General features: G+C 64.8%; 42 protein-coding genes and 1 pseudogene (2 of these 43 cut by a window edge). 15 read left to right on the top strand and 28 right to left on the bottom strand.

Annotated elements, in window-relative coordinates; genetic code table 11:
* The 5 genes in view from folE2 to dbpB (FKD65_RS25315) are tightly spaced (at most 3 nt apart) and all read left to right on the top strand, a layout consistent with a single transcriptional unit that may run on beyond the window.
* Positions 1–446 carry the 3' portion of a GTP cyclohydrolase FolE2 gene (gene folE2, locus FKD65_RS25335; protein WP_205718250.1) on the top strand. 355 nt of this gene lie to the left of the window's left edge, so 446 of the gene's 801 nt are visible here — the last part of the coding sequence; its start codon lies beyond the left edge, outside the window; the stop codon is at positions 444–446.
* Between the two features lie 3 nt (positions 447–449).
* On the top strand, positions 450–1,430 hold the full coding sequence (locus FKD65_RS25330; protein ID WP_141579850.1) for a hypothetical protein: 981 nt from the start codon (positions 450–452) through the stop codon (positions 1,428–1,430).
* Positions 1,430–2,578: a DGQHR domain-containing protein DpdB gene (gene dbpB / locus FKD65_RS25325; RefSeq protein WP_141579849.1), complete on the top strand. Its 1,149-nt coding sequence runs from the start codon at positions 1,430–1,432 to the stop codon at positions 2,576–2,578. Before FKD65_RS25330 ends, dbpB (FKD65_RS25325) begins: the two co-directional genes overlap by 1 nt.
* On the top strand, positions 2,575–3,837 hold the full coding sequence (dpdA, locus tag FKD65_RS25320) for a tRNA-guanine transglycosylase DpdA (RefSeq protein ID WP_141579848.1): 1,263 nt from the start codon (positions 2,575–2,577) through the stop codon (positions 3,835–3,837). The genes dbpB (FKD65_RS25325) and dpdA overlap by 4 nt, the downstream gene beginning before the upstream one ends.
* A complete protein-coding gene (gene dbpB / locus FKD65_RS25315) occupies positions 3,834–4,946 on the top strand; it encodes a DGQHR domain-containing protein DpdB (RefSeq protein ID WP_141579847.1) in 1,113 nt (370 codons plus the stop codon). The genes dpdA and dbpB (FKD65_RS25315) overlap by 4 nt, the downstream gene beginning before the upstream one ends.
* 106 nt (positions 4,947–5,052) lie before the next feature.
* Here dbpB (FKD65_RS25315) and dpdD read toward each other — a convergent pair whose 3' ends face one another.
* From dpdD to FKD65_RS25245, 14 genes are all read right to left on the bottom strand, one after another.
* Positions 5,053–7,200, bottom strand: coding sequence for a protein DpdD (gene dpdD, locus FKD65_RS25310; protein WP_141579846.1), 2,148 nt, complete (start codon positions 7,198–7,200; stop codon positions 5,053–5,055).
* Positions 7,197–7,727, bottom strand: coding sequence for a phospholipase D-like domain-containing protein DpdK (gene dpdK / locus FKD65_RS25305; protein WP_141579845.1), 531 nt, complete (start codon positions 7,725–7,727; stop codon positions 7,197–7,199). Before dpdK ends, dpdD begins: the two co-directional genes overlap by 4 nt.
* Positions 7,724–12,136 carry a protein DpdJ gene (gene dpdJ, locus FKD65_RS25300; RefSeq protein WP_141579844.1) on the bottom strand — a complete coding sequence of 1,471 codons (4,413 nt, stop codon included), beginning with the start codon at positions 12,134–12,136 and terminating at the stop codon, positions 7,724–7,726. The genes dpdK and dpdJ overlap by 4 nt, the downstream gene beginning before the upstream one ends.
* Positions 12,129–12,842: a hypothetical protein gene (locus FKD65_RS25295; protein ID WP_141579843.1), complete on the bottom strand. Its 714-nt coding sequence runs from the start codon at positions 12,840–12,842 to the stop codon at positions 12,129–12,131. The genes dpdJ and FKD65_RS25295 overlap by 8 nt, the downstream gene beginning before the upstream one ends.
* Positions 12,835–15,930 carry a hypothetical protein gene (locus FKD65_RS25290; RefSeq protein ID WP_141579842.1) on the bottom strand — a complete coding sequence of 1,032 codons (3,096 nt, stop codon included), beginning with the start codon at positions 15,928–15,930 and terminating at the stop codon, positions 12,835–12,837. The genes FKD65_RS25295 and FKD65_RS25290 overlap by 8 nt, the downstream gene beginning before the upstream one ends.
* Positions 15,927–16,832: a hypothetical protein gene (locus FKD65_RS25285; protein ID WP_141579841.1), complete on the bottom strand. Its 906-nt coding sequence runs from the start codon at positions 16,830–16,832 to the stop codon at positions 15,927–15,929. Before FKD65_RS25285 ends, FKD65_RS25290 begins: the two co-directional genes overlap by 4 nt.
* 2 nt (positions 16,833–16,834) lie before the next feature.
* On the bottom strand, positions 16,835–19,369 hold the full coding sequence (gene dpdF, locus FKD65_RS25280; protein WP_141579840.1) for a protein DpdF: 2,535 nt from the start codon (positions 19,367–19,369) through the stop codon (positions 16,835–16,837).
* Complete coding sequence (gene dpdE, locus FKD65_RS25275; RefSeq protein ID WP_141579839.1) at positions 19,366–22,449, bottom strand: protein DpdE; 3,084 nt, start codon at positions 22,447–22,449, stop codon at positions 19,366–19,368. Before dpdE ends, dpdF begins: the two co-directional genes overlap by 4 nt.
* A gap of 765 nt (positions 22,450–23,214) precedes the next feature.
* On the bottom strand, positions 23,215–24,738 hold the full coding sequence (locus FKD65_RS25270; RefSeq protein WP_141579838.1) for a transposase: 1,524 nt from the start codon (positions 24,736–24,738) through the stop codon (positions 23,215–23,217).
* A gap of 239 nt (positions 24,739–24,977) precedes the next feature.
* Positions 24,978–25,178: a helix-turn-helix domain-containing protein gene (locus FKD65_RS25265; protein WP_141579837.1), complete on the bottom strand. Its 201-nt coding sequence runs from the start codon at positions 25,176–25,178 to the stop codon at positions 24,978–24,980.
* Positions 25,179–25,189: 11 nt separating this feature from the next.
* Positions 25,190–25,756: a hypothetical protein gene (locus tag FKD65_RS25260; RefSeq protein ID WP_141579836.1), complete on the bottom strand. Its 567-nt coding sequence runs from the start codon at positions 25,754–25,756 to the stop codon at positions 25,190–25,192.
* Between the two features lie 225 nt (positions 25,757–25,981).
* The gene (locus tag FKD65_RS25255; protein WP_141579835.1) at positions 25,982–27,517 is read right to left on the bottom strand and encodes a hypothetical protein; all 1,536 of its coding nucleotides are present in this window, start codon (positions 27,515–27,517) and stop codon (positions 25,982–25,984) included.
* Positions 27,514–27,816 (bottom strand): plasmid mobilization relaxosome protein MobC, encoded by a 303-nt coding sequence (gene mobC, locus FKD65_RS25250; protein ID WP_168221185.1) that lies wholly within the window; start codon positions 27,814–27,816, stop codon positions 27,514–27,516. Before mobC ends, FKD65_RS25255 begins: the two co-directional genes overlap by 4 nt.
* Positions 27,817–29,192: 1,376 nt before the next feature.
* Positions 29,193–29,663, bottom strand: coding sequence for an ATP-binding protein (locus FKD65_RS25245; RefSeq protein WP_168221184.1), 471 nt, complete (start codon positions 29,661–29,663; stop codon positions 29,193–29,195).
* Positions 29,664–30,037: 374 nt separating this feature from the next.
* Between FKD65_RS25245 and FKD65_RS25240 the strand changes: the two genes are divergently transcribed.
* Positions 30,038–30,859, top strand: a complete 822-nt coding sequence (locus tag FKD65_RS25240) for a helix-turn-helix transcriptional regulator (RefSeq protein ID WP_168221183.1) — start codon at positions 30,038–30,040, stop codon at positions 30,857–30,859.
* A 10-nt stretch (positions 30,860–30,869) separates the two neighbouring features.
* Positions 30,870–31,076, top strand: a complete 207-nt coding sequence (locus FKD65_RS25235) for a DUF397 domain-containing protein (RefSeq protein WP_141579831.1) — start codon at positions 30,870–30,872, stop codon at positions 31,074–31,076.
* A gap of 494 nt (positions 31,077–31,570) precedes the next feature.
* On the opposite strand, the gene FKD65_RS25230 is transcribed toward FKD65_RS25235, so the two are convergent.
* Genes FKD65_RS25230 through FKD65_RS25220 form a run of 3 tightly spaced genes read right to left on the bottom strand, consistent with a single transcriptional unit; the run spans position 31,571 to position 34,298 of the window.
* Positions 31,571–31,993, bottom strand: coding sequence for an NUDIX domain-containing protein (locus FKD65_RS25230; protein ID WP_168221182.1), 423 nt, complete (start codon positions 31,991–31,993; stop codon positions 31,571–31,573).
* Positions 31,990–33,207, bottom strand: coding sequence for a DegT/DnrJ/EryC1/StrS aminotransferase family protein (locus FKD65_RS25225; RefSeq protein WP_168221181.1), 1,218 nt, complete (start codon positions 33,205–33,207; stop codon positions 31,990–31,992). The genes FKD65_RS25230 and FKD65_RS25225 overlap by 4 nt, the downstream gene beginning before the upstream one ends.
* Complete coding sequence (locus FKD65_RS25220; RefSeq protein WP_141579828.1) at positions 33,204–34,298, bottom strand: Gfo/Idh/MocA family protein; 1,095 nt, start codon at positions 34,296–34,298, stop codon at positions 33,204–33,206. The genes FKD65_RS25225 and FKD65_RS25220 overlap by 4 nt, the downstream gene beginning before the upstream one ends.
* A 127-nt stretch (positions 34,299–34,425) precedes the next feature.
* On the opposite strand from FKD65_RS25220, the gene FKD65_RS25215 reads away from it, so the two are divergent.
* Together FKD65_RS25215 and FKD65_RS25210 are read left to right on the top strand one after the other, a co-directional pair.
* Positions 34,426–35,931, top strand: a complete 1,506-nt coding sequence (locus FKD65_RS25215) for a peptide deformylase (RefSeq protein ID WP_141579827.1) — start codon at positions 34,426–34,428, stop codon at positions 35,929–35,931.
* 390 nt (positions 35,932–36,321) lie between these two features.
* Complete coding sequence (locus tag FKD65_RS25210; RefSeq protein WP_141579826.1) at positions 36,322–37,992, top strand: hypothetical protein; 1,671 nt, start codon at positions 36,322–36,324, stop codon at positions 37,990–37,992.
* Positions 37,993–38,120: 128 nt separating this feature from the next.
* Here the strand turns inward: FKD65_RS25210 and FKD65_RS46670 are convergent, their stop codons facing one another.
* Both FKD65_RS46670 and FKD65_RS25200 read right to left on the bottom strand, forming a co-directional pair.
* Positions 38,121–38,360: a tyrosine-type recombinase/integrase gene (locus FKD65_RS46670; RefSeq protein WP_368367276.1), complete on the bottom strand. Its 240-nt coding sequence runs from the start codon at positions 38,358–38,360 to the stop codon at positions 38,121–38,123.
* Between the two features lie 161 nt (positions 38,361–38,521).
* Positions 38,522–39,318, bottom strand: a protein-coding gene (locus FKD65_RS25200) for an IS5 family transposase (RefSeq protein WP_240810296.1) whose coding sequence is annotated in 2 segments (ribosomal slippage) — positions 38,522–38,976 and positions 38,976–39,318 — 798 coding nt in all. Because the reading frame shifts where the segments join, the coding sequence is not laid out codon by codon here.
* A 194-nt stretch (positions 39,319–39,512) separates the two neighbouring features.
* On the opposite strand from FKD65_RS25200, the gene FKD65_RS25195 reads away from it, so the two are divergent.
* A complete protein-coding gene (locus FKD65_RS25195; protein ID WP_141579825.1) occupies positions 39,513–44,102 on the top strand; it encodes a tetratricopeptide repeat protein in 4,590 nt (1,529 codons plus the stop codon).
* Positions 44,103–44,779: 677 nt separating this feature from the next.
* Here FKD65_RS25195 and FKD65_RS25190 read toward each other — a convergent pair.
* Positions 44,780–46,123 carry a site-specific integrase gene (locus tag FKD65_RS25190; RefSeq protein WP_141579824.1) on the bottom strand — a complete coding sequence of 448 codons (1,344 nt, stop codon included), beginning with the start codon at positions 46,121–46,123 and terminating at the stop codon, positions 44,780–44,782.
* Positions 46,124–46,459: 336 nt separating this feature from the next.
* On the bottom strand, positions 46,460–46,795 hold the full coding sequence (locus FKD65_RS25185; RefSeq protein WP_141579823.1) for a dienelactone hydrolase family protein: 336 nt from the start codon (positions 46,793–46,795) through the stop codon (positions 46,460–46,462).
* A gap of 106 nt (positions 46,796–46,901) precedes the next feature.
* Between FKD65_RS25185 and FKD65_RS25180 the strand changes: the two genes are divergently transcribed.
* Positions 46,902–48,038 (top strand): IS630 family transposase, encoded by a 1,137-nt coding sequence (locus FKD65_RS25180; protein WP_141579822.1) that lies wholly within the window; start codon positions 46,902–46,904, stop codon positions 48,036–48,038.
* Between the two features lie 23 nt (positions 48,039–48,061).
* Here the strand turns inward: FKD65_RS25180 and FKD65_RS25175 are convergent, their stop codons facing one another.
* Positions 48,062–48,304 carry a hypothetical protein gene (locus tag FKD65_RS25175; protein WP_141579821.1) on the bottom strand — a complete coding sequence of 81 codons (243 nt, stop codon included), beginning with the start codon at positions 48,302–48,304 and terminating at the stop codon, positions 48,062–48,064.
* A 91-nt stretch (positions 48,305–48,395) separates the two neighbouring features.
* On the bottom strand, positions 48,396–49,271 hold the full coding sequence (locus tag FKD65_RS25170; RefSeq protein ID WP_141579820.1) for a LysR family transcriptional regulator: 876 nt from the start codon (positions 49,269–49,271) through the stop codon (positions 48,396–48,398).
* A 94-nt stretch (positions 49,272–49,365) separates the two neighbouring features.
* Between FKD65_RS25170 and FKD65_RS25165 the strand changes: the two genes are divergently transcribed.
* Positions 49,366–50,334, top strand: a complete 969-nt coding sequence (locus FKD65_RS25165) for a nitrilase family protein (protein ID WP_205718248.1) — start codon at positions 49,366–49,368, stop codon at positions 50,332–50,334.
* Positions 50,335–50,446: 112 nt separating this feature from the next.
* On the opposite strand, the gene FKD65_RS25160 is transcribed toward FKD65_RS25165, so the two are convergent.
* From FKD65_RS25160 to FKD65_RS25145, 4 genes are all read right to left on the bottom strand, one after another.
* Positions 50,447–50,803 carry a PLAT/LH2 domain-containing protein gene (locus FKD65_RS25160; protein ID WP_168221180.1) on the bottom strand — a complete coding sequence of 119 codons (357 nt, stop codon included), beginning with the start codon at positions 50,801–50,803 and terminating at the stop codon, positions 50,447–50,449.
* Between the two features lie 152 nt (positions 50,804–50,955).
* On the bottom strand, positions 50,956–51,735 hold the full coding sequence (locus FKD65_RS25155; RefSeq protein ID WP_168221179.1) for a leucine-rich repeat domain-containing protein: 780 nt from the start codon (positions 51,733–51,735) through the stop codon (positions 50,956–50,958).
* Positions 51,736–51,874: 139 nt separating this feature from the next.
* Complete coding sequence (locus tag FKD65_RS25150) at positions 51,875–52,966, bottom strand: hypothetical protein (protein WP_141579816.1); 1,092 nt, start codon at positions 52,964–52,966, stop codon at positions 51,875–51,877.
* A gap of 202 nt (positions 52,967–53,168) precedes the next feature.
* Positions 53,169–53,564 carry a hypothetical protein gene (locus FKD65_RS25145; RefSeq protein WP_141579815.1) on the bottom strand — a complete coding sequence of 132 codons (396 nt, stop codon included), beginning with the start codon at positions 53,562–53,564 and terminating at the stop codon, positions 53,169–53,171.
* Positions 53,565–53,746: 182 nt separating this feature from the next.
* Here FKD65_RS25145 and FKD65_RS44410 point away from each other — a divergent pair.
* Both FKD65_RS44410 and FKD65_RS46665 read left to right on the top strand, forming a co-directional pair.
* A pseudogene (locus FKD65_RS44410) lies at positions 53,747–53,920 on the top strand (restriction endonuclease); the annotation flags it as partial.
* Between the two features lie 111 nt (positions 53,921–54,031).
* Positions 54,032–54,274: a DUF6411 family protein gene (locus FKD65_RS46665; RefSeq protein WP_141579814.1), complete on the top strand. Its 243-nt coding sequence runs from the start codon at positions 54,032–54,034 to the stop codon at positions 54,272–54,274.
* 103 nt (positions 54,275–54,377) lie between these two features.
* Here FKD65_RS46665 and FKD65_RS25135 read toward each other — a convergent pair whose 3' ends face one another.
* The gene (locus FKD65_RS25135; RefSeq protein WP_141579813.1) at positions 54,378–55,133 is read right to left on the bottom strand and encodes an SDR family oxidoreductase; all 756 of its coding nucleotides are present in this window, start codon (positions 55,131–55,133) and stop codon (positions 54,378–54,380) included.
* Between the two features lie 215 nt (positions 55,134–55,348).
* On the opposite strand from FKD65_RS25135, the gene FKD65_RS46320 reads away from it, so the two are divergent.
* A protein-coding gene (locus tag FKD65_RS46320; RefSeq protein ID WP_141579812.1) for an AAA family ATPase crosses the window boundary here: on the top strand, positions 55,349–57,671 show its 5' portion. Its footprint extends 428 nt past the window's final position; only the first 2,323 of its 2,751 coding nucleotides appear in the window; its start codon is at positions 55,349–55,351; its stop codon lies beyond the right edge, outside the window.

Here is a 57,671-nt window from a genome sequence, read left to right as displayed (position 1 = left end):
ACTATGCGTGCTCACTGGCCGCCGTCAGCGCCCCCGAGGAAAGCCGGGTCACGATGGCCGTCACGGTACCTGTGACCAGTGTCTGCCCATGCAGCAAGGCCATCAGTGATCGGGGCGCCCACAACCAGCGTGGCCACATCACGATCGTGGTGGAGCCGACCGATCCACAAGGCGGTTTCTGGTTTGACGACCTGATCGACATCGCGGAGAAGGCGGCGTCTTCGCCCGTCTACGCCGTCCTCAAGCGGCCGGACGAGCGCCACGTGACCATGGCGGCCTATGACCACCCTGTCTTCGTCGAGGACATGGTCCGCAACGTCGCCCAGGTTTTGAGGACGCTGGACACCATCGCCGCGTACCAGATTCGGGCACTCAACGACGAGAGCATCCACAACCATGCCGCCTACGCAGCGGTGTCCTGGACCCGCCGAGCCGGCGAAGCATAGGCGATGGGCGACAACACGAGCACTCCAGGCGAACAGTCTGTCCACCTGGTCGTCACCTGCGCTAACCGCAAGCGAGGCTCGCTTTCCTCCACGCTCCGGGCACGCGAACTTCCCCAGAACCACGACACACAAGCGCGTTGCCACGACTGGATCAGCCGCCTCGTCGCCGGAGCAGCGACCACCCGCGCAGCCGACTTGTACGCCGGCGAGTATTGGCAGGTGGCGAAACAACTTGGAGCAGTGGTTGGCCCCTCTGCTTCGATGTGGGTTTGCTCCGCCGGATACGGGCTGATGCCGGAGGACGCGTCCATCGCCGCCTATGCGGCTACCTTCGCCTTCGGACAGAAGGACTCTGTCGCCTCCACAACCGACGATGCCCGCAGGTGGTGGGGAGCCTTGGCCGAGTGGACCGGCCCCGTCCCCGGTGCTCCTCGGACGTTCACCGACCTCGCCGCCAGCAACCCGGACGCTGCCGTCATTGCCGTCATGTCGGACGCCTATCTGAGGCCGTGCGCTCCCGATCTCCAGCGGGCGGCCGAGAAGCTAGTCGATCCGAACAACTTTGTCATCATCGGGCCTGGCCACCGGTACCCGGGCCTGGAGAACTTCATCGTCCCTGTCTCTGCGGCGGTCCAGCCCGCAGTAGGTGGGAGCCTGCTCTCCTTGCATGCACGGGCCGCCCGCCACGTGCTGGAGATGGCCAGAAAGCAGCAAAAGCCGTTCACGCGGCCGACGCTTGCCGCCCTGATGAAGGAACTGAGAAAGTCGGCTCCCCCAGTAATCTCCCGGGCTCCGGGTGCCAGGCTTAGCGACGATGAGGTGTTCGCCTTCATTCGCACAGCCATGGCAGAGGAAGCAGGGCCCGTCTCTGCGACCAAGCTGCTGCGCCGGCTACGCAGTTCTGGGCGGTCTTGCGAACAGGCCCGCTTCAAGGGGCTGTTCCAGAAGATCATGCAGGAAGACGTGCTCAAGGACTGGTCCTGATGTCCATGCCCAGAAGCGAGCCTTCCATCGAGGTGCGAGCGCTTCGGATCATCCAGGTCAAGGACTACCCGCTCTACATCTTCATGTTGAAGGCCGAGCAGGTCCTCGAGTTCGCCGACATCTCCCGCGTGAGCCGCGATGAGGCAGGCAAGCTGATCGGCTATCAGCGCCCCCAGGTGCGCAAGCACATCCAGGAGATCGTCGAGTATCTGGACAGCCCGCTGCCGATCTTCCCTAACCCGATCATCATGGCGCTCTCGCCTGACGTCCGTTTCAAAGCCACCCGCGGCGGCAACCGGCTCCCAGATGATGGCGCCTCCGACACTGGCCGGTTGTTCCTTCCCCTGCCGAGGGAGGGCAAGCCGAAGCCCGCCTGGATCGTCGATGGACAGCAACGCGCGTTGGCCTTGGCGCGAGCTAAACGCAGAGACTTGCCTGTCCCAGTTACGGCGTTTGTCGCCGATACAGTGAGTTTGCAGCGCGATCAGTTTGTGCGCATCAATAATACGCGCCCACTTCCTCGCGGCTTGGTCACCGAATTGCTACCCGAGGTGGACAGCCCCCTACCGGCTCGCCTGGCGGTACGCAAGGCTCCATCGAGCCTATGCGATGTGCTGAACACCGACAGAAAATCCCCTTTTCAAGGGATGATCAAGCGAGCCTCGAGTGCCGGAAGCCGCCAGCCAGGTGCGGTAGTTACCGACACTGGCGTCGTTGACATGATCCAAGAAAGCCTCACCTCCCCTTCCGGCTGCCTGTTTCCGTATCGCGACATCGGTCGCGGCGAAACGGATTACGACGGAATAATTCAAGCTTTGATCATCTACTGGACGGCGGTCCGAGACACTTTCCCTGAAGCATGGGGCAAACCACCGGAAAAAAGTCGGTTGATGCATGGCGCTGGAATCAAGGCAATGGGCCGCCTTATGGATCGCATCCTTGGCACTATTGACCCTCAACGCGATGATGCATACGAGCAGATTCGGCAACACCTCGAACTTATCGCTCCGCACTGTCACTGGACCACTGGGACCTGGGAGGGCCTTGGGCATCGCTGGAACGAAATTGAGAATGTGGGAAAGCATGTCCAAGAGCTTTCCAACTACCTGATCCGACTGTACCAGAGCGCACGCAGGGAACTCCTTTGAAGTTTTTCTTCCCAGATAGCCAAGACCAGGTCAGCCCGACGTTCGACTTTCGCTACGAGGAATACTCCCCGCACCGCGTACGGCAACGTCACGACAAGTACGCGCATGAGGTTCTGGCAGAGCGCCCCTACCACGGGATCCTGGTCAGCAAAGCTATTGTGGACGGCTCGGTGCGAGGATCCGGGAAGTACACGATGTCGCAGCGAGAACGGCTTCACAGGTTGGGCGTCCAGAAGTATTTCAGACTCCCGGACGGCGTCACAACGCTAGGTGATTGTGGCGCCTTTAACTATATTGACGAAATCGAGCCACCGTACAGCGTCTCCGATGTCGTAGATTTTTATGAACGCTGTGGATTTGATGAGGGCGTTAGCGTAGATCACGTCGTCTTCCACTATGACCCGGCCGCCACGGAATCCGTAGTCGCATCAAAGTGGGCTGAACGCCGCAGGATCACTCTTAAGTACGCGCGAGATTTTCTCGACGAAGTCGAGAAGCGGGATCGTCCCATCGTCCCGGTGGGGGCTGCCCAGGGATGGAGTCCTGCCAGTTACGCTGACAGCGTCCACCAACTCGAAGAGATGGGGTACCGGCGCATCGCACTCGGAGGAATGGTGCGCCGGCAGACCGACGACATCTTGGACTGTCTTTACGAGATAGACAAGGTTCGAGAAAAAGCCGAGTTGCATCTGTTGGGCATCACTCGAGTCGGTGCCATCAAGGAGTTCGCCGCTCTCGGGGTCACCAGTTTCGATAGCACATCGCCGTTTCGCCAGTCGTTCATGGACGACAAGAACAACTACCACACCGCTGATGGCGCTTACATGGCGATCCGGGTGCCTCAGGTGGACGGCAACCCGTCCCTGAAGCGAAAGGTGCTAGCTGGCGAAGTATCGCAATCCGAAGCCAAGCGCCTCGAGCGCGAGACACTTCGCCTGCTGCGAGCCTACGACGAAGGTGACGCTAAGGCCTCCCTGGAGAAGGTACTGAACGTCCTTCGCGACTATGAGCAACTAGTTGAAGGCGACAAATTGGACCCCAATAAGGGCGTTAAGAAATCTCGCATCCCCAAGTATGAGATCTTCCTCCAAGAGAAACCATGGAAGACTTGCAACTGTGGACTCTGCAGCAAGCTTGGCATTGAGATAGCCGTATTCCGAGGCACGGAACGGAACAAGAGCCGCGGCTTCCACAACCTTGCGGTCTTCGCCGCTAAGATTCAACACATCGGCCGTGCGCCTAGTCAGGAGAACCAATGACCGACCAGCACACGCTTCGTCTTCCAGCGCTGGAGGTCCGGCAAGGTGATCGCCGCATCTACTGCTTCGCGGTTGACGGCAAGCGCCTGCATGAGTTCGCGGCTGTGTCTCGAATCCGACGTGATGACCAGGAGGAACTCCACGGCTACCAGCGCCCGGAGGTAGCCAACCACATCAGAGCGATCAAGCGCTATCTTGAGTCACCCTCGGCGATGTTGCCGAACGCGATCGTGCTGGCATTCGACAGCAGGGTGAAGTTCGAGGCCGGGACAACCCCTGAGACAGGGGAGGGTTACTCGGTGCCCGGAGAACTCGTCATACCCGTGGACGAGGACCTTCCCGAGGACCAGAAACCCGCCTGGCTGGTGGACGGCCAGCAGCGCAGTGCTGCCATCAGGGAAGCAGAGATCGACACGTTTCCCGTCGCGGCCGTAGGCTTCATCGCCGACAACGAGGCTGAGCAGCGAGCCCAGTTCATCCTGGTCAACAACACCAAGCCGCTGCCCAAGGGCCTGATCCACGAACTGCTCCCCAACACCAGAGGCCACCTGCCGCCGGCATACGCCCGCCGCCAGTTGCCGGCGGTGCTCATGACCCGTCTCAACGGGACCGGCGCCGGCCCGTTCTACAAGGCGATCGCGACCCCCACCTCGCCGGACGGCTACATCAAGGACAACAGCGTCCTGAAGATGATCGAGAACAGCATGTACGAGGGGGCGCTCTACCAGTACCGCGACGAGCAAGGCGGCGGAGACGTCGAACGCATGCTGCTCCACCTCAACACGTTCTGGGGCCTGGTCAGGGACGTCTTCCCGGACGCTTGGAGCAAGCCGCCCCGCACGTCGCGGCTAACTCACGGCGTCGGCATCCAGGCCATGGGTTACGTGATGGACAAGCTCACCGAGGACGAGCCGGCCGAAGAGCTCGACCGCCACCACATCCTCGAGAAGCTGAGGAACATCAAGGTCGTAGCGGCCTGGACCGAAGGAAGCTGGCACTTCGGCAGGGACGATGAACGCAAGTGGAACGGCCTGCAGAACACTCCCAACGACGTGAAGTGGCTGACCAAGGGCCTCCTCGTCATGGTCGACCAGGACCCGCTGTTCTGATCCTTCCCTGAGACTGGACCCGGGTCCTTACAGGTGCGTGTTGCGGTGTGGACGGTCATAACTTTCGAAGTGCGAAATCCAGTGGCCGTCCATAATCGACCAGCCATTATGCGGACGAGAGGTGCTGTTCGAGGGCCTGCATGAAGCCCGTGACTCCTTGGCCCTGCGGCATGATTTGTTTGTCTCTATCCCTCGCTTGATCGATCGCGGATGTCGCGGAATGGGTAGCGTGCCATGTGTCGACGATCAAGTAGTCGGCCCGGGCGACGAGCGAGCGCAAAGCTGCTGTTGCCACCTTGTCGGTGTTGCCCTCGACTGCCCTGGGAGAACAGAGTCTGGACAGGCGCTTTTCAAGTGACGCGGCCGCTCGAGGCAGAAGCGAGTAGACCCCGACTACCGAACCATCGAGCCGCTTCCAGACGGTGTCCGCGTCGGATGTCTGCTCCTGCGGCTGCCGGACCGGGAGGCCGGCCTCGCCTGCCAGGGTCTCCAACTCCGAGTCCTGACGCGAGCTGAGCCTTTGCTGGAAGCTCCGGATCTTGTTGATCACCTCGGAGACGGTGGCCAGTCTCGCTTCCGGCACAGGCGAGGGAGCATAGAGCAGGACGTCCACGAGGCTGAGCCCCCAGTCAACCGCAGCAGGCGAGGCGATACGTCTCCACAGGAGCAGCGCGTTGTTCAGGGTCTCTTGGTAACGGGACTCGGCAGGTCCGCTTTCCAGAAGCCTCACGATGAGGAGCAAGTAGGCGTCACGTACTGGAGCGCTCAGGCTTGGCTGATCCACCAGCAGCATCAGGACGACATCGAAGAACTCCCCCGCTTGCATCGTCGCGGCCGCTTTGGCCGCTGCGCTGCATAGCAGGTCCAGCGCAGCCACAACCTGTTCTTGGTTGGCGCCTGCCCAAGCGCTGAGCACATTTTCGGCCGCCGCACGGGTCTCGGCGTACGACAGTGACTCCAGCCCCGCCCACTGATGGTGCTGCGACCGCAGGACCTGCGCTGCATCAGGCCAGCGCTCGTCTCGTCCCAGACGGGCACACCACTCCGTCCAACTGTGGCAAGATCCCCCGACCAGCCGGTCCAACTCCTCCAGGTCTCTGAGCAACCGGCGGTCCGGACGCAGCCGTCCCTCTTCGACAAACCCAGACACCAGTGAGCGGACGGCGGGTGCTTGATTGGTCTCGTCGCCTTCGAGGACGGCCTGAACTGCCATATCGGCTTCGGACGGCTCCGGTGATTCGAGGAAAGCACGGGTTACTGCGCCGTACTGTGCCTGTTGAAACAGTTCCTGAATGGTCGGGAGAATGGCTGGTCGTGGGCGTGCAGCAGTATCACCATGCGTGACCAGAGACCGCAACCACCCACGTTCGGCGTCGGTGGCGGCGGCGCGCAGTAGCCTCTCCAGCCGGCCTCGGTCCCCTTGTACCTGAGCGGCTACGGCCGTAACCTTCCGGCCGCTCTCCGTGATGGGCACGTCAACGGCGTTGAGGATCACTCCGTAACGAGAACTGAGATCCGCGCGTCTGTAGACGTCCTCAGCGGACAATTCTGAGGTGTAAAGAGGGGCTACCTCCTTCCACCACAGCATCTCCAGGAGGATCTCGTTTACCGCACGAGGCCGCCGGGCGCGGAGCATCTCCTGAAGGTAGGGAAGATCTCGCAGTTCGCTCCAGCGCTCGAGACGACCGAGCAACTCCACCTTCAGGAACCTGAGGTTCTCGGCGCTCAGCCGTCCGGTCAGCCGCAGTTCGTCCAGGGCGTGCTCGGCGACGCGGCCGTTCCCCCGCAACAGCGCCAGCCGGAAGTCACGGAGCAGGTCCACGTGCGATGGCCGAACAGAACGCCGCCGTACGTCTGTCCCCGTCACGGTCGCGACCGCATCCTCCAACCGCTCAAGCATGGCCAGCGCCGACGCGTCCGTACGTTGCAAATGGGACAGATAATTGATCCCAACAGCTCGCAGTATCCCGTCGGCGCCTTCGTTTCCTGGAGACATCGGCGCCGGTTCGATAGTAGCGACCGCTGGGCCGAGGAAGGCAGCGAGCACCTCCTGTCCGCACCGCTGTCCTTCACGGTCTTCGGATAGCAAGTAGAAACCGGCGGGTTCGCGTTCCACTGGCATCACCAGCCAGCCACTCGTCCCCCTGGACCAACTGCGCACTTGGCCTTCGAAAAGAATTTCTATGCGATCTCGCAGTGATTTAAAGCGCGCCGTGTCACCGAGAACCCGACGCAACGCTTCGAAAGCACTCACAAGTCATCCCCGAACCGGTCGCGGGCATCCATACGAGCCTGGGCCACGTAAGCTGGGTCTGTATTAAGTTCCACCTGCTCCTCGCGCAGGTGGATACCGTTGTAGGTAATGTTCATGCTGCCCGCCAACACATACCCATCCCCGGTGAGCGACTTGGTATGCAGCAGACCGGTTGGATCTGTCACCACTTTGATATTTGTTTCAACGTCCAGGTCACGGGCGAGAAACTGGAGTCGGCGCTTGAAGGTGTTGTTGTGACTGTCGATTGTCGTGGCAACGATCACATATGTGCGTTCCGCGGCCAACGTGGCCAGGACTTCGGCAAGGCGGATGTGGCGCCGTCCGAAACGGGTGAGTGCGGGAAAGGCACCGACGGTGTTGTCGATGACACCGACATCTGAGATCCAGGGAGAGACAAGCCAAAGGTGGGTGCTCGGGTGAACGAGTTCCGCGGCAAATAGTGCACCGAGAAGGTCCAGGACCTCGTTGGAACTCTGAGCACTGGACTTGCGGATGACTCTGTTCATAGCGCCTCCCTTAGCAGTACGCGGGCCTCAACGTACTGAGTCGTAATGCGAGTTCCGACCACGACTGGATGACACAGAAGCGTTCCGACCTCGACCGGGCGAGTCTGCAAGTCTAGGATGGCTGATTGAAGAACGGCGCTGTTCGTGTGAGGCGCGAGCAGAATTATTTCGCCGCGCTCCCGGAGGCTGTCGTGCACTGCATCTCGGCGTTCATCGTCCCAGGGAACGGCGCTAAGTGAGGGCGGGCTGAAGTTCACAAAAGCGCGCAGCGCCGGAATCGAAGCCCGGAGCGCCGGAGCGTACGGGTTGTGCGAAAGGTCCGCTTGCGCAATCTCACCCCACGGCCACAAGACGTTGGCCACGGCGCGAGCACGCCGTTGCTTAGTCGGCTTCTCGCCGAGATGCAGGATCTCGTCCAGACTCTCGTCTTCGGCGAGAAGTGCAGCCAATGTCCTGGCACCTACTGCAAACCCTGCCTTGAGAACGACCGTGTCGCGCAGATCGAGCCAGGATCTGACTGCGGCCTGCAGGCCAGAGTGGGCGCCGGGGCCGGCGATGCGAGTGCTCAACGTGGAGCGGGCCGGGCCGCCTAGGGCGAGATCGTGGTTCCGGGCGACATCGTCCAACCGCTGCACCGCGTACGCCACGACCGCATGACCTCCCCGCCAAGCGTCCCGGAGCCCGGCCAGCGCGGACTGTACCTCGTATGCGTCATTGCGTAGGAGGGTCGTGAGTTCGTGGTCCATGGTCTCAATTGAGGAGGGATTGAGCGCATCCTCAAGTGCTCGTGTAAATGCCCCCGGCTCCTGTACGAGTACGCGGACAAATGCCTCGATCTGGCCAGTGCCTCCGGGGGTTGGTTCCGAGATCCAGAATCGGCCTTCCTCACCTGGGGCAAGGTCGACCAAAAGTTCTTCCGCATCCACTCCAGGGCAGAGTGCCGAGAGGGCAGCCAGCATCAGATGTGCGGCGGATAGTGTGTAGCGCCCACGCCACCAGGATGTCCAAGCGTCCGGACGTACCTTGCACTCGGTTTCCGCGAGTGCTTCGCGGACTGCGGACAACACGTCCGGGTCGTCGCACCAGTCGGACCACGATCTACTAGCTCGGCCTTCATGTTGCGCATCGTCAGTGAGCAGTCCAAGGGTGGTCGCGGCCTCCCTCATTGCTCCCGCCAGCTCGGTCTCCCAGCGCGGTGATTCCTCCTCCAGCTTCGTGGTGGTCACCGCCAGCAAGACGACCTCGACGAGTGTCTCTCGGTCAAAGGATGACATCGTGGCGGGGAGAGTTGCCTCGACCTCGAGTACATGCCGCAGGCGCTGACTACGTTCCTCCGAGTCGGGTGGCTCCACGTGGTCGGGCAGTCGGACAACGCCCTCGAGTGCGTCACAATGAACTTCGACCCCGAGCGCTTCGGACCTCCAGTCGTCTTTGACGCCGTGGCCGAAGCGGAGCCGAACTGGTCTCGACCGCGGGTCCCACATCGTCCCGGATGCCGTCTTGGCGTAACGCAAGGTGCGCGCACCGCCCCCTTGAACATGCAGGTGCGCGGTGATCCCTGTGATGAGTTCGTCCGCCCCCGGGGCAACACGTAGTTCGCACCCCTCGCCGAGAGGTGAGACCTGGAACTCCCAGTCCGGTCGAACTGCGGAGGCGTCCTTCACCAGGTTGGGAACAGCCTCCAGTGCGGCAGCCGTCGGTGCGTAGACCGTCACACGCTCGTTTCCAGCCTCGACAACATCAATAGGGACGCCACCGTACACATTCACGACGTCGATCCTGTGCTCGTCCGTTCCGGGAGCAATGGCGGGGAGGGGGACCCAGTGCCGCTTGTTGGTAGCCCATACTCCGAAGTGCCTGCTCACATTGCCGGGGCAGAACTCACGGAGCGTCCGAAATGCGGGGAGGTTCTCGACCTGGACGTCCTGCTGCAGACCCGGCACGAGCAGTTCCACATCAGGGACCAGAAGGTCGTCGAAGAGATTGCCTGGTACGAACTGGCGCAGGGGTGTGCGCGTCCGCAATCCCGTATCCCCCGGCAAAGGCTCCTCCCCCCTCCACTGATTCTGCAGTCGACGTCGTATCGTCGGGACAACAGCGAGCAGCAACGGTCGGGGAGAGTCCCATAGCAGGCTGTCAACCACGGACTCCGCCTGTTCCCCGGCACCCAGTCCAAGCGCGGACCGCAGATGACGCCGAAGCCGTTCGCGTTCCGGTCCGGGCCGAAGTAGCCGAGTCAGCAGGTCCGCGATCCGCGTTTGACGGATCAGCGCCTGATCCTGCCTAGAGGTGCTATTCGGATATAGTGCTTTCGCGGGGCCGGCGAGATCTTCCCAGGTCGATTCGCGACCGGAGTAGCTCAGTTCGATGGCGAGCCAGTCGAGGAGTGCGTAGACCGCCTGGATCCTTAGCACGTATAGATTTTCGAGGGGGAGGTTGCGCGGTGGGAGCTCAGGGTCAAAGAAGGCATCGTATGCCTCCCATGCCTGGCGGTCCCTGCCCCAGTCGCTGAGCACCACCACTGTCCAGGGACGGGTCACGGGGTTTCGTCCAGCGCGTCCTTTGCGCTGTAGAAACTGCGCAGGGTCGTGTGGGGCCTTGTGCTGCACAACCGCACCGACACGGTCGTCGTCGAATCCCACTTCGAGCGTCGACGTCGCGATGACCACTTGAGCATCGGCTGATACACCGCGATCCTGCGAACTGGTGCGCCCTAGCCGCTGTGGGCGGTCGGCTTCGACTCCATGTCCCAGGTGCTCCGGCAGCCACCACCACTGCCCGTCAAGATCACGGTCCTCGGCCGGCTCTTGGCGTCTTGCATCCAGACGTCCCTGTCTCTCTGCCCGTAGGTGAGCAAGAGTCAGGACTCGTCTCTCATGGGGTCGGCCCGGCCAGCGCCAGCCTTCAGCATCCAGGAGGTCCCAGAAGAGCCGATTGGTGCTATCAAGCTTGTCGGTAAAAGCAAAGAGCCTGCTTCCGAAGACCCCATCGGAGGTAGGCGGCGGGTTGAAGGGGTTGTCCGCATTCGAGTCGAGGCAGCGGGCCAGCGCCATGCAGGTCTGGATGCTGGTGGAGATTGTCCCTGTCTGGGAGTGCGGATCGTGCCGGAGTGCCAACAGGTATTCGGCTCCGGACTCCTCCAGTTCCTCGGCCCTGGGCTGGACAACGGTCACCGCGCCCGGCGAGAGGCCGACCAGTTGGGCGAAGAAATCCCCTGCATTGCGCAGCGTGGCGGAGAGCCCGACCCAGACGGGTGAGCGGCGTAGCGCATGCGTAAGGCGGCGCAGGAGGATTGCATTTTGCGCTCCGGTCGTGCCCTCATAGGTGTGTACCTCGTCTAGAAGGACAGCGGCGAGGGTCGCCGGACGTACCCCGAACGCTCCGAGATTGCCGGGAGCGGAGAGTTGACGGTTGAGCGACTCTGTGGTGCTGAGCATGAGATCGGCGGGGTTCTGGCGTGCGCTCTCGCGAGTCAGTCGTAGGAGTTGCCCGTCCACTTCGGAGCGGCAGGTGACCGCACCGCAGACCAGCCGTTCCCGGTTCATATCGAGATCGGCTCTGCGCCAGAGCAGCTCCGAGTCGCAGTCCAGACAGCGAAGGTATGGGCAGACGTAATCGTCGCCACGCTTGCTCCAGCCCTCCGCCCATCCCTGCTTCACCGCGTAGACGGACGCCGGAGTCGGGCCGAACCAGGTGGCCAGGCTCGGGGGGGCGGTCTGGAGGTCGCCGGCGGCCTGAAGACCCTGGACGTAACCTAGAAGTGCTCGGAGTTGGTCCTTGAGGAGTTCATTTCGCGGATACAACGCCAATGCCAAAGTTCCGGCACTCCGCCGTCTTTCTGACTGATCTGCCAGCCATGAGAGAAGCGGCAGGTAGAACGCCAGAGTCTTTCCACTGCCCGTACCAGCGGTGACCATCACCCCGGAGGCTTGAGTGCTTCTGAGCGCGTCGATGATAGCGTTAGCGCTGCGCCGCTGGAATCCCGATAGTTTCACCGGCAGCAGTCGCTGCGCGACAGCAGAACCGCCCGGGCCTAGCAACTTTCGGATCTCATCCAGCACCTCCTGAGCGGGGATACTGCGCTTGGGCCGACGCCGCGGACGGTGCAGGAACCTGTAGTCCAGCACCAGGGGCCTGCCATCAGTAACCCGCTGTTGGGGAAATGCCTGTCTAAGCGTGGCGAGCAGCCGGATTGTCTCCGCACTGCGGGAGCGGTAGCCGCCGCGAGGCGTGCGGACGATCAGAGCTGATCCAACTAGCTGAGCCAATAGTTCCGAGGCGCTCCCGTACGCCGATAGGACCGTGAGAAGCTCGTCTTCAGTCCACTCAGCCCCCACTGCCCCCCAGGAGAGAAGTTCCGCCTCCCGGAGTTCGATCACGGTCAAAGCCTCAAGCACGTACTCATCCATGTCGCACCTCCTGGGGGCGTCCCGGGACCGCCCTGAAGTTTTCCAGAGCGCCGTTGTCGATGAGCCATTCCCGTACTTCGGCGTCAAACAGTTCGAGTGAGGCACCGCCGCGCGCCGCGGCGGACACGAAGGTCTTCACCGCTACGGGCAGTCTTCCCTCCAAGTGCCCGAAGAGCGCACTGACCTCGTCGAGTACCTCGAGCGAACGTGCGTCGGGCAGTCGCCTCTCGAGCCTGGCCAGCCTGCCAAGGGCCTCGTTGAGCTGTCGGGCTACGTCGGCGATACCTTCGGCGCCAGATAGCACTTGCATCAAGTCACGCAACTCGGCGGCGTCGCCGGCCTGCGACGCAACGTATTCCTTCCAGGCAGCCATAACTGCCTCACGCAGCCGTGGTTCCAGGCGAGTGAGCCGTCGTGCGACGTTCGTCAGCTTTCGCCTCTCCAGGGCTTGTTGCCACGTATCCAGGGCTCTCTGAGCCTCGTCCAAATCGGCCAGCAGGCCAGGATCGACGTCCAAGCCAGTCCACCAGACGCCCCGGCCCAGTTCCGCAGCGTTGCGGAGTTCGGCAAGGCTGGGCAGAACATGGCCCATTTCTTCCGACGCCGTGATTAGGGCCTCGAAATCCATCTGAGCGCGGTCCGCCTGACCAGCCCGGTCGACCGCTACGCGTGTCTCCTCGATCCATTGAGGGATGCCATCAGCCATCGTTCTCCTCCTCGGCACTGCCCAGTGCGTTAAGGTGTTCCCTGGCCTGGCCTAGTTTTTGACGCACGTCCTGAGCCTGTTCACCCAGGTTCCCGCTGACGCCGTCGTTCCGCTCGCACTCCAGCCGGGTCGCCATCATGCTCCGCCGGATCACTTCAAGTGCTCCCGCACCTCTCACGGCCACACGGGTCCAATGTTGCGTGGTAAGGGCGTCCGACGCGTCATGTTGCCTGTCGCTGACGTATTCGTCGAGGGGCAGGCCACCGGGTACAGAATTCAGCGTCTCCAGCGCGTCACTGAAAGCGTTCCAGCCGTCAGCGGGCCTGAAAAACCCAGTCTCCAACGCCCGTCGCCCAACTTCACGGGCTGTCCTGGCCACTGACGCCGGCTCCTGCCCTTGGAGACCCAGCACGAGTGCCTCGGCCGCTGTCCCGATCTCATGCAATTGGCCAGGAGCTGCCTGTTCCACCGCGGTTACCAGATTGTCCGCTGATCCGGCCAGGACTGGAACTGCCTCGCGGAACTCCTGGACCACGTTTCGGAGGAAGACAACAGGTGCTCGCAGGGTCTGCTTGAGTCCCTCTTCTAGTTCGACCGCATCGACGAGTTCGGCAGCACCAGTGTCGCCTTGCCGTACCGCGGCGACCTCACCGACCAGGTCGTGAATTGAGGGGTTCAGCAGGATGTCCCGGGCAGCCCGATCCGCCTCCACCCACGACGGCGTGGCCGGAGTGGAGGCAGGCGCCCCGGCGGTCATGACGTCATCGACCCGCTGAACCGACGCAGGCGACAGCCCTGCCGCGATCAGCGCGACGGCACGCGTCCCGACGGCCGCACGGGCCAAACCGCGGCCTCGAACCCGCTCTATGAAGGCCGTGCGGACCTGGTCAGCCCAGTCATCTAGGCGGCATTCGAGGCGTACCATCAGATCGAATGGATCGTAACCCTCAGGCCAAGGCCAGACGCCGTTCTCCGGAACCCAGTGACCGTTGTCGTAGAACCATCGCGCGGCCGCCAACACTCTGATGGTCTCATCATCACGGCCAATGCTGAAGAGCACTTTCCCGGTACCCGCTCGACGGCCTCTCGCGTCCTTCCCGAAGTCAAACGAGGTCCGGTTGAAGATTTCGTTCAGGATCCTTGCTCCCTCGCCACTCGCAGTGTGGAACAAGGCGTACTCGAGATCCAGCCGGGAGCGGACTAGGCGATAGAGAAGATCTCGGTAGAGATCTGTCTCACTGTCGGGAAGACGGTCTCCAACCTGCCATTGGAAGAGCTGAGGGAGCGGACTCGGCCTAAGGGGGAGGGGCTTCTCCGCCGGATCAGGTTCCGGCGGAGAATCCTTCGGAGGCGTCAGACTTACGGGCTCCCGCCCGGCCGGCACTTCCAGAGCGAAAGCGTCTGCCACTATGGAGTTGAGGCTCGACTCATCCCCCCAGACCACCAAGGCGCGAAATAGTCGATCGGCCTGCTCGCCAGTGTGTCCCGCCAGAATGGTGTCTCTGGAACGCCTGATCGTGAAATCGAAACGGTCACGTACCCGATCATGTGGGTAAGTGCCCCGTCCAATGTGTACATCGGCCTCGATCAACGTCTCTGAGACGCAGACATCGAGGATGTCACGCGGGGTGGCGCCCTTCCCCCTGTTGTTCAACGAACGACGTACTGCTACGTCGTTGTAGGGATAGAGACCCACACGACCGAGGCCGGAAACTTCAACTGTTCCGAAGCCTGCGTGGCACTCATCCCTAACCCGGCATGGCAGCCCGTCTTCTCGGGTATCACAGGCGTTGCGTACCCAACCCTCCGCACTGTCGCCCTGGACCCGCGACCAGGCGGACTCGACGTCCTTACGTCCAACCCTGACAAGGTTGAGATAGCGGGCGACAAATGCCTCACGGTCAGCGAGAGCAGATGATTCGATCTTGAACTGGTGTGTGATTCGCGTCTGGACGGTCTCCGGAAGCTTATTGTAAGGAGCGTCGGTCACCGCGAACACAACCCGCAAAGGCGCGAGATCGTCCCCTGGCTGAGTGGCGAACTGATCATATAGCTCACCATCGATGAGACCGAACTGAGCCAAGTCTTCAAAGAGAAGGACCAGTTCCTTTCCCTGCTTTCGCATCAACTGTCGAGAACGGCGAAAAAGTTCGTCAAGCGTTACCCCACTGCCGGAAGTCCGCATGCCAAGCGCCCTAGGCGCTGCCTTGCGCAGGGCTTCATCGAGCAAATCAAGGGCCGGTGCGGGATCGTAGCGGACGATCTCCCACAGTCCTTTGAGGTCGGCGTTTCCTGCCAGTGCCCTCAGCACTCCGGTCTCCCGCAGCGGGAGATCCTCTGGCTCGAACTCTTCCTGCTCCCCGTCACGCCGTGAGGTCTCCTCGTACACGGACGCCACGAACCGATGAAGTCGGCCTTCCTTGCGGAGTAGGACGCGGTTCACCGGGGGCAAGGCCAGTAGATCCGCCAGGCCGTTTCGCCGTTTACCCAATTCATCGGTGTCACCGAGCAGGCTGTTGCGTTCCTCCCGGGCCTCTCGTTCCTTCTCGCTCTCACCGTCCCGGGGAAGTTGGGGTTCGAGCGCCCAGTTCAACGCGAAACGCATCTCCTCCAAGAGCCGGTCCTGGAGTTCCGCGGGGCCTGTGTTACCCACCGCCGCGTCGATCCGTTCCATGAACTCCTCGCCGCCGTCGCCGGGCAACCCGACCACTATCCTGCGCAACAGTTCCCTGATGGTCTGGACCGCTCGGGGCACATAGAGGACGTGATACCGCTCGTCAGCCTTATCCAGGTGAGCATGCACCCAGCGCACGACATGGCTTTTGCCGGCGCCGGACCCTCCGGTCACGGCGATGAGGGTGTTCCTGTCCTCGTCTCCAATCCCGGAGAGCAGGGCGTCGAGCACCTGCCGCTCATCTGAGGCAGAATCCGGCTGTTGTTCCCCCTTAGGGTGGGTCAGCGTCATGGGGGAGTGCGCGGCGAGAAACACAGCGTCGGCACCGCTCGGTAGCGCTCCGATATCGGAGTACACCGTTTCTCGGACTGACCCCGCGCTCCAGCAGCGAAATCCCTTCATCGAATTGCTCACGCCAGGGCCTCCGGGATGTGCACCTCACCGATGCGGCGGTCGCCTCTAGCGAACCGCAGGGCGACAGCGTTGCTCGAGTCATCCGAAGCCACGAGCCTCAACTTCCCCATGCGCTCCAGTTTCCTCATCGCAAGCACGACTGGCAATGGAACCTCCTCGACGGAACCACTGACCTTCGGTAGGGCAGATACCAGCCTCGAGTCTCCCAGAACCGGCAGAAGTGAGTGCAGGTGCCGGAACCACTCATCGGCGAGCAGTCGACTAGGCATCTCGCTCAGGACGATCTCTATGGCCCGCGTCGGATCAGCGATCAGAACCGATTTCTGCCTTCCAAAGTCAGCGCGGACAGCAAGCCCCAAGGACCTTGCCCATCTCATGAAGGAGCGCCACTGCTCCGCGTTGCCGACCGGGGGGTGATCCCCTTTCCACCCATCTTTGAAGGCAGCCTCTGGACCGTCCCCCCAAGTGACAGAAAAAGGCGCAAGCGGGTTCTGCATGAGAAACCAAGTGAGCGCAAGCCCGAGGTCCGGCGGAGGATCCCCTGCCTCGATGGCACTCGCCGCACGAGCGCCCAGGCGTCGCAACACGAGGCTCCTGACGATCTGAGCGCCGGGTGACGTGTCCCTTTCGATCTCCTCCTGCAGGGATTCACTCACAGCCCAACGGCGCCGGTTACGCGAGACCTCCTGGGGCTGGATGATCTCCAGGTCCTGACCGACTCTCAGCGAGGCGACAAAAACGCCGCCATCCGACGTGGTTCCCTGACTCTTAGCCGGAACGTGCGGTTGTAGGGCACTTCGGAGTTCGGCTTCCTCTACGCCCTGGGGGTGTGTGGCCAGATACCTGCAGATGACGACGAGCGCGGGAGCGCTGGCTGTGACATGGCCTTTCAGGTAGTCCACGGTTAACCTCCGAGAACTTGGAGCGCGGTCACGGCGTCGAGCGCGGGCAGGTCGAGTCCTACCTTCCGATCCCCGACGGTAGCGCCGCGCGGAAGCAGGAGGACATCGAACGCGGGTAGAGCGTCACCGTGCTGGGTCAGTCGTCTCCTCGACCTCAACCAGGTGCCCGGGACTCGACTCGCCGGCGGGTACACGACGAAGGACGAACAGGGGGTCAGGTCACCGGGTCCTATAGGCATCGGGTCGACAAACAGCCAGTCTCTATGGTGTATCGGCTCACCTATCGGACCAGCGAGATGCCTCACTCCGCGACGGACCATGGCCCGCGCCAAGGGCGGGGCCACGGTGTCGTGGTTGTCGGTCGTGAGCAACACGAGCCGGTCTTGGGCGGCCGCGGCGTTCGCGAGATCCTCAAGCCGGGGAATAAGGTAATTCGAGACGGGCCATTGCTGGATAGGACTGGGGGACGGGTCTTCGGGCGGGGCAACGCCGTCTTGCCGACATCCCGGGCACCTGCCGCAAGGAGTCAGCGGTTCGGCCCAAGCAGTGGAGGGACCGAAGATACGGCGGGTCTCCTCGTCGGGCCGGTAGGACATTGCGATCGCCTCGCACGCGCGCACGGATCCGCGTACCAGGTTCACGACGGACTCCAAGGCCCTTCGCGATCGCAGCCATTCCTGTTGCTGCCATGGCGTCCAGAAATCGTCCCAGAAGGACGAATCTCTTAGGTCGCCACGACTTACCTCGACACAGGCCCAGTCGCGCTGTTCTCCGGTCTCGTCGGCCAAGTCTACCAAGTCCTCGGCATCCACCTGAAACCGCCGAAGCGCGCCCAACTCGACCAGTCCCTGGACGAGCTGAGCATTCCAGCGACGGTTGTAAGAGCCGCGAGCCGCCGTACCACGGCTACCTTCCAGGTCGACGAAGGATCGGTCCGCGAGTTGCTTACGGTGACTCCAGAGGTCCGACCATCGCTGGTTCGCGGTGTTGGCCGTGAGTACCTTGGTAGTAAGCTTCTCCGCCTCGCGTCGGTCGGTTGGCGCAGTCAGCAGAAACGCGGCGGACGCGGCGCCGTCACGCCCTCCCCGCCCCAGTTCTTGATACCAGCGATCCACGGTTTCCGGCATGCAGGCGTGCACCACAGTGCGCACATGGGGGTAGTCGATGCCGAGACCGAAGGCCGAGGTGGCGACGACGAGGTCCACCGTCGCGGGCTTTTCGGCGCTCCAGCGCAACTCGGCGAGGACACGCGCCCTTTCCTCTGTGCTCGTCTTACCAGTCACGAGGGCGAGCCGCCGATAACCGACCCCCCGCAGGCGGGACAGCCAGTCCTCGGCAGTTTCCGGCGCCGTCACGTAAAGGATTGCCGGCCGTGGCAGATGCGCAAGTGCCTCCAAGACCCATGCTTCTCTCTGCCCCGGATCGTCGGCTTCCGCCGTCCACAACTCCGGCTCGGCACGCAGGGCGTTCGCCGCGACGAGCGTGCATGGGCCAGGTTCCGCGAACATGCGGTGCAGGTCTCGCAGTTCGAACGCTCCTAGCGTCGCGCTGAGCAACAATGTGATCGGGCTCGGATGACCCGTGTCGGCTGCCTTGCGTATTAGGTCGCGCCTCAGGTCCGCCAACGTACGAAACTCAGGCCGAAAGTCTCTGCCCCACTGTGTGACCAGATGTGCCTCATCGAAGACGAAGCCCCCTATGCGCCCGGTACCGGCTGCCTCCAGCAGCAGCAGTCGGAGCGCACGGGTCATCGATTCCGGCGATGTGACCAGAATCGGCTGTATGCCCTCCCGTACACGCGACCGCATGCGCTCCCGTAGATACTCCGGAGTGCTCGCAGTCCAAGCGAAATGAAGGGAGTCCCGGTCTATCCGAGTACTCCGACGCGCATAGTGATCTCGGAATCTACGTTCGAAGTCGTAGGCTAGAGCAACAGTCGGGACCACGATCAGAGTGACCGCATCATTCCGTTGGTCTGCTAGGCAGAGCGCCACCTCGGTCTTACCCGATCCTGTGGGAAGCATTGCAATCACAGTGCTGCCTGCCGGAACGGAAACTACAGCGCGGCACGCGGCCCTCTGCCCCGGCGTGCTGTAGTAGCCATGGCCAGTGCACTTCGTGAAAAACGGGTCTGCGACCAGTTTAGCGTCAGAAAATCTCGCTCCGCGCATCGTTCCCGCAGCCGCCGCGCCGTCCGGATCTCCATGAGAGTTGAGCCAGATTGGATTCCACGGCATCGCGGACCAGGTGTCTGTCGGGCGTTCCTGCAACTGCGTAAGTGTCGCTACCTTGCGCAGCCGCGCCGATATCTCCGGAGTGGTGACCACGGTGTTCCGGCGGCCATCCCGCAGTGACCACCTCCGGAGGAGGTGGCGGATCAGCACCGCCGTATCGAGTTCGCTGCTCTGTGGATCAACGCTGGCATGAGCCAGGCGCATGTAGAGGTCGTCCACAAAGTCGGGCGGTCTTCCTCCATCCGCTGCCCGCAGCCAGTAACGGAGAAGTTCATCCTGGTCGGAATAGAGTTCGTCTGTCATGGCGTTGGCCAAAGCACGATCGCGCCGCAGGCGATGGTCGATACGTCCGGTTGTGCAGTACCTCTTACCAACGCAGCCCCGAGGGACTCCTCCCGTTCCATCTCCAGAAGGGCCGCTCTGCGTTCGGCTTCTGTCGGCAGCCGCTGCGATCTGGCTCGCAAAACTGCGGTTCGGGCCGAGACCTCCTCTTGAGCCCGTCGCGCCGACGCCGGAGGTTCTGTGCTGAGGGCCGGCAGGGAACGAATGTGGTCGATTGCCGCGTCGGCACTCAGGCGACAGAGTTGCTGCCAGTCCGGCAGCGCGGTCAGCACGTCCCCCCACGCCCTCCCCCGCAGCACCTGATCCGAATCCGGATCGAAGGGGGCATCCAGCATCTCCAGCACAGGCCCGGACGCCGGACCGTTGGGGTTCGTCCACGTACGGATGACGCTTGGTGGGAACAGAGCGTCGCCTCGCCGGCGAAGCCGACGTCGAACCACCTCATCCTCAGCCACCAAGTGTGAAGCGTCGAATTCCACCAGAAAGTCGCATGACATCCAGAGTGACGGTTCGTGCACATCGTCACAAGGACGAATTATCGCGCGGGCTCGGCCACGCTCGTCCGTACGGAGATATCGCTCGAGCCAGTCGACGAGCGGGTCTCCGAGCCGAAGCGGAGCCACCCCCCTCCGACAGGTCGCGGCGGAGCGTGCGTACACTCGCGGGCGCCTCAACAGGGGAAGGACCTCAGCGGCCAGATCATCAGGGAGTCCAGGAACGAACCGGGAGTCGGTACGAAAGCGCAGTAGCTCCCCGTCTGGAGCCACCTGCGGTCGCAGGCCTACGCCGCCTCGTGCCGAGGTAAACCTGAGAAATGCGTTCTTTAGATCCTCGATATCCCCCTCCGACCGTCGCAGATCGGCCATGGTCGCATCATCGAAATCGGATGCCGCCGTGACAGATTCGAGTTCCTCTAGGAGATCCACCTCAATACGCTCATCTTCAATACCTCTCTGCAACTCCGTCAGGTCGCATGAGAAAACGCCGCTACCCTCGCGCACTACCTGTGCAATGATTTCGTTAAGAATTTCGGTCAGCTTGCGCTGCAATGTGGCGACAGAAGCAGTGAAGATACCTATACCTTCATGCAGTAGACGAACATGTCCGCTGACCCACTCACTATCGGGTTCCACGAATGTCACGATCTCTGCAGGCTCTCCCCGGAGCGCAAACCGGTCGAGGCGCCCTATCCGCTGTTCCAACCGATTAGGATCCAAAGGCAGGTCAAGGTTGATAAGCACATGTGCCGCTTGCAGGTTCCTCCCTTCTTCAAGGGTTGAATCGCCGACGAGAACACGCCCGCCAGAATTATTCAAGAAAGCTAGGATCTCTCTCTCACGAACTGCCTGCTCCATAGAGGCCAGGTGCCCGGTCACATTGTTTCCCCACCGTTCCTGTGCTGCCTCATAGAACTCCCGTGCTATGTCGAACGAGGTCCCGACCACCACTATTTTTAGATCTTTGGCCAGCCGGTCTGCAACGACATCGAGCGCGACGCGCGCCCGAGTGCCCGTGTCGACCATCTGAAGTCGCGCGACCATCGCCTCATTTAGAGCTCGGTCGTCCTGTTCTACAGTAAGACTTCGCCGGAGGTAATGAAGGAGGGCACGAGGCCCACCCAGGCCATGGAGAACCATCCGTGCAAAACGCTTAGAACTTCCCGCGAGTGTGTGATTACTCGCAAGGTGATCACGGTATTGTTCAAGGAAGTCGTCGACCATGCGACGTGTCGGATCTTCAAGCGCTACGAAAATAGGCCGACGCCCTACCACCGGATAATCTTCGGCGACGCCACTGTTCCTCCGATGGCGAATCATTCTCCGGCTGATGCGGTAGGTTTCGCGCACATAGTCGCTAAGATCCACCCATGCGGCGGACATTGGTTCGGCAGAGTGGCATTGCTCTACTAGTCGAGCGACCGTGGGGTCCTTACCATGCGTCCTGAGCAGTTCGTCTAGCGCGGCGCTCCGCATGCGTGGACTCGCGCGCCGAGAGGTAAGTACCTGCAAGTTCGTTGCCTCTCTCTCACGTTCTTGCACCCGCTCCCGGAAGGACTCAAGGTCATTCGTCGGATACGCGACCGGGTCTACGAGGTTGAGAAGATTGAGCAAGACCGAAAGATTCCCGCTCATGGGCGTAGCCGAAAGCAACAACAGGCTCTTGGCCTGGTGTAGGTCGGTTCGAAGACGGGGGTGGAGAGAAAACTGGGAGACGAGCCGGTGGGCTTCATCTACCACAACGATGGCGTGCTCACTCAGTCTGATTTCATCCGCAAGATCTTGATGGGAGACAAGGCGAACACGCTGCTCCCCCATCTCCTCTCCAAGAAGAAACCTCTCTCGAAGTTCGACCCCCCATTGCTGGCGCAGCGTGGAGGGGACTGCTATGAGCGCTGTCGCCTGATTGTCATCAAGGAGCAACTGTCGGACGACAACACATGCTTCGACCGTCTTACCCAAGCCGACCTCGTCGGCCAGTAGATAGCGAAGCACAGGATCGGACAATACTCTGGCCGCCGTATCGAGTTGGTGCTGGTAAAGCTCCACAGGAGCGGACAGAAAAGCTGTGTACCCCCTCGAAACTCTCCGCTGAAGCACTAGTTGATCCAGAAAATCACGACGCGCTTCGTAGTACTCGGGGGAGTCACAGAATCCTTGGGCAACCGCACTGACCGGATCCTTCAAGGGTCGATCCCAGCGGATCTTGAATTGATCACCCGACAACTTCAGATCTGAATGGATTCCGCTGACCCGAACCCGGTAGTCACCGAACGCGGTGAGTCCCGTTACCTCTGCGGCATGCCAACCGTAGGGCTCACCCTTCACCCAGACACGAGACCCAGGCGAGACACGAGGGAAGATTAAATCCTCCACTGCTGCTATCTCGCGTACCTCGGCACTGCCCGGGATATCGGTGTAAACCACGACCGCGCCTTCTGGCCGCTTCTCACGGCAGAAGGCGAATCCCAGACCACTGCATCGCACCTGCACCCAACGACCGACGTAGGCGTCAGGTGAGGAGTGTCGGTTCGGCAAGCCCACACCCTCACGTTCCTCGGAGGCATCTCCCTTACTGTATGCCGCTTTTCGTCCCGGTCGCCAGCAAAGTCAGACTTCCTCCCCCAAGAGGGGACTGTTACCAGATCGTTACTAGTTCGCGGACCGTGACACGAAAGCCTCCATTTCGAGCCCACACCTGAGGAAGCAATTACGGAACCTATCCGGAAGTAGTCGAGACGTTACGGTAAGTATGCGGCGCTAAATTTTGGGCAATAAGAAGGCCCATAATATTGCGAGCCAAGCTATCGACGTTTCTGGGCAGTGTCAACCAACTTGCGAACTTTCAACAAAACTTACTCACAGTGACCAAATCGCCGGCCCCGGCGCATCTGACAGCAGTTCGGTGCCCTTGCCGACCGTCCGCGTAGCCCGCTAATTTAAGACAAATTACCTAGCCCGGGAGCGTGTCACTGGAAAGCATTCATAGTTCCGCGATCACCGTTCGCAGATAATTACTCGGACGGCTTACCCGGCATTGGCTTTATTTTCCTACGAGGCGAATAGAGCCTGCCGGGTCACCTCAAATTGCTTTCGCTAGATTGACGGTCGGCGAGAGGTGGCCGCCTCTCGCCGACCCTGCGAAACGCCCCAAGGCCCTGACCTCGTCTAAGTCGCGCCAAGGAGTGTCGCGTTGACATCTCACCCACCTGAGGACCCAGAGTCAAGTTCAGATCCGGTGAAGCGCTGTCGGATCGATGAGCATGACTGGTGTCCAGAGCTCGTGCAGTGCCAGCTCTGCGGGCTTCTCTACACCGAGCACGATGATCTAGTGGAGGATGACAGACAGTGATTGACACCCTGGTCTCGCCAACTTTCGGCGAGACCAGGGTGACTTGATCTCCGCTGGACGGACGCATAGATCGACGCCCGGCACCTGTTGCTGGGTGTGGAGGATGTGCGGCGAGCGAGGCACACGCTTGAACGGCCTCGCAGGCTTCTGTGGTCCGGAGAGAGGTTGTCGCGGGCAACCAGGGCGCTGGCATACAGGTGCCCAGGACGCGCCGCGGCAGTTCGGTCGGCAACGCTCCTCGCCAGCCGCCTACGCGGCGCGGTCAGGACACGCTTCGTCGGTGCTGAGTTGGACGAACCGTTCATGAGCTGTAGTGCAGGGTGAGCCCGGCCGTGACGGCCGTCCCGGCGCAGCCCGGTGACGAAGGAGTGCAGTTCGGGCAGGCCGTCATGGACAACGGTGGTCATCCAGGTCTCGAGCCGCCGTCCTTGGCGGTGGACCATCATCTCGGCGAGCTCGCGGACTCGGTCGCGCAGGACGGCGAGCTGCGGGCTGGCATCGCAGAGAGTGTTCAGGCGGTGCCGGTCGCTTGGGTCCAGGTGGGCTGGGTTGCTCAGGGACCAGGCGGTGGCCTGGCGGAACGTCGGCGGCCGTGGACCGTGCGGGCCGGCCGGTCCGCCAGGGCTGGAGATATTGCCGGACCGTGGTGACGGCGCCGCTGTATCCGCGTTCACGTACTTCTGCGTGGAGCTGTTGGGCGTTGGCGCAGCCTGCTCCCAGCGTGGGCGCAGGTAGGCGTCATAGGCCTGGAGATCCTTGGTGCGCTTGCCGGTGCCGCCGTGGAGCAGGAGCAGGTCGGGGCCAGCGGCCCGGGCGAACCGGCGGATGATGTTACGGCTCAACTGCAGCTCGTCGGCGATCTGCATGATGGTGCGCCCCTGGGGCAGCAAGGCGTGCACGGCGGCGTGCCGCTGCCGCGTGGGACAGCGATCGGGTCGGTCCTGCCTTCGGGGAACCGGGACGTCAGCCGGGCGGGCGGCGCCTCGGGCACCGGGTGCGTTCTCAGTGAGAACGTGCAGGTGACGGCAATGCCGGGCCACCGCCCGTTCGACGGCGTCACCGAGGTTCCGCCACACATGCCAGCGGTCGGCGACCTGGATCGCCTCCGGTGCCCCCCGAGTGATGCCTTCGGCACAGGCTCCGGCCCGGTCCCGGCAGACGATCTCAACACCGGGATGGGCCCTCAGCCACGCCGCCAGCGTGTCGGCGGTGCGGTCGACCAGAAGCTCGACCGGCCGGCCAGTGGTGATATCGATTAGAACCGAGCCGTAGACGCATCCGCGGCGCAGCGCGAAGTCATCCACACCCAGCACACGAGGCGTTTCCACGGCAGCTTCGGACAGGCGGCGGATCATTCGGGTCAGCGTCATGCGGCTCACCGCGCCCGCCAGCCGTCCGGCCAGGCGCCCCCCCGCCCGGCCGCCAAGCGCCAGCGCGATCGGCTGTGCCTGCGCCGCGACCGCTTCCCGCACGCCGGGCATCTGGCCTCGAGCGTCGTGGTGCGAGCGATGATGCGCACCGAGGCTCCGCAGTGGATCACCCGGTCCACGCACACGCGGGCCAGGCGGGGAAACAGCACGGCCACCAGTTCCTTGATCAACACGCTTGCGATACTCGCGATCACGACACCGGCTACCGGCCAGAACCCCTGACCCGTGACCTAACGGATCAGCCTCTTCACGGAATGTGCGCCAGAGCAAGAATTCGGCCGTCGTTGGCATTAGACTTCGTCCCGTTTTGCCAGGAGGCGCCGGAGATCGGCCGTGATGACGCGGTAGCTGGTGCCGATACGGATGACTTTGCAGGGGAAGCGGTTCTCGCGGGCTAGTTGGTAGGCGCGGGTGCGGCCAAGGCCGAGGGCACGGGCGGCGGTTTCGATGGTGGTTGTTGTCGGGAGGGCTGCGAGTTCCTCGCGGCTCATTGGCTCCATGCTCAGGCCTCCGGGCTCTTCAGGCGGCGGGTGCGGACCGAGTTTTGCCGGTCGCTGAGGAGAGGAGGTTCGAGGAGCGTTGGATCGCTGATCGGTCGCGGGAAGTCCTCGGCCGCTGCGACTACTCCGGCGTCTTGCTCGCCGGCCATGCCCTGGGTTGTGAGGTTGGCTAGGCGTCCTGGGGTGGGACGGGAGTGGACGGCGTTGATAGCGGTTTGGGCCTCGTTCAGGGCGGTGCAGAGAGCCTTGGTGTGGTGCCTGGCTTCGGCCAGAGCTTGGCCGTGACGGCTCAGGACGTCGGTGAGGTCTTCGCCGTGGTCGTGGCCGAGTCGGCCAGCCGGGAGTTCGCGCAGGAAGAAGCGGTTGATCTGGTTGAGGAGCTGATCGAGACCGTAGGTGGCTGCGCTGAGGTTGCCGAGGATGGCGTAAGCGGTGGAAGGCAGAGTGAGGCTCGGCGGGCCGGCTGTGGCGTAGTTGAGCTGGCGGACGTGCTCGTACAGTTTGGCCGCGAGTTGGGCTGTCTCGTCGTCGTTACTAGCAGCGGCGAGACCCAGCCTGTGGTCGGTCATGTGGGTTTGTCCTTGTGGATATGGGCCCCAGGTGCGGGCTGTGGTTGGTCATGGCGTCACCTTTCTCATGTAGTGGGGATGAAGTGACTCAGGTTTGCGACCTTGGTCGCTACGCCTGTGTGCTGCTTGCGTATCGTTGCGCTTCGTTACGTTCCGTTACTTTGAAGCAACGTTGAGCATTGCGCCACGACTGCGCTCGGCGCGTCGTCAGGTCTTGTGGTCGAGCTACCGCGATGGACGACGGCGGTTCGAGTCGTGCAGCCTCTCGGGTCGGACGGATTGGTACTGATGGGCATAGATCTGATGGCTGCTGAGAGGTGTCGGGAAGCCGAGAGCGGCGAGACGCGCAACATCCTGCTCTGCCATGAGATCCGGCTGCGTCTTTGGCAACGTCGCGAGCCGGGGCTGGGGTGTTGGCCGGCTGAGGCTCGTGAGCTGAGCGGCAGCCTTTCGAGCGGCGGCTGCCTGAGCGGCACGTCGCTGTAGTTGCCGGAATTCTGCGATGGCTTCGATCAAGGCTGCCAGGTGCAGGATGAGATGGAACAGGTTGCCGGTGAAGTTCGGGCGGTTACCGCGTCGTCCGTGGATCTCGGAGAGGGCCAGTGCTCGCGCAACCGTGCGAAGGTTCGCACCGTAGGGAGTGATGAGTGGCTGGCGGCCATAGGGTTCGCGAGCAGCACGGTCGTAGAAGTCGGCAGCTGCCGTGAGTCCTCGGTTACCGGTGATGGCCGCGGATACGTGGAGGACGTCGGCGGCTGCAGCCGCGATATCGGCGCGGACAACCGGGTCTTGGATGTGGCGCATCTGCCACGTGGCTGTGGCGGCGGCTCGGGCAGCGTCCTGGTAGACCGCCGTCCGTTCTTGCGCAGTCAACTCCCCTCTGTTGAAGCGCCGCTCGAAGGAGTTACCTCCGTGTTGGGACGACCAACGGTGGCGAAGCTTGGGGAGGGTGAGGTTGGCGGCGAGTCTTCCTCCGGAGAACCAGACTGGTTGGCCTTCTTGGTTGGTGTGGTGTGGAAGTGCGACTGCGTAACCGGTGACCTCTCCAGGAGTGTGGGTGCTCTCACGGGTCTTGACCAGCACTCCAGCATCTTCGAGGGCGGCAAAGAAGTCGTCTTCGGTTTCGGCTCCGGCGGCTGCGGTTGCTACGTGCCGGCGGAGGGTGGTGCGAGGTGGCTCCAGCCAGTTCTTGCGATGGGCGAGTTCTGTCTCGGCTCGGGTCGGTCGAGGTGCGGCTGTTCGGTCGGCGGGCGCGGTTCGGGCGAGGCCGTAGCGTTCCTCGACGATGTGGCAGGCGTCGGCAACCTTGTAGTAGTCACGGTGAACGTTAGGGTTGCGTCCGTCCTCGCGGGCCAGGACGACAGCGAGGTGGATGTGGTCGTCGGCGTGCCGTACTGCGATCCAGCGGCATGCCTGGTCGTCGCCTCGGCGCGCAAATCCGGTCTGGTGCATCACCTCTTCGGCGATGTCGGCCCATTCATTGTCTGACAGGGTTCGGTCTGTAGGGGCCGCCCGAATCGAGCACTGCCAGGTCGGCAGGGGCAGCGGCGTGTGTCGGAGCGTGTCGAACGGGGAGTTCAGGACGCCGACCAAGTGGCGGAAGTCTCGATCGCCTCTGGCGTCGAGGCCAGGCTCGAGGGCCATGGGGATACGGAACCCTGCGACGATGTGAGGATCGACGTGCTCGTTACGGCGGCCGGGGCCGTAGAGGTAGGACAGCAGCCTCGGCAGGCCTTGGCCGCGGGTGACCTTGCCGATCACCGCAGGAGCCGACCGATCTCAACGGACGAGGCGTCCACTCTGCGGAGGACGTTCTCCAGATACGACAATGCGGCCAGCAGTTCACAAGGCAAGTTCCCTGTCGCGTTCGCTATGCGCGCCAGTTGATTGAGGTTCACACCGATGCGATTCAACTGTCGTGCGATGCCACGCAGTTCTTCGCAGAGTTCCGCAGTCGGCTGCTGTCCCAATCCGTGCTGGTGAGTGGCTGCCTGTAGTGTGTGGACGATGAATGTTCCGTAGGCGGCTCCCGCTTGCTGGGCCGCCGCGCAGATTTCCATGTACTCCTGGTCGCTGACTCGGAACCTCATCTCACGGTCCCGTCGGCGTCCTCCGCCAAGCTGCGAACGTCGTTGCAGCTTGCGGGGCTGGTTTGCCTGCTCGTCACTCGTCGTTCCACCTCCGATCGACTCTTCCAGAACCGCGCCCGGTTCCGTACCACGGGAGTGTGCGCGGCGGATTCTTATGAATCCGCAACGTGTCGCGACACGCTCCTACCTTGCAGCCTTCAAGCAGTGCGGCGGCCAAATGTTGCCAGCGTGTGACTTGCAATCCCTTATGCTGCTGGGGCGGGTTGGGGCGTGCCGCGAAGTGCTGGATGATTCAGCTCTTCTAGAGGCCGTGAACAGGTTAGCTCGTCTCAAATATAAAAGCGCCACCCAACTCGCCGACGCTTGTTCTCAGACGAACAGCACGCATACGATGCAACCCCAGGCTCGGGATGCGGCAGAACTCCTGGGCAGGATGGTCGAGGAAGACGCCGAGTAGTGCGGGTTCTGTTCCGGATGGCCGCCAGCACGACTGGAGGGCGCTACCTGCGATGCCTCGGCCACAAGCCGAGGAGGTTCAAGTCATGCAGACCCTCAAGGACCCCAGGTTTCCCATTGGCCGTCATGCCCGTTCCCCATGGTCTCGATCCTCTTGCTCGTCACAGCGTGGCTAGTCCGTCGTCTGGTTACGGCTCCGAGCGGGCGAGAAGCGGTCGTCCCGTGGCGGCGCTTCAACATGCGGGAGCTGGCACTGTCGATTGCCCCCTCAGGACGCGACGGCAACCGACCAGGGCGCGTCGTAGGACGCTGCTTCGCCGACGGCGTGTTGCCAAGTCAGCGGGGCGGGATTGACCAGGCGCGGAAGGCGCCTTCCTCTCCGGCATGGCCCAGGTGCCGTCCGCTGCCCGAGAAGCCGATACCTCGCGCTGGTCACGGCGGTCTCTGACAGGACGGACACGGGGATGCTCAAGCATCGCATCGATGCGTCGAGCGAGGTCAAACGCGTTCTTCGCCTCGACCAACTGATCAGGCAGCAAGGCCCAGAGGGAGCCGGTGTACTCGCCCCAATAGATGCACAGGCTGGGGTAGCGCCGCCGTAAGACTTCCACAGCCTGGTCAAGATCGAGTTCTCCTGCCAGGCCGCCGCGGCTCCATACAGCGGTAGCCGCCTCGAGGGAGTCGCTGGGGCAAGCGGCGTACTCACGGAAGGTCACAACGTCACCTCCAGAGCGAACGCGAGACACGCGCTCGTCAGGTGATTGGGTGGCTTATGAGGTGTCGTGCGGCCGGTGGATTCCGGGGGGAACAGCCACCGACCGCACGACGGGCCGGCCGGGGGATGGCCGGCGAAGGATGCGCACCGTGGGGGTGCGGCGCGCGTCCCAGTCTCAGCGGTTGATCAGGGCCCAGGCGGCGTGGCCGTCGACACAGTCGTACTGACCGGTCTCGTCAGCGTAGGCATCTGCCAGGATCAGTCCGCGTCCGTGCTCAGCCGGGTCTGTGTCCTCGTCGGTCCGAGCGGGGATGGGACCGTCGTCCAAGACTGTGAGGCGCGTCTGCCGGCGATTAATGCAGAGTTCGACCCTGATCCGACCGCCGGGCGCTCCACTGGCCGAGTGCCACAGCGCGTTGGTGCCGTACTCGCTGACGATCAGTTCGAATGCCTCGGTCAGCTCCGCGTCGTCGGCCAGCAGCAGGTGGACCCAACGACGCAGCAGGGGCACGGCGTCGGTCACGCCGGGGACGTCAACGTGCCAGAAATGACCGTCCCTGTGAGCTTCCGTGTTCACCCCGTCGGCGGTGGCCTGGCGCGGCGTCGGTGCCCTTGAGGCGACCAATGCGCCGTCCAGGTCCGGCACGACGGAGACGGTGTCGTCACACGCAGCCCCGAGTGTCTTGGTAGATCCCTCGGGACTCTGGAGATCGGGCGCCGTCAGCGCCCTCGAAGCTATCCTCATCCATACCTCCCTTGAGGAGTGAGGCCGCGCGGCCGGGCGAGGGCTCCAATCCATAGCCCGGCCGCGCGGCGGTATCTGATCAGCGACGACAGCCCCTGCGTCGACAAAGATCAAGGTCTGTAGAGGCAACTTCCGCCACACATTGTGACTCGCCGCACACCGTCAGTGTGCTGGGTGGCATACTCATGTGCAACTGCTCTCGTGAAATTTCTCCTGAGATGGAAGAGGTGGGGCGCGCGGTGACCTCCCCGACAGTCCGACGCCGACAACTCGGCATGGAACTCCGTCAGTTGCGCGAGGCGGCAGGGCTCACAGGTGACCAGGTCACCGAGCGCCTGGGCTGGTACGGAGCGAAGGTCTCGCGGATCGAGAAGGGACGGATCTCCGTCCCTTGGTCGGACGTCATGGATCTCCTTGATCTCTACGAGGTAGACGATCCCGCCACTCGTGAGGCGCTCGTCCAGTTGGCCAAGGCGGCGCGGCAAAGAGAGTGGTGGCAGCCCTACAGCGACATGCTGAGCAAGAACGCCCGAACCTACATCGGTCTGGAGTCAGCGGCGGAGTCGCTCCGGACGTACCAGCCATCCTCCGTCCCGGGCCTCCTGCAGACTTCCGACTACGCGCGAGCGATCATCACCCGTGCCGGACCGCTGACGCTTGGAGAGGACGAGATCGGACGCCGCGTCAGCCTCCGGATGAAGAGACAAGCCGTCATCACCGAGGCGGGCACCCTTCGGCTCTGGGCAGTACTGGACGAGGCCGCGCTCTACCGCGAGATCGGTGGACCCGAGGTCATGCACGAGCAACTCATGCACTTGGTCGAGATGGCGCATCGTCCAGGAGTCGACATCCAAGTCATGCCGTTCAGCGCAGGTCCACACGCCTCACTGAGCGGCATGATCGGAGTCTTCAGCTTTCCCGGCTCGGACCCCGACGTCGCGTATGTCGACAGCGTCTCGGGCACTCTCTTTCTGGAACGTGCCGCCGACGTCCAGGCCACGACCAGTGCATTCCAGCACCTCAGCGCGACCGCCCTCAGCCCTGCGGCATCTGTCGACCTGATCAAAGCCATAGCCGGTCGTCACCAGACCAGGTAGACAAGTAAGCATGATTCCGGATTTCGGCGAAGCTTCTTGGATCAAGAGCACACGCAGCCAGCAGACGACGGATCAGTGCGTCGAGCTAGCGGGTGTCAGTGGCTACGCGGCCGTACGCGACTCCAAAGATCCGGAAGGTTCCAGGCTCGTACTGACGGGCGGGGCCTGGCGGAGGCTGAGTCGCCAGATCAAGGCCGGCGCTCTCGACCGGGGATGACCTGGTTCAGGAGACGGCCCGGCTGCACCGCAAGCACGTGCACTCCTCCGCTGAGGGCCTCGTAGCGTCACCCCTAGGCAGTGAGGTGTGACGCTCTTCCTGCAGATGTCGGCCTGACGCCTCCGAGCTCAGCAATCGCACAAACGGGCATGGCCGTTCTGGAGCCTGGGCCCACACCGCAAATATCAGCCACGCCGACGGTCAGTGTGATGACCCCGCCCACCGGGTCTCGTCATTCGGCTGGGGCAGGGACGTTCCTAGTAGCGCCGTTAGACGGGCACTGCGGACACGAGCACCGCCCCGGATGTCGGTGCAGCGAGGCGATGTTGTCGGCATACATCCGTCGGTCCTCAACCGTGGAGGTGTCCTCGGCGCCGTCGATGGCGAGGAACGCATAGGTGCGCCCTGCTCGCGCTCAATCTCGCCGGACTTTCGTGCTGCTTTGCCGCCAGGAGCATGAGGCGGTCCACTCCAGGATTGCTCGAGCGGTCTCTTCAGTGACGTCGGAGTCCGTTCAGGTCGGCGAGGCGGAGCCATCGATAGGCGGTGTGCTCGGTGCTCAGAACGATGGACTGGCCGTGGTGGGGCACGCCGAACGTGTACTGGCGAGCTTTGCGACCGGATCCAGAGGTGTAGTCGAAGTGAGTAACGAAGCCGGGATCGAGGACGAGTTGTCCGGTCCAGCCAATTTCCTCAGCGAGTTCGCGCTCCAGTGCGGTGAGCAGGTTCTCGCCTGACTCGACGCCGCCTGAAGGAAGTTCTTCGATGCCGGCCATGAACGTGTCCTCAGCGGAGCGGCGCAGGATGAGCACCTGGTCATCGGCATGAACGATGGCGCCGACCACGAGTTTGGTGATGCCGTCGTGGTCGGCGTCGGCGTGGAGTCGCTGGATGTCGAGCCCGGATGCGGTGGTCACGCTGGCAGGGTAGTCCGGCCAGGCGGCGCGGCGAGGGCGTTGAGGGCTCGGTCGAGGATGTTGATCGCGGTGTCGATGAAGGCGTGTCCGGCCGGTCCATCCTCGGCGGGAACGTTGATCAGTAGCGAGGTGGCGGCCAGGCGTTCGGCGACGTGCGGTTCGCAGCGGAGACATGACGTCTTGTAGACGGTGACCGGTGATCTGGGCGCGGCGAAGACGGGGTAGGTGTGCAGCGGCCGCATCGCGTCGCAGGTGCTGATCTCGCCGTATCCGCACTGCCGGAGAGCGCGGAGAAGATCCTCGCGGGAGAACCCGGCAGCGTGTGGGTCGATGGTGAACACGAAAGCGTAGAAGGTAGCGGTTCGGTCGGGGCCTGTTGGGGTGAGCACGCTGATGCCGGCTCGTCCGGCCAGGAAATTCTCCAGACGGGCGGCGTGGCTTTGGCGAGCGAGTAGCCAGTCGTCCAGGCGTCGCAGGTAGACCTCCGCCATCGCCAGCCCGAGGGGATGCGCCCGGTATTTGAGTCCGAGTCCGGTCTCGGCGAACCGGTACAGCGGCGACTCGGTTCTCACCTCGGCCAGGGCACGTTTGTTGAAGTGGCCAAGGAGTGTGGCCTTTTCGTAGACCTCGCGGTGCGGGGTGATCAGGATGCCGCCCTCGCCTGCGGTGATGGTCTTGCGGCCCTGAAGGCTCCAGCAGGCGGCGTCAGCGAGTTCACCAACGCTGACGCCGTCGCGGGTGGCGCCGTGGGCGTGGGAGCAGTCCTCCACCAGCGCCAGCCCGCGCGCATCGCACCAGTCACGCAGCCGGCGGGTGTTCTGTGGGTTGCCCCACATGTGCGTGATGACCACGGCTTTGGTGCGGTCCGTGAGCAGTTCGGCCGCGCGTCCGAGGTCGAGTTCGCCGTGGATGTCGACGTCGGCCAGGACCGGGACGGCACCCAGTTGGAGCAGTGGGGTTGCGGTGGCGAAGAAGGTGTAGCCCTGCACGATCGCCTCGTCGCCCGGGCCGAGGCCGAGCGCGTAGTAGGCCGAATGCAGCGCGGCGGTGCCTGATGAGGTCAGCAACGCATGCGAGGCGTTGTGACGGGCGGCGAACGCGTCCTCGAACCGGGCGATGATCCCTGACCGGTCGTAGATGGAAACGGTCGTGTGCAGTTGCCGGGTGACCGCGGCGGAGACCTCGGCGTCGATGGGTGGCCACGTGGCGGTCATGATGCGCGCTCTTCCAGGGTGGGGACGGTCGCCGGAGCAGCGCCGGCGCAGGAGGCCACATGGGCGGGACGGCCCAGCCGCACCGAGGCGTAGGCCGCCTCCATCAGTGCGGTCGCAGCGATGCCGATGCGGGCCTCGGCGGCGGTGACCGCTGTGTCGCTGAGGGTCTGGGCGTGGTGGCACAGCATCGCCGCCCACGGATCGTCGTCGGCGGCTGTTACCTCGGCATGGTGGGTTCGTCCGGCCGGAGTGGTGATGCGAAGCACCGCCTGGTCGCCCGAGATCGTGATGCGTCCTTGCTCGGCGACCAGGTCGATCTCGTCGGCGCGCTCTTCGCAGCGCGAGAGGTGCACGGTGCCTGCGCATCCGTCGGCGTGAGTGATGGTCAGGTGGGCGCTCTCCTCCACCTCAACGGCGGGCCGGTGCACCGGGGAGCCGGTGGTGACCGCGTATACGGTGGCCGGTCGCGCGGAGGGCCCTCCGGTGAGGCGGCTGATCAGGTCGAAGGCGTGGTAGCCCAGGTCGCAGATGGCGCCACCGCCCGCGCGTTCAGCCGAGGCACGCCAAGTGCCGGTGTAGTCGCCGGTAGGACGGGTGATCCGGATTCGGTATGACAGTAGCCGTCCCCAGGCCGCCATCCGGTCGGTAGCGATCTGCAGCAGCTGCCCGTGTGGACGATGCGCCAGCACTCGCACATTGCGGGGTGCCAGCTGGGCGGCCTGCTGAAGCGTGAGGGCGTAGGGCTTCTCCTTCCACACCGCGATGTGCGCGTCGGTCAGCCGTAATGTCGCCTCTTGGTGCAGGTCGTGCGGACAGGCCAGGATCGCGACCTGGTACGGGCCTGCGGCCAGAGCTCGGTCCAGTTCGGCGAACACCGAGACGTCATCGACCAGCCGCCCTGCTTGTGTCAGCCCCGCGATCCGGACGGCGACGGCGGGATCGGGATCACAGATAGCTGCGACCCGCGCGGTCGGCATGGCCCGGTGCAGCGCCGGCAGCAGCACATCAACGGTGCGCTGACCGGCGCCGACGATCAGGAGCCGCCAACCCTGATCGGCGACTGGCGAGTCGGGGGGAGCCAAGCGAGTCATCGAGAGCCTCCTCGAGGTTGTCGTCACCAGGGAGGTAACCCTCGATACGGTCTGTGAGGCCACGCTGACGGGACCTCATTCACGGTTCATTCATTCGCTCAGCCTGAATTGAAGAGATGATTAGGACATGGGCGTTCAGCACTCCGCCGATGATCCAGCGACCGCCTCCGCCGAGGGGACGCCTCCGTTCGGCGACGCTTTGACCTGGTGGCGCGAACACCGCGCGATGTCGAAGAAGAAATTGGCGGCGGCGATGGGCTTCGACCCGTCCTACGTCAGCCATGTTGAGGCTGGACGCCATCCAGCCAGTGAGGACTTCGCCCGTAAGGCCGACGGCGTGCTCAGCGCGGATGGTTCCTTGTGGCAGGCGTGGCGAGCCGACGGGCCGACCCGCGCCGCCAGCACCAGTGCTGGCGCGAGCAACGTCGAGGGTCTGGTCGTGGAGGAGGACCATGCCCGGTTGGAATACGACGGGACGACCTACCGGCCGATGCAGCGGCGCCGGCTGTTCAACGGCGGCGCCGAACCTGTCACCCGCTACCTGATCCGCATCAGCGTCGACCGCTACCCCGGCCGTCCCGACCAGTCCAATGCCTTGTATCGGGCCCGCCCGCTCACCTGGGACGAACTCGTACTGACCGCGGCCTGCGATGGCGAACCCATGAAGTGGCGACCCAAGCAAGATCGTGACTCGTTCAAAGAGGCGTGGCTGTGCCTGGACAACGACCGCGGACGCTTCCCCCTCTACCCCGGCCAGCACTCGACCATCGAGTATGGCTACCAGGTCGATGACGGGCGGTGGGGCCCATGGTTCCAGCGCGCCGTCCGCCTACCCACACGTCGCCTGTCGGTCGAGCTGGTGTTCCCCGCCGAGCTGGACCCGGTGGTATGGGGCACCGAAACTTCCACCACTGCAGAAGCCGTCCCCCTACGTACCCCCATCACCCGCACCGAGGACGGGGATCGGCTCATGTTCTCGTGGGCGACCCAGGACCCGCCGATGGGCGCTCGCTACCGGCTGGAATGGCGGTTCCGCGCCCGCGACGACGATGCCGACCAGCCACGTCTCGAACTACGCACCGCCAGCGATCGCATGAAAGCCGCTGGCATCGTCCAACGTGGCGAACCGATCCTGGCCACGACGGCCCGCCCGTTCGTTCTACCCACCGAAGCCGCTGAGGCCCGCGATGTCATCGACCGGTTGTTCGCCGCGATGCAGCGAGTCCGCGAACATCACGTGTTCGGCAAGGGCATGGGGCTGGCCGCACCACAGATCGGCATCGACCGCGCCGCCGCTGTCATCGCCCCACCCGATCCCGACGCTGAGCCGCTCGTGCTGCTCAACCCCCGCGTGATCAACGCATCGTCCGAGACCGACGAGCAGTACGAGGGGTGCCTCAGCTTCTTCGACGTGCGCGGCCTGGTGCCCCGTCCGCTCCGGCTGGAAGTCACTCATACCCGTCTGGACGGGCAGTCGGTGATCGTCGTCCTGAACGCCGCGCTCGCTCGCTTGGCCGGGCACGAAATCGACCACCTGTACGGGCATCTCTACACCGACCGGATGCGCGAGGGCGTCCACCCGATCCCCGTCGAGGACTACCGCGGAACTGGTCAGTCATGGTCCTACCGCTGAACGCTTACCTCACTCACTCACTCACTCGGTCGGGGTAGCCAGCTCGTCGCACCGGGCGAGGGTTCGGTGCAGGCTGAGGACCTCGAAGTCATCAGCCCCGTGATGGCATCATCTCGGCCAGATGTCTACGGCTTCTCGTCGAGTTGCGTCTGGGTCTCCCGCCTCTGCGATCCATTGCGCACGTTCTTCCTGGCTACCCATTTCCCATGCGATGGCAGCGCGGAGCGAACGTTGACGCCCCGGTCGGGGCGAGGAGCTCCGTCGGGCGCGCGCCCTGGGCCTGAAGTTACGCGAAATCCAGTCGCCGGGAACAACGTGTCTGGGCATGATAGGTCCGTGCAATCAAAAGGGCCCGCTGGGCGGCGGGCAGGACGTGCCTTCCGCCGACAGATGTCCCGCTCGTTCACCGATGCCCAGCGTGTGCGGCCTGATCCGGCGAGTATGAAGGCCGCTCTTCGGAAGTACGGATGGGATTTCTGGCTGTCTTTTCTGATGGTGCGCCATAAGGCCCGCATCACCGCTGCTTCACGTCGACCGGACCTCGTGCCTGAGAAGCTCTGGGAAGTGACGGCTCGTGCTCCGATCTTTGACGTCGCGCTCGTCCAACTCGGGGCAACGTGGTGGGAACATCCAGATATGTACGACCGCGGTGTCATCGACCATGTCCACTGGGTCGTAGATCAGATCGTAGAGGTCACGCGCGGTATTCGGATGGGAGACGTTCTCGGGCCGGCCGCCATCGTGCGGCAGCAGACCGAGCGCTGGACAATCAACATCGCAGGGCATCACGGCCTGACTCAGAGCGAGAATGAGAGCCGCGCCGACTATATCGGCAGGGTCTGGCAGGAGATCCCCTCGTGCCAGATTGACGTCGGACAGGCATGGGCAAGACTGTCCCAATGGCTCCACGGACGGGGTGATGTACTCGACGCTATCGCATGGGACATCGAGTCCAGCGATCCACTGCGAGGCAGCGTCACCGTACCGGACTCCACCGTCAAAGCGGCCGAGTTGTATGCTGAACTCCTCGACCTCGCGCTCTACCCAGCATCTGGCGTGGGCTGCCTAGTTGCTCGTGACCGCAAGCGTACGGACCTACAGGTCTACCTGACAGCACGACCGAAGTTGAGGCTGCAACCAGACCTCGGTCCAAATGCTCTCCGTGCACTGCGCCCGCTTGACTTCAGCACCGTCGTCGCACCGGATATGCAGAAGATCGCCCAAGACGCGAGGACGTACCGTCGCGAGGTCGCCCAACGGTCGTCAGCAGCACACCTACAGCGCGGACTAGCGGCCGGAACCGTCGAGCGAGCGATCCTCGAGCGCCGCGGACGAGCTGTTGATGGTGCGCTCAGGGCTTTCGAGCAGACGCATGAGAAGTTGGGAGAAGACTTCAGTCCGGCTGGACTGGCGACGCGAATCTTTCGCTTCATTGCGATCTCGGAGGCCAGTCACGTAGTCGCTGAATGGTCCTCGGGCGCCGAACGGACCGCCCTTTTGGTAGCCGCTTCGGCAGCTCGATCAGCTTGGCGCTTCTGGCTAGAAGACACCGATATTTCACTCGTGTGCATGCGGACAGTGCTGGAGCAAACATGCAGGGCGAGGGCGTGGCGACTGCGCCCCCTCAAGGCGGCAAACCTAGAAAACGCTCCGGGTCTCGTGTCTCCGTCCCGATGGATCGACTTGGCGGGGTGGCGACGCGCTGGCGTTCTGAACCGGTCTATGGGCGAGTTCTCTCATTTGGAGTTGAGGAGCCGCAGGTCCGGGGCGCGTCAACTCCTCTCCGAGATGCAAGATCCAGAGACGGAAGAATCCCTTCGTCTTTATCTGGGCCGAGGAGCAGCTCTGGATAATGTCTTCCGGCTCCTTGCCTTCGAAGTGATCGCACGGTTGCAAGCCGCTGGGAATGAGCTAGCGGAGAGTTTCCGTCAGACCATCACGCTCGTTGATGAAGCGACCCACGAAGCCGAGGTTGAGCAGCTCCTCAATCTTGGTCTAGGTCTGCGGGGTTTTGATTTCGGTGAGCCAGACTTCAAAACCCCCGACCCGCGGCACCCGTAGCCAGTTCCGGTGGAGCGATTTACGCCTCAGTGAGTGGGTACTTGCAGAGGCCGCAGAAAACGAAACAGAGGAGCTGGCGTCACTGTTCGAGAACAGCAGGCCTGCGTATTAGCCTTCGATACGGCGGGTCATCGACAGACCAGCGCGTTCCAGTCTGCGGACCTTGGTTCCGGCCAGAGGCCATTTAGGCGGCGAGGATGTAGTTGGGGTGGCGGTCGAGGTTGTTGTGGGCTCGGGCGTAACACATGGTGCGGGTCTGCGTGGCGGGCGGCGATCTGCACGTCGCGCTGATCGAGACCCGCGTCGAGCATGGTGGTCACGAATGTGTGGCGGAGCATGTGGGGGTGCGCCCGCTGGCAACCGGACAACGGATGCGGCGGCGAGCCAGCGCAGGCGGCGGGTGACGGCGTGCCGATCCATCCGAGCTCCGCGGGTGTTGAGCAGGATCGGTCCGCCGGTTCGACCAACGGTGGCGCGGTCGATGGCTCTGCGGTGGGCGGGTGCTCGGGGATCCCGTTAAGGCGTCATCTCATTTGGCTAGTCGGCGGTGGCAGATGAGTGTGGCGGCGATGCCGACGAAGGCCAGGAAGTGTTCGGGCTTGCGTTCGTAGCGGCGGTGCAGGCGGCGGCAGCCGCTCAGCCAGGACACCGTCCGTTCCACCACCCAGCGGTGCCGTCCGAGCCGGTCGGAGGACTCGATGCCGCGGCGCGCGATGCGCGGGGTGATGCCTCGCCCGCGTAGCCAGCGCCGCAGGTCGGTGTAGTCGTAGCCTTTGTCGCCGTGCAGTTTTGCCGGGCGGCGCCGGCGCGGCCCGCGCCGGGAGCGGATCGGCGCGATGCCCCGCACCAGCGGCTCCAGAGCGAGCTTGTCGTGGGTGTTGGCCGCCGAGATCCCGACAGACAGCGGCAGTCCGGCACGATCGACCAGCAGATGGATCTTCGACCCACGTTTGCCGCGGTCGACAGGATTCGGGCCCGTCAGCTCCCCCCTTTGCTCGCGCGGACGCTGACGGAGTCGATCGCGCACCGCGACCAGTCGAGCTCGCCGCGCGCACCCAGCTCGTCCAGCACCAGGCGGTGCAGCTTGGCCCACACCCGCGCGGCCGTCCACTCGGTGAAGCGCCGGTGCGCGGTCGGGCCCGACGGCCCGAACACCGGCGGCAACTGCTGCCATGTACAACCGGTGGTCGCCACAAAGATGATTGCCGCCAGCACCTCACGATCTCCGTGCCGACGCCTGCCACCGCCCTGCGGCCGCGTCGGAGCGGGCGGCACCACCCGCTGGAACAGCTCCCACAACTCCTCTGGCACCAGCCGCTCGACCATCTCCACGACCGTAGGCTACTGCCACCAATCCAAATGAGATGACGTCTAAATACGCAGGTGGGTCTGCCACCCTCAACAGCCGTCGAGACATGGTCGAGGGTCGAAACCGGCGGTCTCCTGTAGCCATCGCACGTACATCTCCACATGCGCGCGCCATACCATAAAATGTCGGTGCCACGTGTCATCATCTCGGCGTGTCCGACTACGAGCTCACAGGCCTCGGCCCACAGCGGTTCGAAGAGCTCTCCCAAGCACTTGCACTGCAGGTCTTGGGAGCGTCCGTAGAGATTTTCGGCGACGGGCCGGACGGCGGCCGTGAGGCGTCGTTCGAGAACCTCACTCACTTTCCCGACCCTGAAGAACCTTGGCGCGGCTATGGGATCTTGCAGGCGAAGTTTCGCAAGCGTCCAGAGCGGAGCAATGACGCCAGCTGGTTGATCGAACAGATCGGGGCAGAGTTGCGCGCCTGGGCCGATCCGCGATCGCGCCGGGTGACGCAGGGGCGGGTGCCTGAGTACTTGCTCATCACGACCAACGTCATTCTGTCTGCGGTTCCAGGCACGGGAGGGATCGATCGGGTCGATAAGGCGATCCGCCGGTATGTACGCGACCTTGGCCTTGGGTTACGGGGTTGGCAAGTCTGGCACTACAAGAAGATCTGTGGGCTGCTCGACGGCTATGAGGGCATCCGGCACGCCAATGCCGATGCTGTGCTTCCAGGTGACGTTATTGCATGCCTACATGACCACATTGAGCGAGTCGAGGCCGAACGGTCGTTTGCCTCAGGGAGCCCGGGACTGCCGTCGGAGATGCGTACCCTGATCGGGCGCGAGGCGGAACTCGCTGAAGGTGAGCGGCGGCTCCGACATCAGGACGGAGTTGAACGGCCGGCCGTTGCGGTGACCGGGGCACCGGGCATTGGCAAGAGTGCGCTCGCCCTGCACCTCAGCCGACAGGTAGCAAGCTGCTATCCAGATGGGCAGTTCCACGTCGACCTCTCACTCTGGGCTACTGACAGCGGCCAAGTCGACTTGGTGCCGATACTCCTGCGGACCCTGCGACCAGGCGAGGCACCGCCCGAGGGCCGTGCACGTCAGGTCATGGCTCTCCGTTCGTTGCTCTCCCGCAGCAGAATCCTTATTCTCGTGGACGACGTCTATTCGGAAGACTCTCTGATGGAGATCCTTCGGATGGACGGACCGTTCGCCTTGGTCTGCACCAGTCGCGCCAAGCTCAGCGGCCTCACAGGGCTCATTACCTTCATCGAGCTCGGCCAGCTGCCCGCCCGGGACGGGGCAGAACTCGTCAAGGCCGTCAGTGGCCCGGAACGCCTCACCGACGAACAAGTAGCGGCGCTCGTCGAAGCCTGTGCGGGTCACCCCCTCGCACTGCACGTAGCCGCGGCCTATCTGGCACGTAGACCGAAGGCCGTCATCGACCCTTTCCTCACGGATATCACCAATCCCGAACGTGGAGTCCGGGCACTAAGAGCCGGGCAGACAGCGTTGGAACCTGTGCTGGAGAGCAGCTTCGCCGCGCTGGACGCCGAGCAGGCTGATCTCTTCATGACGCTCGGAATGCTGCCCTACATGTCCGTCACCACGGACATCGTTACGGCCATGACGGTTGGACCCGACGAGCTCGACGAGACCCGCATCCAGAGCGTGTTCGACCTGCTGGACTCACTGTTCGAGCTCAGTCTCATCGAGCAGGTGGAGCAAGATCGGTTCGTTCTTCACGAGATCCTGCACCGTTTCGCCCGTCTCAAGTCGGCCTCGGCGACGCCCCAACGTCGGGAAGAAGTAATCCAACGGGCGTCACAGATGATGGCGGCACGTGCGAACTCTGCGACGAGGTCGATCGGCTTCGTCGACAAGGAAGCCAGCATCCCCGCGCAGAGCAATGAGGAAGCGCTGCGCCAACTTAACGCCGACCGTCCCGGATGTATCGCTCTGGCCGAGGAGGCAAGTCACCATGGTCTCTGGGGCCCAGTCGCTCTCATCGCCGCCACGGCCACGCCCTCTCTGCGGCTGGGCGGCCACTGGAGGGAGATAGAAAGGCTCTTCCGGTGCCTTCTGCAAGCCGGCTCCGCGACTGAAAACTCCGAATGGACCGCAACGGCGCTACATAACCTCGGCTTGACCGCGGCCCATCTCGGCGCCACCAAAGAGGCCTCCAGCCTTCTCGTGCGCAGTGCCGAGACCGCCCGGGGCGCAAAGGATCCGTTTCACTACTTCATGGCTCGGCTGTCGCTCGGCACCTTTCTGATCAACCTCGGGAGAGGAAGCGAGGCAATCCCTCATATCCGCTGCGGGCTGCGATTCTGGCGTTCAATCAATGATCGAGAGATGCTCTCACACGCCTTGGAGAACCTCGGTCAGGCCAATCTCATTGCTGGCAGACTTGATCGTGCCGAACGGTACTTGCGCGACAGCAGAAGGCTTCGCGAAGCCGCAGATCATCCCAGCCTTCACGGCCACCAGACACTCGCTGTAGTGCTACGCCGCAGCGGCCGCCTGGCAGAGGCCGCGCAGGTGATCCTCGGGGACCTCGCCCGAGCGCGGGCTATCGGCGACCGGGCAGGGGAAGCCATAGCGCTAATGGAGCTCGCGAATATCCCCGAGCAAGAGCGTCCGGCCGGTGTTCCCGCTCAGCTTCTCGAGGCTGCTCTGGTCGTCTACCGGGGGATGGGGGATGTCCACGGAGAGATCCGTGCGCTGCTGCGGCTTGGCCAACAGGCCACCGAACGAGCGGAGCTCCAGCAAGCCGTCGAGCACTTCGCTGATTGTGCCCGCCTTGCAACCGACATCGGTGAGCACCAGACAGCGGCCCAAGCAGCGGCGAGTCTGGGCACTCTTCATGGTGGCATCGGGCAAGTCGAGGAGGCGGAAGTCTGTTTCGCTGACGCGCGTGCGATGGCGAGCCTCACCGACAACCGGCTTGTTGAAGCACATGTCCTCCGGGAGCGCGCCCAGTTCCTACGCCACCAGGGTAAGTATCGGGAGGCCGTCACGGCCCTTACCGAGGCGGTTGGCTTGTTGCAGGGAACGGAGGACAAGGGTGCCCTGTACTCAGCGCGTGCAGCGCTTGGGGAAGCCTTGGTCGTCTCAGGCCGTTGGCAGGCAGGGGCCAGAGAGTTGGAACCCATCGCCACCCTGCCTGAGGGGGAGGTCTCCTCGGGGACGAAGTCTCAGGCACTTAGATCACTCTCGGTTCTCTACTCACGCCGGGGGCTGCACCGGGAGGCTGAGTCGGCAGCCACCAGGGCGCTTGAACAGGTCCAACGGGCGGGCGATAGGAGAGCCGTCCTCACCTGTCGGATGGCTCTGGCCAATGTGCACGCTCGGAACCACGACGATGCCCAGGCCCTCGATCAGTACGAGAAGGCCGCCGAGGCCGCCGCGGAACTCAGCGATGTACAAGTTCTCTTGACCGCCCGGGCCATGGCCGCGGTATCCCGGCTCAAGAACGGCGAGGAAGAGCGGGCCGCTACGGCCATGACAGCGCTGCTCCCCCTAGCCGAGCAGTTGGGCATGCAGGCGCTCAAAGCGACTCTGCACGCCAACCTTGGGATCCACTATCTGTGCTCGGACGCCAACGAGCTGGCACTTACTGAGCTCCGCGCCGCACTCACCATCGCCGAATCACTCGGCGACCACGCCCTTCGCGCAACATGTCTGCTAAACCTTGCGCGATCCTACCGGGGCCTCAACCAAAACGAAGCTTCCCGCGACCACGCCCGCCAAGCTTTCGACCTCTACCAGCAACTCGGTGACTGGAGCGACACTGCGGCGGCGCTGCTGCTCCTACTCAAGCTCTACATACACGAAAACCCAGAAAGCAATCCGCATCTGCGCAGGATCGGTGAGCTGCTAGGCGATGACAAGCCGATCAACAAGCGGACCTTGGAAGCCTGGAATTCACTGATCAGCTCCCTGCACTCCTCTGACCCCGAAGCCACTCCAATCATCGAGCAGCCAGTTTCGACCAACGGTCGTACGATTTCCGTTTCGGCCGAAGTTCGGCGCGGCCTCGCCGGAATCGACGTACAAAAAATGATCGGGCGCCTGAGCAACTCTCGGCAGAGCTGCCTTGCCTGCAACCTCGCCATCGACGAGCAGGGAAGAGCCGAACTCATCCTTCTTCTCCATCCAGCAGCCGAGCACCTCATCGTGCGGTTGGAGCACCCGCACTGCGGGAAATCAAGGGTGATCCAGCTCAAGGGGAGGGCTCCTAGTGACCCAGAGATCAACATGGAGACAGAGTGCATCATATTCGGCGGTGACACAGCCGGGATCATCATCGACTGCTACGGAGGCTGGGGATTCACCGAGGACGGAAACCTCCATGACCTAGTTCTCGACCGCTTCCGGCAAGACGGCTTTATGGACCTCCAGGCTGCGCTCGGGAAAGGCAGCCACTCCGCGGGCCTCGCTGAACTGCCAGCGCATGCAGGCAGCAGCGTCCGGGCGCATCTCAAGAACCACGTCCTGGCGTTGACCGACCCTCATGGAGAGGAACTGGTGAGGATGCCTCTCGACTTTCTGCCCCGCTGGTATCGCAAGGCGGTCGAAGGCACCCTGATCGTCCTGATCGGGAGGAATCTGCAGGGCATGGCGGCCGAAGACAACTCCTACCTCACCAAGGCGATCTCTGCGGGAAACGTGATCGGAGCCGTGGTTCCCCTCACAGTGACGAGACCCAGCCGCAACAGCCGCTGCCCATGCATGAGACGCAAGGGACGCAAGTTCAAGCACTGCTGCGGCAGGAAGACACCGAATTGAGAGCCGGGCCGCTTCTCTAGGCAGCACGCAAAGATGCGCTTCTGTGGCCGGTTCTTCCAGGGCGAATTCTGTGTTGTGCGCCGTTTCTGCTGCGCTCGTCACGCGCAGTACGCGTGATGCCAGGTCTTCGCTCCTTCGGACGTCGGCCACGCAAGGCCCGACCAGCATGGATACCGTGTAGCAAGTTCCGGAGGTGGACGGCTCTACTCTCTAGGACTATTAGTTGATCGCCGCGAATCGGTTTATGCGCCCCAAATTTAATGGCGTCGTCACGCCGAAATCTCAAGCCGCCCACTCAGCTCCGCCTGCGCGGGGTACCGACGCTGTTGGTGGGCTCCCCTCGGAACGCCCACAAGGCCTTGCGGGCGGCGCGGCGAGGTCGGTGAAGGGCGTCTGGCAGACCATCCATGCCATCGTCGGCCCGGAACGACATGTTGGCGTACTGACGACAGGACCCCGACCTCGACTGGAGGCACCGAGACGGCCGTTTGTCCGCCGGTCTCGGCGAACGTCCGGTCATCGGCATGTCGTGCGTTGATGCACAGTGTGCGTGATCGACGCCACACACGACGACCGGAGCGGGACGGCCATCAGGAGGCGCGGGGGTATCTCTCTTGAATTGAGAGATACCCCCGTGGTTCTGGGCGCGTGAGTTCGCTGGCGTGCAGCTGTCGCGGCTATCGAGTGCCTGACCTGCTCCGAGTTCTGGCTAGGGCTTCGAGGGCGGTTTCGTCGGCGTCGGGGAGGGTGTGTAGGTAGCGCTCGGTTGTGGCGATGGAGGCGTGGCCTAGGCGTTCCTTCACCACCTGGAGGTCGGCGCCGCCGTTGAGGAGCCAGGAGGCGTGGGCGTGGCGTAGGTCGCGCATGGTGGGTTTGAAGTTGAGGCCGGCGGCGGCCAGGGCGGGGTTCCAGATGTTGCGGCGGAACCAGTCGTTGGGGATGTGGCCGTCGGTTTCGCGGACGCGGCGGGGGCGGGGGTTGTCCTTGCCTTTCGCGCGGCGGGCGGCCCGGTAGAGGGAGAAGGCGCCTCGGCAGTAGTCGCAGCGGCAGCGGCCGGCGGTGTAGCCGCTGAGCGTGCCGTGGTTGTAGGTGCGGCCCTTCTCGTTGGGTTCCGTACAGCCGAGCGTCTCCGGGTCTGGGATCTCGGTGATGCGGGCTCGGGGCTTGTCCTGGGGTGGCATCTGGAAGAGGAGGTCGTCCCGGGTCAGGTTGGCGGTTTGGATGTGGTCCTCGAGCTTCTCGGTGATCTGGGTGCTGAGCTTGAAGCGGCGGTACTCCTTGTCCTTCGGGTAGTCCTTGACGAGGAAGTGGCGGCCTTCCGGGTGGAACTGCGGGTTCAGCTCGACGACGGTGCGGCTGACCGTGAGGATTCGGGTTCTGAGGTTGATGTCCTTCACGCGCAGTTCGCTGAGTTCGCCCCAGCGGAGGCCGCTCTCGACCTCGGTTTCGGCGAGGAGGCGGAAGGTGCCTTCGGGGAGGGCGTTGTAGACGTCGTCGAACTGCTCCGGCGTGATGATCTCAAGGGGCTTGCGGACGACCGGGGGCGTGCGGACTCCGCGGCAAGGGTGGATGAAGGTGACCTGGTCGTCCATCGCCGTGGTGAAGATGGCGCTGAGGATGATCTTGTTGTAGCGGATGGTCACGGGCTTCATGCCCTGGTTCTTGAGGGCCGTGATCCACGCGCGGACGTGCTCGGGGAGGATGTCGATCATCCGCATCGAGCCGAACGTCGGCATGATGTGCTTGTAGATCGCGTACGTGTAGCCCTCACGGGTGGTGGCCTCGACCTCGTGGTTCGGGAGCCAGACCTGCTCGACGTAATCCTTGAACCGTTGCTTTCCGCGGCCCGGGTCGCCGGTTCGGCCTCTGGAGACCTCGACCTCGGCTCGCTGCCATGCCTTGTCGGCTTCTCTTTTGTTGGAGTATGTCCCGGCTGACCGCAGGCGGCCCTTGATGTCGACGTAGCAGGCCGTGTAGCGGTACTTTCCGTTGTTGCCTTTGCGCTTCTTCGCGTATCCCACGAGGCGATCTCCCCATGATCATCCGTCCGTGATTTGTCCGTGGACGGTGGCGAACCGGTCATCCTCGTCCGTGAGCGCCTGACACCGGAACCCGCCGTCCACCTGGGATTTTAACGCGAATCAGCTTTACCTGCATGACCCCCAAATGGCCATGATTTGGAGTTCGGGATGACGAGGTCGCGGGTTCAAATACTGCCGATTGATCCAGTCTGCAGGCCATCGCCACTGCTTATTTCGGATGAGGCGTACTGTCGGGGGAGCGGAGGTTGGAACGTATCTTCTGCGGCCTTGGCGGTTTCGTTGAAACGGCTGGTTATTTGATGCGGTCCAGGAAGGTCAGCGTCGATCGGTAACCTGAGTTGCGGCGTGTTCGTCGTAGGACGGCAGGCTGCTGTCGGTGAACAGGTGCCTGTCGCCCGGGTAGAGGAACAGTTCGGCGTCCGCCGTGGTCTTGACTAGCGCCCGGGCTGCGTCCACGTCGCCCTCCATCGCAAAGAACGGGTCCGCGTCCATGCCGGGGACCTGAGCCGGAACCCCGTCGGGCCAGGTGGCGGCGAACTCCGTGACTGGGAGGCATGCTTCCAGTAGCAACGTGCCCTTCGCGCCGGGGCGGGTCTGGGCCAGCTTCTGCGCCGGCAGGACACCGAGCGAGAAGCCTAGTGCGTTGACCACGAACGTTCACCGGGTTGGGTGACACGCCGGGCAGGGTCCGGGACGGGGAGGTTGATCGGCTTCACCCTCGTTGACGACGGGTCGTTATCGAGGGAGAGGCGGGCTGGTGGCAGAGCCGGTCAGAGCACGGCGGTTGACCGAGGACGAGGGACGCCGGCTGCAGCAGATCATCCGGCGGGGCAAGCACGAGTCGATCCGGGTCCGCCGGGCGATGATCATCCAGGCGTCGTCGGCGGGGACGCCGGCCCCGGCGATCGCCCGCCTGGTCGCCGCCCACGAAGACACCGTGCGGGATGTGATTCATGACTTCAACGAGCGGGGGCTGGCCTGCCTGGACCCTAACTGGGCGGGAGGCCGTCCCCGCCTGATCAGCGATGATGACATCGCGTTCATCATCGAGACGGCCCGAACGCGCCCGGCCAAGCTCGGGCGCCCGTTCACCTGCTGGAGCCTCCGCAAACTCGCCGACCACCTCGCCACTCACAGCGAGCGCAAGATCCGGATCGGACGCGAGCGGCTGCGGCAGTTCCTGCACGCCCATGGGGTCACCTTCCAGCGCACCCGCACCTGGAAGACCTCCAATGACCCCGACTTCGAGGCCAAGCTGGACCGCATCGAGGAGGTCACGACCCGGTTTGCGGACCGGTGCTTCGCCTTCGACCAGTTCGGGCCGCTGTCGATCCGGCCCTGCCACGGCGCCGGCTGGGCCGAGCGCGGGCGGCCGGAGCGGTTGCCGGGCACCTACCGGCGCACCCACGGGGTCCGGTACTTCCACGGCTGCTACTCGCTGGGCGATGACACCCTGTGGGGCGTCACCCGCCGCCGCAAGAGCGGCGCCAACACCCTGGCCGCGCTGAAGTCCATCCGCGCCGCCCGCCCGGACGGCGCACCGATCTACGTCATCTGCGACAACCTGTCAGCGAACAAGACCCCGCAGATCAGGGCGTGGGCGGCACGCAACAACGTCGAGTTGTGCCTCACCCCGACCTACGCCTCGTGGGCCAACCCGATCGAGGCGCAGTTCGGGCCACTGCGCACCTTCGTGATGGCGGGCTCCAACCATCCCAACCACACCGTGCTCGCTTGGGAGATCCAGGCCTACCTGCGCTGGCGCAACACCAACGCACGCCACCCCGACGTGCTGGCCGCCCAACGCCGCGAACGCGCCCGCGTCCGCAGCGAACGCCAGCAACGCTGGGGACGCCAGCAACGCTGGGGACGCCCCCGCCACAAGGCCGCCTGACCAGACCCGGTGAACGTTCGCGGTCACCGCGCTAGGTAGACCAGTTCTGCAGGGGACCTCTCGGCGGCGGCGGTTCCACGCGCGATGACCGTGCCGAACCCGATGCTCTCGGCGTAGTTCATGCCCTTCTCGAGGCTGTCGAATATCTGTCCCTCGAACAGGTCCGGGACGTGGACGGTGTGTCCGGACCGTCGCAGCTGCTCGGCGAACTCAAGGACGCCGGCTGTCCGCCCGTGTCCGTGGTGGAAAACCAGCACTTCAGCCATGTCGCTCCTTCTTGCTGCGGTGCCCGGACGGCGCCGCAGCGCTTGCGGGTTCGGCATGGTCAGCCCCTGATCGGAGGGGACCTGGCCTCGTCTACCGGGTGGTCAGTTCTCGTGCGATCGTTACGAAGTTGGCGGTCAGTGGATTGCGAGCCCCCCGCTTCCACACGGTTCCGACCTGCCAAGCTGCGGCGTCGTGGTTCACCGCTGTGAGGCTCACTTGTGACGGGGCGATCGAAGCTGCGCTGAGGGGGACGAGCGCGGCGCCGATGCCTGCTGCCACCAGGGCGAGGACGGTCTGGAGGTCATGTGCTTCCTGCACCATTTCTGTTTGCAGTCCGAGGTGGGTGTGCAGGCCCTCGATCTGCTTCGCCAGGCCTGGGCCCTTTGCGTGCGTCAGGCCGACGAACGGGCGTTCTTTCGTCCACTGGGCGAGAGCGTCTGCGTTCTGGGGCGGCGAATCGCCTGTCGTGGCGATCGCGAGGCGGTCGGACTGGAGGGGCAGGTGTCCCCACTGCTCGTCGACCGGGAGTCGGACGAAGCCCACGTCCAACTCGCCCGTTGTGAGCCGCTCCAGCTGGGTGGGTGAGGACATGTCGTCCAGGGTGATGTCCGCGTCCGGGTAGCGCTGTCTGAAGACGGCCACCGCACGTGGTGCGAGTTCGATGCTCGACATGCCGAAACCCACCGCCAGCCGTCCGACCTCGCCGCGCGCCATGCGGTTCATGCGGGCGGCCACGGCGTCTGTCCGGCGGACCAGATCCCTTGCCTCGGGCAGAAGGATCGTTCCGAGGTCGGTGAGCGTGGCGCCGTGCCGTCCCCGATGGAACAAGCGTCCCCCGACCTGCGCCTCCAGTGTCTGGATCTGCTTGGTCAGGGCCGGCTGGGTCAGGGAGGACGCCTGCGCCGCACGGCCGAAGGCGCGATGCTCGACGACCGTCAGGAAGGCGCGGAGCAGGCGGATTTCCATTCCTTGAGGTTATGTCATCGATCTGAGGATTCATTGGACGAATTCGTGCTGCGGGGGTTCAGTGGGGAGCGCTCAGAGGCGACGAGGAGGAACCGTGCGTTGTGCGACCGTTCAGTTCGAGCACAGGCCCGACGACAAGGCCTACAACCTGGCCAGAATCGAGCACTTCACGGCGCGGGCGGCCGAGGGCGGAGCGCAGGCGGTGGTCTTTCCCGAGATGTGCCTGCTGGGCTACTGGCACCTTCGTCGGCAGACGGCCGACCGGCTCCGGGAGCTCGCCGAGCCGGTGGGCGGGCCGTCCGTGGAGCGGGTGCGAGGGCTGGCGGCCGAGTTCGGCATGGCCGTGGGCGTTGGTTTCCTAGAGAGCGCCCACGGGCGCCTGTTCAACTCCTACGCCATGTGCCTGCCGGATGGGGGCGTTCATGTGCACCGGAAACTGCATGCGTTCGAGCACGAGGCGATTTCGAGCGGCGACCGCTTCACCGTGTTCGACACCCCGTGGGGCGTGCGCATGGGGATCCTCATCTGCTGGGACAACAACCTGGTCGAGAACGTTCGGGCCACTGCGCTGCTCGGCGCGGGGGTCCTCGTCGCGCCTCACCAGACGGGTGGCACGGATTCCCGCAGTCCACATGGCATGCGCCCGATCCCCGTGGAGCTGTGGCGTGAGCGGGATCGCGATCGCCCGGCGATCGAGGCCGAACTGCAGGGGCCGAACGGGCGGGAATGGCTGCTGCGCTGGCTCCCTTCCCGCGCTCATGACAACGGCCTCTTCCTCCTGTTCAGTAACGGTGTGGGGGAGGACGACGACGAGGTGCGCACCGGCAACGCGATGATTCTCGACCCGTACGGCAGGATCCTGTCCGAGACCTGGGCCGCCGAGGACGCCATGGTGGTCGCCGATCTCGATCTCGGCCTGCTGCCCATGTCGACGGGCCGCCGCTGGATTCAGGGGCGGCGACCCGCGCTCTACGACATCCTCACCCACGACTTCGGCGACGAACGCGATCCTCGCGGCGCCCGCTTCTCAGACGAGCCCGTGCAGCTCCACCGGCTGGGATGAGCTTGGAGGCGGCCCGGGGGGACGGTTCACCTCAGCGGCGCCGTCCCCTGGGCGGGCGCGGGGAGCCCGCGTCCGCCCGTCGTGCTTGGAAGACCGGAAGCCTTGCCTTCGGTCACCTCTGGCGGGTCAGGCGTACCTCGATTCGGCCGTCGTTCTCGTCGGTGGCGAGCCAGCGGTAGGCGCTGAACTCCGCGGTGTCGCCGCCCTTGGTGACGGTGACCCGGTTCAGGAACCATCCGGACTTGTTCCCGGAGTTGTCGTGGCCGATGACGATGGTCTCCAGTCGGCCTACGTCGGTCAGGTCCACCGTGAAGTGGTCGGTGGCGCCTTGCTCGAAGTTGTCCCTGCTGTCGTCCAGGTTGACCGGGCCCGCGGACGCGAGCGAACCGTAGAGGGTGATGTGGACGTTGGCATCGGTGCCGGCGTTCTCGACGTTGCCGGTCTCCACCGTGATCTCGTAACGGGCCATGGGGGGCTCCCTTGAATATTGAAGATCAGTGTTCACGCGAACACTTTGCGTAACCGATCTGCCCTCTGGCTCACCCGTCACAAACGAAGCTCTGGGCGACTTCTTGTATCCGCACGGACACTGACGACTCGCGGGCGGGGACATCGTCACCGCTATTGACGCCCTCCCTCCTCGAGGTGGGCAGGCCCCGGGTCAGACGGCCCTCGGGTCAGGGCCCGGAAGTCCAGCTCGCCGGTCAGGCATTCGGGGGGACTCCGGAACTTCAGGTCGGTCAGGGCAGGCAACTCGTCCACCCACTCGGGCAGTTCTGGGAGAAAGTTGTACTGCAGGTCCAGGTGAGTGAGGGCGGTGAGGTCGCCCAGCCATTCGGGCAGCTCGGTGAGATGGTTGCCGTCCAGGTCCAGGTGCGTCAGGGCGGGCAGGTCGGCCAACGACTCGGGGACCGCGCCCAGACGGCAGCCACTGAGGTTCAGGTGGGTGAGGGCGGTCAGGCCGCCCAGCCGATCCGGCAGTTCGATCAGCCGGTTCGAGCTCAGGACCAGGTGGGTGAGGGTGCTGAGGTCTCCCAGGGTCGCAGGCAATCGGGCCAGTTGATTCTCGTGGAGATGCAGATGGGTGAGCGCGGTGAGATCACCCAGGTTCTCCGGGAGGGCGGTCAGCCGATTCTGGCCGAGGTACAGGTGGGTGAGGCGGGTGAGGTTGCCCAACGTCTCCGGCAGGACGGTCAAGCCGTTGCGCGTGAGGTCCAGGTGATGGAGGCCGGTGAGATAGCCGAGCCACTCCGGTAGCGAGGTCAGGCTGTTGTACGCGAGGTTCAGATGAGTGACATCCGCCAGATCACCCAGTGGCCCGGCCACGATCTCCAGGCGGAGCCTGCTCAGGTCCAATACCGTCGGATGATGCTCGGCCGCTTCCTGGACGCGATGTCGCATCTCGTGGAAATCTGTGATCGCCCCTCCTCCGTTCGTTCGGACGTCGACTGAGCGGACGCGCGGTCGGTTCGGTCGAGCGCGGTCCCCGGATCCGGTCGGAGACCTCCCGGTCCAGCACATGGCCGGCGCACGGCCGCCGTTATGCGTGCCGTAGGAACGCCACCGCCCTGTCCAGAGTTTCCTGGTCCACATCGGACAGCCGGTAGCTCCGTTGCGCCATGTGCCGGAGGAAGTCCGGTTCCGGTGGTATGCCGTAGCGCTCGGCGAAGTAGGCCAGAGACTCCGACCACACCCACACGCCGTCGGTGCGGAAGTTCAACGGCACCACCCCGGCTCGGTCCGGGTCGAAGGGGTCTGGGTCGTAGCCCCAGGCGGCCGCGATCATGGGGGCCCCTCTCAGGTACGCCACCAGCGCCGGGCGTTCCCGGTCGTGTATCCGGGTGGTCGGCGGCACCGCTCTGCCGGAGGCGTCCCGTTCCTGGTCCACCGCCGCCGCCATGCGCATCCGTGGTGTTCCCGGTGGCAGTTTCGCGTCTTCGGCGGCCTGCGCGGCGAGCTTGCGCCACCAGCGGACGACCTGGTCGGCTTCCACGGGCCTGACCGGTACCAGCTCGTCGTCGATCTCACCGATGTCGGCCCATTCCAGGGTGTCGGTCGGACGCCAGTGGCCGTCCCGGTGCAACGCCTCGTCGATCGTCACCGAGCCGCTCCGGATTCGCCTCAGCAGGCCCTTGGGACGGTCGGGCCGGTCCGCCGGGCCGAGCCGCGCGAAGTACTGGATCCGGATGGTCTCCAGGCCGAGTTCCGGGAGCGGCAGCGGCTCGACCCGGTGCCCCGTGTCGACGCTTGCCTGGTAGGCCAGTTCGGTCGGCGATCCGAGCCGGAAGACGTCCCGGAAGCCCGCCACGATTCGCTCGGCCAGGTACCGGGTCTCCGCCGTCGTCGCCGGCCAGAAGGTCTCCCCCCGCCAGGACTCGTCCGGATCGTCCTCCAGTGGCCACCAGCCGGCCGCTCGGAGCTGGTCCTGCTGCGCCCTCGAGAGTTGGCGGTCGGCCGCCCGGTCCCTGTTGCCGGCCAGCTCCGCGAACAGGTACAGCCCGTCGGAGTCCTGCCAGATCTGGGCGTAGTCACCGCCGATCGGCTGTCTCACCTCGTGCAACGTCAGCAGCGTGCCGTCCGGCAGGCGCGCCAGTGTGTCCGCCAGCGCGGCGCCGAACTCATCCCAGGTCATCAACGGCGCCACTGGTGCCCCCTCCCGGACCGAACGTCGGCATCCCCCAAGCCGTTCAGACGCCGACATGAGCGGCTCTGTTCGCAACTGTCAGCGATCGACGCCGTGGGGAGGTCTCGCTGTTCGTCAGGCGATGAGATTCCTGTCTCGAAGAGGACGAGCCCGCGCCGGGCCCGCTGGGCCGCCCGGCGCCGACCGACGGTCAGTCGTGCGGGAGTTCCTCACCGTCATAGGCGGCGTCCATCCGCCGGCGCAGTTTCCGCTGTTGCGGGCCGTCCGGCCCCTCCAGGACGGCCAGGTTGGCGGCGATGTCCCGCGCCTCGGCTTCGGCAAGGCCGGGCCGGCCGGAGCGGACCAGTGCCTCGCACCGGCGGATCCGGGCGCTGACCACCGAGTCCAGCCAGCCGATCACCCGGGTCTCCTGGCCGTAGGCCTTGGCGAGCTCCTCGAGGATGTCCGCGTACTCGGCGAACTTCCCCGTCTTCCAGAGCGCCTCGGCCTCCAGCCACCGGACGTCGATCTCGTGGACCCGGGAGACGGCGCGCCTGTTCCGCCAGCGGGTCACTGGGTTGCGCGGGACTCCGTCGCGTGCGGTCACGGTTCGTCCTCGGTCGGAACGGTCGGAAACTCGTCGTACGCACCGACCGTAGACCGAGTCGCCCGGCATTGCCGTCCCAGGCGAGCCGTGGGTGCGGACGTGGACCGGGTCGAACGGGTCACGCGCGTCCGCCGGTGGTCGCGGGGCGGGGAGCGGGCGCCGCACAAGCCTCTGCTCCTGCTCAGGTGACCGTTTCGGCGCATTTCGTCGGACGTGGTCCGGCCGCCCGCGCGCAGGTCCACGCCCTCGTCGGACGTCCTGTCAGCGCGCCGCAGAACGCCTTCCCTGACGTGGACGAACAGCACATCGCCTGGCACACCCGCAAGGTGTTCCGCTCCCCCGCCCGCGCGGCATGAGGTCCAGTCCGAGCCGGGAGGCCGCTACGGGGCTTTGCAAGGGCGGCTGCATGTCCCGGTCTTGTGCGGGTAAAGCGCCCTCGACCGGAAGCGACCGAAAGGGCGGAGATCATGGTTATTGTCGCAATCGTGGGTGTCTGTGCGGTTCTGTTGGTTCTCGCATTCCTGCTGCCGAGGCTCTCGCGGCACCCGCAGCGGGGGACCCAGCGTGTGCTCGGGGCGGGATCGCGTGCGGGTTCCTCCGCCCCCGGCGGGCTCGGGCGCCTGCTGAGCAAGCCGTTCCGCAGCTCCTCGCGCGCCGTCGGCCGCAGTGGCGAGGCCGGACGACGCGCCCGCGGCCGCTCCCCGTTCTAACCCCGAGCCGTAGCCATGAACGTCCTTCGCCGCCCGCCTTCCCGGAAGGCGGGCGGCGACGCTTTCCCCCACCGCGCCTGCGGCAGATCAGGGCATGGCGCGGCTACTTCGGGGACTGGAGGCGGCCGGGCCAGGTGTTGTAGTGGTACCGGCCGAGAGTGGCATCGCCCAGCGGGACGAGGCTGTGCTCCTCCAGCGGAGCGCCGAAGTAGTGGGCCCCCGGATCGGTGACCACCTCGCGGGGGTCGTCCCACCCGGCCAGGGCCTCGCGGAAGAACTCGTCCATGCGGTAGCGGTCGGGACCGGCGATCTCGACGCGGCCGTTCACGGGGGCCGCGGTCGCGACGCGGGCGACCTGCTCGGCGACGTCGTCGCCCGCCATGGGCTGGTAGAAGACGGGGGCCATGCGGACCTCGCCGTCGGCGGTGGCCTCGTCGGCGATGGCCCTGGTGAACTCGAAGAACTGCGTCGCGTGGACGATCGAGTACGGGATCGGCGACCTCTCGATCAGGCTCTCCTGCGCGATCTTCGCGCGGAAGTAGCCGCGCTCCGGCGGGCGCTCCGCGCCGACGATCGACAGGGCGACGTGGTGTCCGACGCCCGCCTTCTCCTCGGCGGCGAGCAGGTTGCCGGTCGAGGTCTCGAAGAAGTCCAGGACGGCCTGGTCCTCGAAGGACGGGGAGTTCGACACGTCGACCACGACCGAGGCGCCGGTGAGGACCTCCGCGAGCCCCTCGCCGGTGAGGGTGTTGACGCCGGTGTTCGGTGCGGCGGGGACCGCCTCGTGGCCCAGTGCGGCCAGGTCGGCGATCACCTTCGACCCGATCAGGCCGGTGCCGCCGATAACGACGATCTTCATGTGGGAGCCCTTCTCTGCGTAGCGGCCGCGACGTACAAGTCCACTGTCACTGGACGAGCCCTGGAGGGGACCAGGGTGTGACCCTGGCCTGGTCACTGGGGTTCCCCCGGAACGGTAAAGCGACCACCCTCGGGGAGCAGGAGATGTCCGCCCTGCCGAAATGCCGTCCGACCAGGTATGACAGGTAAGGACGGAATCGATCGGATGGGCACCGGGTGCTACGAGGACGACGCGGCGAGTGCGCGGAGCTGGACACGCTGCTGAAAAGGGTCCGCGGCGGGGAGAGCCGGGCCCTGGTGCTGCACGGCGAGCACGGCGTGGGCAAGACGGCCCTGCTGGAGTACCTGGCCGAGCGGGCGCCCGGCATGCGGACGGTGCGCATCACGGGTGTTCCGTCCGAGACGGAATTGGCCTTCGCGGGCCTCCACCGGCTCTGCACCCCCCTTTCGGACGGGCTCGCGGCGCTCCCCGCTCCCCAGCGCGAGGCACTGCACGCCGCGCTCGGGCTGAGTTCCGGTCGCGCGCCCGACCGCTTCCTGGTGGGCCTGGCCGCCCTGGGCCTGCTCGCCGAGGCCGCCCGGGAGCGCCCGATCCTCTGCCTGGTGGACGACGTCCAGTGGCTCGACCAGGCCTCGGTGCAGGCGCTGGCGTTCGCCGCCCGGAGGCTGCGCGCGGAGTCGGTCGCGCTGGTCTTCGCCGCCAGGGAGCCTGGGGACGAGCTGGCGGGGCTGCCCGAGATGGCGGTCACGGGCCTGTCGGACGAGGACGCGCGGGAACTGGTCCGCACCTCCATGCCGGGCACGATGGACGAGCGGGTGCTCGAGCGGTTCGTGGCCGAGACGCGGGGCAACCCGCTGGCCCTGCTGGAGCTGCCCAAGGAAGCGACGCTGAAGTACCTCGCGGGCGGCTACGGGGTGCCGGACATCGGGGCGCTCGCAAGCAGGCTCCAGGTCTCCTACCAGCGGCGGGTGGAGGAGCTGCCGGAGCGCACGCGGCGGCTGCTGCTGGTCGCGGCGGCGGAGCCGGGCGGGCGGCCGGTCCTGCTGTGGCAGGCGGCCGACCGGCTCGGGATCGGGATCGGGGCGGCGTCGCCGGCCGTCGAGGCGCGGCTCGTCGAGATCGACGACCGGGTGCGCTTCCGGCATCCGCTGGTGCGGTCGGCCGTGTACTGGTCGGCGTCGCCTGAGGACCGGCGCGCCACGCACCGCGTGCTGGCCGAGGTCACCGATCCGGAGCACGAGCCCGAACGTCGCGTGTGGCATGCGGCGCAGGGGGCGGAGGCGCCGGACGAGGAGATCGCGGCGGAGCTGGAGCGTTCGGCCGGGCGGGCGCGGGCGCGGGGCGGGCTGGCCGCGGCGGCGGCGTTCCTCGCGCGGGCGGTGGAGCTGACGCCCGACCACGTCCGGCGGCAGCAGCGCGCGCTGGCCGCCGCGCGGGCGACGCACCAGGCCGGGTCCCCGGACACCGCCCTCAGGCTGCTGTCGGTCGCGGAGGCCGCCCCGCTCGACCAGGGGCGGCGCGCCCAGGTGGAGCTGCTGCGTGCCCAGATCGCCTTCACGACGGACCGCGGCCGCGAGGCCCCGCGCATGCTGCTCGACGCAGCCCGGCGGCTGGCCCCGCAGGACCCGGCGCTGGCGCGCGAGACGTACCTGGAGGCGGTCAGCGCGGCGCTTTTCGCGGGGCGGCCGGACGGCGGGGCCGCCGGGGAGGTCGAGGCGGAGGCCGCGCGGTCCGCGCCGCCGCCGCCCGAGCCGCCGCGACCGGCCGACCTCCTCCTGGACGGCATGGTCCTGCGGATCACCGAGGGCCTCGCCGCCGGGGTGCCGGCGCTGGAGGCCGCGATGCGGATCTTCCGCGGTCCCGGTCTGCCGGAGGAGGACGGGCTGCGCTGGCTCTGGCCGGCCGGGGTCATGGCCGCGGCGCTGTGGGATCTGGAGACGTGGGACGTGCTCGCCGCCCGGCACGTCCGGCTCGCGAGGGAGTGCGGGCAGACCACGGCGCTGCCCCTCGCGCTGACCCAGCGGGTCGCGGTGGAGGTGTTCGCGGGCGACCTGGCGAACGCCGAGGGACTGGTCGAGGAGGTCGCGACGCTCTCCGAGGCGATCGGGAGCCCCGCGCCGCCCTACGGCGCGCTGCTGGTGACGGCCTGGCGAGGCCGCGGGGCCGAGGGCGCGGCGCTGAGCGGGACGGTCGCGGCGGAGGCGGCCCGGCGGGGCGAGGGGAACGGGCTGACCGTCGGCGCCTGGGCAGCGGCCCTGCTGGCGAACGGTCTCGGTCACCACGAGGAGGCGCTGGCGGCGGTCCCCGAAGCCGGGGAGGACCGCCCGGCGGACGTGGGGTCCGCGCCGTGGGCGCTGGTGGAGTACATCGAGGCGGCGGCCCTGAGCGGTGCGCCCGAACGGGCCGCCGCGGCGCTCCGGCGCCTCGCCGAGGTGACGGTCCCGGCCGGGACCGACTGGGCGCTCGGCGTCCACGCGCGCTCGCAGGCCCTGCTGAGCAGCGGTTCGGCGGCTGAGGACCGTCACCGCGAGGCGATCG

Origin of the sequence: Actinomadura sp. WMMA1423, from assembly GCF_006547145.1 — a bacterium.
In the GTDB taxonomy this organism is placed as follows: Bacteria; Actinomycetota; Actinomycetes; order Streptosporangiales; family Streptosporangiaceae; genus Spirillospora.
The sequence above is the reverse complement of the archived record's forward strand: the minus strand, read 5'-3'. Positions and strand labels throughout refer to the sequence as shown.

Bases quoted from the DNA above. Each gene is read 5' to 3' on its own strand.
- FKD65_RS25330 (WP_141579850.1), top strand. From the start codon at position 450: ATGGGCGACAACACGAGCACTCCAGGCGAACAGTCTGTCCACCTGGTC.
- dbpB (WP_141579849.1), top strand. From the start codon at position 1,430: ATGTCCATGCCCAGAAGCGAGCCTTCCATCGAGGTGCGAGCGCTTCGG.
- dbpB (WP_141579847.1), top strand. From the start codon at position 3,834: ATGACCGACCAGCACACGCTTCGTCTTCCAGCGCTGGAGGTCCGGCAA.
- dpdK (WP_141579845.1), bottom strand. From the start codon at position 7,727: ATGAACAGAGTCATCCGCAAGTCCAGTGCTCAGAGTTCCAACGAGGTC.
- dpdJ (WP_141579844.1), bottom strand. From the start codon at position 12,136: ATGGATGAGTACGTGCTTGAGGCTTTGACCGTGATCGAACTCCGGGAG.
- FKD65_RS25295 (WP_141579843.1), bottom strand. From the start codon at position 12,842: ATGGCTGATGGCATCCCTCAATGGATCGAGGAGACACGCGTAGCGGTC.
- dpdF (WP_141579840.1), bottom strand. From the start codon at position 19,369: ATGACAGACGAACTCTATTCCGACCAGGATGAACTTCTCCGTTACTGG.
- FKD65_RS25270 (WP_141579838.1), bottom strand. From the start codon at position 24,738: ATGCCCGGCGTGCGGGAAGCGGTCGCGGCGCAGGCACAGCCGATCGCG.
- FKD65_RS25265 (WP_141579837.1), bottom strand. From the start codon at position 25,178: ATGAGCCGCGAGGAACTCGCAGCCCTCCCGACAACAACCACCATCGAA.
- FKD65_RS25260 (WP_141579836.1), bottom strand. From the start codon at position 25,756: ATGACCGACCACAGGCTGGGTCTCGCCGCTGCTAGTAACGACGACGAG.
- mobC (WP_168221185.1), bottom strand. From the start codon at position 27,816: ATGGAAATCTGCGCGGCGGCCCAGCAAGCGGGAGCCGCCTACGGAACA.
- FKD65_RS25240 (WP_168221183.1), top strand. From the start codon at position 30,038: ATGGAACTCCGTCAGTTGCGCGAGGCGGCAGGGCTCACAGGTGACCAG.
- FKD65_RS25235 (WP_141579831.1), top strand. From the start codon at position 30,870: ATGATTCCGGATTTCGGCGAAGCTTCTTGGATCAAGAGCACACGCAGC.
- FKD65_RS25225 (WP_168221181.1), bottom strand. From the start codon at position 33,207: ATGACCGCCACGTGGCCACCCATCGACGCCGAGGTCTCCGCCGCGGTC.
- FKD65_RS25220 (WP_141579828.1), bottom strand. From the start codon at position 34,298: ATGACTCGCTTGGCTCCCCCCGACTCGCCAGTCGCCGATCAGGGTTGG.
- FKD65_RS25215 (WP_141579827.1), top strand. From the start codon at position 34,426: ATGGGCGTTCAGCACTCCGCCGATGATCCAGCGACCGCCTCCGCCGAG.
- FKD65_RS25210 (WP_141579826.1), top strand. From the start codon at position 36,322: ATGTCCCGCTCGTTCACCGATGCCCAGCGTGTGCGGCCTGATCCGGCG.
- FKD65_RS25175 (WP_141579821.1), bottom strand. From the start codon at position 48,304: ATGGCTGAAGTGCTGGTTTTCCACCACGGACACGGGCGGACAGCCGGC.
- FKD65_RS25170 (WP_141579820.1), bottom strand. From the start codon at position 49,271: ATGGAAATCCGCCTGCTCCGCGCCTTCCTGACGGTCGTCGAGCATCGC.
- FKD65_RS25160 (WP_168221180.1), bottom strand. From the start codon at position 50,803: ATGGCCCGTTACGAGATCACGGTGGAGACCGGCAACGTCGAGAACGCC.
- FKD65_RS25155 (WP_168221179.1), bottom strand. From the start codon at position 51,735: ATGCGACATCGCGTCCAGGAAGCGGCCGAGCATCATCCGACGGTATTG.
- FKD65_RS25150 (WP_141579816.1), bottom strand. From the start codon at position 52,966: ATGACCTGGGATGAGTTCGGCGCCGCGCTGGCGGACACACTGGCGCGC.
- FKD65_RS46665 (WP_141579814.1), top strand. From the start codon at position 54,032: ATGGTTATTGTCGCAATCGTGGGTGTCTGTGCGGTTCTGTTGGTTCTC.
- FKD65_RS25135 (WP_141579813.1), bottom strand. From the start codon at position 55,133: ATGAAGATCGTCGTTATCGGCGGCACCGGCCTGATCGGGTCGAAGGTG.